The sequence below is a fragment of the Herbidospora galbida genome (assembly GCF_005233835.1).
Classification (GTDB): domain Bacteria; phylum Actinomycetota; class Actinomycetes; order Streptosporangiales; family Streptosporangiaceae; genus Herbidospora; species Herbidospora galbida.
Genome location: NZ_SZQA01000001.1, coordinates 108,613 through 165,334, shown reverse-complemented (window position 1 = coordinate 165,334; position 56,722 = coordinate 108,613). Strand labels below are relative to the sequence as shown.

Genomic DNA, 56,722 nt, shown 5'->3' with positions numbered 1-56,722 from the left:
CGCGAGCGGTTGCCGCGTGACCACGGCCAGTTGAGCATGTTGGACGCGTCGATGTCGTACCTGCGCCAGTTCGCCCCGGCCGTCCTCGCGGCGGTGCAGTTCGCCGGCGGCCCGGGTACGGAGCAGCTGCTGCGGGCGGTGAGCATGCTGGCCGCGTTGTATGCCACCGGCGCCCGGAAGGTCCCGGCCGGTGCCCCGGTCGGGTTCGTGCCGGGAAGTGGGCCGGCTATCTCGTCGCCGCGGAGCAGGCCGAGGATGTCACCGCGTACCGCCGGTACTGGGAGCTGGCCGTGCTGGTCGGCCTGCGCTCCGGTGACATCTTCGCCCCCGGCTCGCGCCGGTACGCCGATCCGGCGTCGTTCCTGCTTACGCCGGAGGCGTGGGCGCCGCAGAAGGTGGAGTTCTGCCACCTGGTCGGCAAACCGGTCGAGGCCACCGCCGCGCTCGCGGCCGCCGAGGATGAGCTGCACACCGCCCTGGTCGACCTGGAAACCCATCTGGCGAAGGGCAACCCGGGCGAGGTCCGGCTCACCGACGACGGGGAGCTGATCATTCCGCCGCTGACCGCGGAGGACGTGCCGGCGGAGGCCGATGCGCTGCGGGCTGAGCTGGCCGGGATGCTGCCGCGGGTGCCGATCGCGTCGGTGCTGGTGGAGGTCGACGCCCGGACCAGGTTCACCGACCACCTCGTGCACGCCGGTGGGAAGGTCGCCCGGCCGGCGGAGCTCAAACGCAACCTGATGTACGTGATCATCGCGGAGGCCACGAACATGTGCCTGTCGGCGACGGCCGAGTCCTGCGGGGTGCCCTACGACGTGCTGGCCTGGACCGCCGAGTGGTACTTCCGGCCCGAGACCCTGGAGGCCGCGAACGCCGCGGTGGTCAACTACCACCACCGGCTCCCGCCGACCCGGGCGTTCGGCTCCGGCACCCTGTCGAGTTCCGACGGGCAGCGGTTTCCCGTCAAGGGCAAGTCCATCACCGCCCGGCACCTGTCCCGGTACTTCGCCCGCGGCCAGGGCGTCTCCACCTGCACGCCTGTCTCCGACCAGCACTCGACCTTCGACACCAGGGTGATCGTGGCGACCGCGCCCGAGTCGCACTATGTGCTCGACGGGCTGCTCGGCAACGAGACCGACCTGCCGACCTTCGAGCACGCCACCGACACCCACGGCGCGACCCTGGCGAACTTCGCTCTGTTCGACCTGGTCGGCAAACAACTCTCGCCGCGGATCCGGGACCTCGGGAAGATCACCCTGTACCGGACCGGGGCCCCGCGCCGACTTCCTCGACCGGTACCCGCGCACCGGGCCGCTGCTGACCCGGCGGCTGAACCTGGACCTGATCACGGACATGTGGGACGACCTGCTGCGCGTCGCCGCCAGCGTGCAGGGCGGCCACGCCACCGCGGCCCTGGTCGTCGGGAAGCTGTGTTCCTCCAACGGCAGCAGAACGCGCTGACCAGCGCGATCAAGGAATACGGGGCGCTGCGCCGCACCGTCTACGCCGCCCGGTACCTGGCCGACGAGACCTACCGGCGGCGGATCGCCCGGCAGCTCAACAAGGGCGAGAACCTGCACGCCCTGCGCCGTTCCCTCGCCTACGCCAGCGAGGGAGCGCTGCGGCGCCGGCATCACGAGCAGCAGACCGAGCAAATGTGGTGCCTGACCCTGGCCACCAACGCGATCGTCTGCTGGTCCACGGAGTATCACGGCCTCGGCGTGGCCGCTCTGCGCCGCACCGGCCGCCAGGTCGACGACGAGGTGCTGGCGCACATCTGGCCGACCCACCACGAGAACGTGCACTTCTACGGCACCCACTCCGTCGACATCGACGGCGAACTCGCCCAGCTTGACACCGACGGATACCGGCCCCTGCGGATGGCCGAGACCGGCGGGGCGGGCATCTGACCGTCCCTCACCAGTCACGTAGGACGTGTTCGGCGGATCACTACCGGCCGGCGTCGTGGTCCGCCCAACACACCCTCATGCACCGATCGACTCAGGAGACGGGCACCGTGAGAACAGTCGGGTCGCCTGTGCTCCAGAGGCCCCGGATGCGGCGGTTGCTGATCTGCCAGCCCTGCTCGGTGCGCCGGAAGGTGTCGTCATAGGTGCCGCCCAACAGGAACTGCTCTCCACCCCGCACATGCTGGGCGGTCATCGTGGCGTGGGTGGTGGCGGTGTCGCCGTCGATGCTGACCTCAATGTTGTGCACAGCGTGATGGGTCGCATCGAGCGACCCCAGGAAAGCCCGGGTGCCCTTGACGATCTCCGCACGCCCGTCGGCGGCCGCGTTGACGTAGTCGCCCTGTGCATCCTCGGTGTAGCCGGCCGCGAGCAGCTCCCAGTCCTTACTGTCCATCGCGCGGGCGATCCGGTACAGCACGTCGGTGATGGCGGCGCGGTCGAGCAGTTCCTGAACGTCGTTGCTGTGCATGGTGGTTCTCCCGGATCAGATCGGTGGGACGCTCCGACGCTAATACGGCACTACACAGTGCCGCAATCTTTGGTGCGTACCATCACGGGATGACCAGCACTCCCACGGCGGGTAAGGCCGGACGCCGGCGCGACCCCGAGAAAGACGCGCAGATCCTCCAGGCCACCCTCGACGTGCTCGCGGAGACGGACTACGCCGACGTCACCATCGAGTTGGTCGCGGCCCGGGCCGGAGCGGGAAGGCACACCATCTATCGCCGCTGGGAAGGCAAGGACGAGCTGATCCTGGCCGCCATCGCCTGCACCGACTCGGCCGACCTGGGCCCCGACGGCCTGCCGGACACCGGCACACTGCGCTCGGACTTACTGGCCCTGCTGGACCCGAACTGGATGGGCGGCAGCGAGCGGCGCCTGCGCATCCTGAGCAGTGTCTCGGCCATGATCACCCGCACCCCCAGTGCCGTGGACGCCGTGACCAAGGCCATCGTCGACCCGTCAACCGCCGCGTACCGGTTCCTGATCCAGCGGGCCGTCGATCGGGGCGAATACGCCCTGCCGCACAACCTCGACGCTCTGGCACAGGTGATCCCGTCGATGGCGGCCTACCGCGCGTTCTTCATGCAACAGGTCGTCGACGAGGAATTCATGCTCTCGATCATCGACGGCGTCGTGCTGGCCGCACTTCGTGAACCATCCGCTGCCAACCGCTGAAGAGCGATGCTGATCCACAGAAACTTCTGGCCTCGACATGGCTGCTTACGCCGCACCAGCCATGAGGTCGACGACGAACTGGGCCAGCTCGACGCCGCCAGCTACCGGCCGCGACGTCTCGCGGGATCGGGCACGGGCGAACGACCGGCCTGAACGGATTCGCCTGCGACCGGACTGGTCGCGGGGCGAATCCGTTTGCGAGAACCGAGGCGGCGGCGGCTTTCGTCGGTGCTGGTCACCAGCTTTGCCGGGCCGTCACCCTGCTTTCGATCACCAAGCGGGCGGCCAGGCCGCCGAACACGACGGCGGAGACCCGCTGCATGGTGCGGCGCCACTGCGGGCGGGCGGTGAACTTCTCCGACAGGATGCCCGACACCAGGGCCGCCGTGGCGTAGACGGCCAGCCCGACCAGGATGAACATCCCGCCCAGGATCAGCATCTGTGCGGTCACCGGCCAGGCCTGCTCGCCGGTGGTGAGGAACTGGGGCAGGAACGCCAGGTAGAACAGGATCACCTTCGGGTTGGCCAGGTTCGTCAGCGTCGCCATCACGTACGTGCGCCGCAGCGACCGGCGCGGCGCCGAGGACACCTGCAACGGCTCCGCGGTGCGGCTGCTGCGCCACGCCGCCACCGCCATGTACACCAGCACCGCCGCGCCGAACAGCCGCACGATCTGCAGCGCCTGCGGCGCCGACTGGATCAGCACACCCAGACCGAACGCCGCCGCCACAGTCTGGACGACCAACCCGGCGGACATGCCCAGTGCGGCGAGCACGCCGGCCCGTCGGCCGCCGAGCACCCCGCTGGTCACCACGAACAACAAGTCAGGGCCGGGGACCAGGCTCAGCAACATCCCCGCGACGGCCAAGGCCAGCACCAAATGCAGATCTATCGCGCCATCATCACACCGCCCGTGGCGGCAGGGAAACACATCGAGCCTGTGACACAGAATCCCGTATTCTCTGTCACAGAGCCGATGATCCACCCATCACCACCTGCGCGGCGCCGTCACCGCGGCGAGGGCGACTCGGCCACATTCTGTGTCACATCACCGGAAGAGGTCGCCGAGGGTCCGTGATCCCGCTGCCGACCGCCCGGCGCCCGGTGGCGCTCGTGGTCGCCGTCGACGCGTTCCTCGACCGGTTCCGCGACGCCCCCGCCACCCGAGCCACCTACACCGAGACGATGCGCCGGCTGCGCGAGACCGCCGGGGATCAGCTGCCGGTGGCCGCGCTCACCCCGGAGCTCTACGAGCAGACGATAGCCCGCTGGGACGAGCGGGCCGCGAACACCTGGAACAAGCACCTGTCCGCGCTGACCTCGTTCACCGCCTACTGCCGCCGCCAAGACTGGCTGACCACCGACCCCGGCCGGCGCCTGGAACGCCGCAAGGTCACCCGGACCTGGGACAAGGCCATCCCGCGCGTCCGGCTGGAGCGGCTGTTCACCGACGACCGCAACCCGCTCGCGAGCGGGTGCTGTGGCGGATGCTCTACGAGACCTGCGCCCGCGCCGAGGAGATCCTCGGCCTCGACGTGCCCGACCTCGACATGGAGTTCCGCCGCGCCCTGGTCGTCGAGAAGGGCGGCGACCGCGCCTACGTGCATTGGGAAACCCCCACCGCCCGCCTACTACCCCGGCTCCTGGCCGGCCGCGCCGTTGGGCCGGTCTTCCTCGCCGACCGACGCGCCGCGGCAGCCGGACGCCGTGCGCCCGCCCTGGGCGACATCTGCCCGCAGACCGGCCGGGGCCGGCTGTCCTACCCGCGCGCCGAGTACCTGTTCAAGCAGGCCTCCAAGCTCCACGACCCGCACGGCACCGGATACACCCTCCACCAGCTACGCGTCCCGCCGATTTCGAGGCCATAGCCACGGGCTGATCACCACAAGCACCGTGTCCGTCAAAGCGGAGCAAGCTCAGGCGCGCTCGGTCGTGTCGGCCGCCCTGACGGCATAGCGAGCCCGTCGACGTACGCTTTGCCCCGCCAAGAGCCGGGCATTGTCGTCTTCATGTACGCCAAGGCTGTCGTGGCCGTTGTCTCAGCAGTGTTTCGTTACGTTGATCCGAACCGGGAAACGCCTGTGTCGTCCTCGCCTTTGGACCCCATGTCGAGGCTGGAGGTCCGGCGGCTGATCGGCAGGGTCCTTCGCGATCCCGAAACGGAGAAGCTCCATGCGAACTTCGGTGGTGACCTCACTCGACTTCGGGCCACGGCGATCAGTGAAATGCCGTTGATCCTGCAGAATTGCCCGGAAGAATACGAGGCATATGAAGAAGAATGGCAGCGAATGGATAAAGTGGCGGCCGAGCTATCCCGCACCCTGTCTTTGCGACTGATCGCACCTGTCGGGATCGGCTATGGAGTCATTGCCGTCATCGCAGGGTATTTCTGGGTGGGGATCTATATCCTGGCAGCCGCGGCCTTCCTTATCGTCCCGTTGATCTCGGCGACCTGGTATCGAGTCTCTCAAGGGCGCAAGCCGGGAATTCGCCGGTTGTCGAATTCCCTCAAGGTCGTCCTGCGCGACCTTCGGGCGTTCGGCGTCACTCGCCATGCATTGGTCGCCGTGGTTAGAGACCGTGACCTCGTCACGCTCTATGTGAGATACCTGGTCAACGAGGCGAGGAGAGACCGCCTCACCCAGAAGTTCGCGGTGACCAGCATTCGCGGTCTCTCGGAAATCCATGACTTGGCCCACCACGTGCCCACTCTCGCCCAGAGAGACCTATACAGTCTCCTCCGCAATCTCAAAGGCGCCAGCGTGGGGATCGCGGGACCTCGCGGCGTCGGCAAATCCAGCCTGGTCCGCGCGAGGTGTCGTGCGGGGCTTCGGGGCTCCGACATCGCCTGCCTGGTGGCCGCGCCGGTGGATTACGCCCCTAGGGAATTCGTCCTGCATCTGTTCGCGACCTTGTGCCGGAGCGTGCTGACCTACTCGCGGCGCCCGCGCTATGTCTGGAGCATCGTTTCGTACGTTTCGCGGGTGTCGTTGACGGTCGGAGGAATCGCTCTTCTCATAATCCTGGTCCTGGTTTACGACCCGCATCCTTGGATAACGGCTGGAGTCTGCGGAGTCTTGGGGGTGATCGAAACGGCGCTCGTGGTGGCCCTGTTCCACGATGTCGTAATCAGGCTGAGGCCGGAACGGCTGCGTCGCCGGCTTCGGAAGGCCGCCCGGCGGAACATTTCCAGAATCCGCTATCTCCAGACGCTCTCGTGGACGACGTCCCAGACCTACAAGCCCGCGCTGGGCGGAACGATCGGTCTTGGCGCCGACCTCATGAAGGCACGCGGTTTCTCGAAGGCGGAGCAACCACTGACCTATCCGGAACTGGTCGGCGAGTTCCGGCTCTTTGCCCGGCGTGCGGCGGTGCTCGCCAACTATTGGAGAGGCCGCCTGATCATCGGTGTCGACGAACTGGACAAGATCGGTACCGCGGCACAGGCGGAGAAGTTCATCAACGAGATCAAGACCGTGTTCGGCATTCCGAACGCCTATTTCTTCGTGACGGTATCCGACGACGCGCTGACCGCCTTCGAGCGCCGTGGCCTTCAGGTGCGTGACGCCTTCGACAGTGCCTTCGACGAGATCGTCCAGGTTCGCCCGCTCACATACGAGGAGTCTCGCCGGCTGCTCTACCAGCGCGTGGTCGGGTTGAACGAGCCCTATGTCGCTCTGTGCCACGTCCTCTCCGGTGGCCTGCCGCGAGAACTGATCCGGGCCGCACGTCACCTGGTCACGGTCGCCGAGAAGACGGATCGCATGGCGCCGGTCGTTCACCGCTGCGTCCGCGACGACCTTCGCCGCAAAGCCGACGCCCTGGCGCAACTCCCTCAGGCGCGTGAGGACGCCGAACTGCTGCTCTCGTTACGGACTATGAGCGACGATCGCGAGTTACCCGATCTCGTCGGCGAGATCGGCCTGGCGTGCCCTCAGACGGCGGAGCTCCGCAGGGAGTTCATGACCTGTGTCTACTTTGCCCACACGGTGGAAGAGATCTTCGGTGACGAGCTCGACGCCGCCGCTGTCGGTGAGAGCGGCCCGAAGTTCGACGCACTCGCTCAGGCCCGGGCGGCGCTGGCGGTCAACACGGAGTATGCCTGGCGCCTCATCTCCGACTGTCGTGCCTCCTGGGGCCGGTCCACACTGCATCTGCCGTCTTTGTCCTGAAAATCACCTGCGAGAATGTCGAGCAGCTGTTCTGCGCGCTGGAATCGGCCGCGAAACCTTACGCGTGTTGCTGGGGCGGCGCGGGGTCTCCTTCCAGCGCACCAAGACTTGGAAGGAGTCCCCGGACCCGGACTTCGAGGCCGAGCTGGACCGGATCGAGTACGCCTTGACCCAGCGGCCGGAGCGGACTTTCGCCTTCGACGAGTTCGGGCCTTTGGGCATCCGCCCGGCACACGGTTCGGGCTGGGCGCCCCGCAACCGGCCGGACCGGCTGCCGGCCACCTATCACTGCACCCACGGGACCACCAGATGTGCCGCCTGCCGAGGTCGACGACGGCCAGAGGAATCATCAGCGCGCAGACCGGGCCGGCGGACATCACCTATGAATGGGTGATCAACGGAACCCCCATCGGCATCTACGACCACGCCGGCAGCCAAAGCACCGGACCGTGGAGCTGGGACGTCATCAACCTCAGCCTCCAGAACGGCAACCTGGGCACATCGGGCTCGGTGGCGCTCAAGGTCCTCAACGACGGCACCGTCTCTCCCGCGATCCACTACGGCTCGGAATGCGTCAACGCCGACCACGACTTCTTCATGATCGCGCTGCTGCCCGACATGCCCACGACGTGCGAAGGCACAGTGATCAGGAACAATGCGACGATCACCACGAAGAACTACACAGGTACCGTGCGATATCAGTGGTTCAAGAGGGTGTCCGGCGGCGATTGGCAGCCCTCCGGGACCTCGTCCGTGGCCACGTTCACTGGAGTCGAGCGTGAGCAACGCATCGCGCCCCACAAATGGACCGCCGCCCAGAGCGAGACAGGGGAATGGAAGCTGACCATGACCTACGGCGACCAGACCTATGAGACGGCGCCTGTTCGGTACCAGCTCACCTGCCCGGCCTGATCCGCCCGCAGCCTGACTTCAGGGCCGAGACACCTTTCCTTGTCTCGGCCATGGAGCGTTCAGCCCGGCCGTCATCCGGACCCGCAGCATCGTACGCGTGTGCTGTTGGATCTCAACAGCCCGCGGATGCCCGGCGGCGACGGCCTTGATCGCGTGCGCGAGCACGGCGGCCACCTGGCCGAGCATGGCGGTGCGCTGCCCGGTGCGTTCGGTGAACTGCAGGGGTGGCTCCTTGCGGGCGCCTGGCCTTTACGCGGTCAGCCACGTGGTCCAGGAGCGGGCGTCGGCGTAGACCTCCGGCGCGATGCCAAGGTCGGCCAACGCGCCGGGATAGGCGTGATCGTAGGTCGCCGCCCAGGCGACCGCGCTCCGCGCAGGACCAAGGAGCCACAGCGCAGCGGAGTCGTCCAGGTGAAGGGTGCTCAAGGTGGGCTGGCTCACGTCCTCCTCCAGGCGGCCGGTCACCAGGCCACGAGACATCAGGCCGCGCCAGCAGGCCGGCAACGCGCCAGCCTCCGCGTTACGGATGCGGACCTGGTGGGGCCGGACCCGCAAAGGCAGCACCTCCTGCTCGATGATCGCCCAGACGCCGGGAAGGGCAGCCAGCAGTGCGGTGGTCAGCCGGTGGGCGCCGTTCTCGCCCAGGGTGTAGAGAGGGCTGGCCGGTCCGGCGATGCGGCGTACACGGATGGGCTCCTCGATCAGGCTCCATGTCTTCAAGGCGTCGTCCACCTCGGCATGGCGCAGCGCCTTGAGCAGAGTGGGGACGCTGCCGGGACGGTGACCGCCGAAGTCGTTCCACCTGGTGTAGCCCACGTTGGCGACGGCCGAGGGGCGATCCAGCCGCAGGTCACCGTGACACCCAGGCCGATCGAGTCGTCGAGCCTGGGGCCGATCTCGTGGTGTTGTTTGTAGGTGGACTCGAGCAACTGGTCGAGGTCGGGGGCGGGTGGTCGGGAGGCGTTGATCTCGGCGGTGCGCTGCTCCAGATAGTCCTCAACGGAGGTGTGGCCGGGCCAGTCCTCCCGCAGGCGGCGCATGTGGTCGGCGAAGATGGCGTGGTGCCGATCGCGGTGGTCGTGCCACAAGCCCTCCAGCGCCTCTTCGCGTCCGCGTTGGTGATCTGGGTCGTCACCGCGGTGGCCGGACTGGCGGCCGCCGTAGGGCAGGAGCCACTGTGGGGTCATCGGTCTTCCGTTGGGCCAGGCGACCTCCACCGGTCGTGAGGCCGGGATGCTCCATGCGCGCAGGAGCGCCGGGACGGCCTGCGGCAGCGGAGCCCAGCCGCCGAAGCGGGGGCCGAGCAGCCCGTCGGCCTGCAGCGGGTGAGCCTCGAACACGCCGTTGGGGTCATGGCGGGTGACCTGCCAGCGTGCCGGCGGCAGCGATGGGCCGCTTGTGTGCTGGGCGTGGTCGTCGCGCTGCCGGATCCGCGTGGCCAGTTCGGTGTTGAGATCGCGGTCTCTCAGCTGCTGCAGCCGGCGCAGGGCAGGTGGCTCATGGGGATCGTCCCAGGTCTCGGGCAGCAGTTCGATGGCGCGGCGCAGATGGGTCAGCGTGGTGTACAGGGCGAGGGCCTGGGCGCGTTCGTCCTTCAGTTTGAGGCTGCGGCCGTCGAGAGCTGTCAGGATCTCCTCGACGCCGTCTTGCAAGTGGGTGGCGAGCAGCAGCATCTCGCGCTCCCACTGCGGTGCGCGTCGGCGATCGGCCTCGGTGAGAGGGGCGTTGAGCGGGCGGGCTCTGCGGTCGGCGCGGATCGGGCCGAGGGTGTGCTCGGTTTCGATCAGGAGCAGCAGATGGCCGAAGACATTCGCACTCAGGAAGTGTTCGGCGATCCAGGTAAGGATGAGGCCGGCCGCGGCCAGTGCGACGCCGTGAAGGTGCGGCGGGCGGGTGCGTCCATCGCGGCGGCGGCACTGGTGTCCCGCCGGAGCCTGACAGACGGGGCAGCCGAGGGAAGCGGGCACACCGCTCACCATCACCCGCCCGAAAACGTCAGGCAACCCCGCACACGCGGGTGTGGCCCGGGTGCCCGCAACTCGTATCGACGCCGCCATGATCACGACGGAGATAAGCATCGTTGATCATTTTGGGCCTGGCTGACGACCTGCGAAATCTAAAGTCTTTTAGAATTCCCAGAATTCATTGAGGGCTCCCCGATAAAGATGAAAATTATTCATCCCAACCCTCTGAGCTGTATCGATGCTTCCGACAGTTGACGCTAACGCTTGCCGTGCGTACGCTCGCCATGTCGACTCGCAATTTCGCGCGAGTTTATTGACTTCTTTCGCGCATATCGAAAGTGGTGAATGGTCATGCCCATCGATCACGCCGCCCTGGATGCCGTCGTTCAAGACACCATCGCCCCCCAGGCCGCTGAGACGGACCGTTCCGGAACCTTCCCCAGGGCGAGCATCGACGCCCTGGCTAAGGCCGGAATGCTCGGCCTGATCAGCGCCGAGGAGGTCGGCGGCCGAGGGCAGGACATGAAGGCCGCCGCCGAGGTGATCGAGCGGGTGGCGGGAGTGTGCGGGTCGACCGCGATGGTCCTGCTGATGCACTACGCCGCCACCGCGCTCATCGAAGCGCACGGCGACAAGGCCACCCGCGAGGCCATCGCCGGCAACGGCCACCTCACCACGCTGGCCTTCTCCGAGACCGGTTCCCGCAGTCACTTTTGGGCGCCGCTGGGTACGGCCGAGGCCGATGGCGAGCAGGTGCGGCTCGACTCCGACAAGAGCTGGGTCACCGCCGCCGGCGAGGCCGACAGCTACGTGTGGTCCAGCCGTCCGCTGGCCGCCGACGGGCCGATGACCATCTGGCTGGTGGCCAGTGACGCGGCCGGGCTCGATGTCGGCGGGCCCTTCGACGGGTTCGGCTTACGTGGCAACGCCTCCAACCCCATCAAGGGCAAGGGCGTGACCGTGTCCCGCTCGGCGATGCTCGGCGCCGACGGCGAGGGACTCAACCAGGCGCTCGCCTCGGCGCTGCCGTTCTTCCTGGTGCTGAACGCCTCGTTCTCGCTTGGCCTGATGGAGGCGCTGGTCGCCAAGGCCCACGACCACCTCGTCGGCGCACGGCTCGACCATCTCGGGCAATCGCTGGCCGAACAGCCGCAGCTCCGTGCTTCCTTCGCGCAGCTGCGCACCCGCACCGACACCGTTCGCACCTTCCGGGACGACACCCTCGCCGCGCTCGGCTCCGGGCGCGCGGACGCGACGCTGCGGGTGCTGCAGGTCAAGGCCGTGGCCGGGGAGGCGGCGGCGGAGGTCGCTGACGGCGTGATGCGCGTGTGCGGCGGCTCGGCCTTCCGCAAGTCCACCGGGGTGGAGCGGCTCTTCCGCGACTCGCTGGCCGCGCGGGTGATGGCGCCCACGACCGTGGCACTGCACGACTTCGTCGGACGGGCCACACTCGGCCTGCCGCTGTTCTAGAAAGGGCGCAGGCGATGACGCTTCTCATGGGTGCGGTGGCCTACGACCCCAAGGTCGTCACCATCTGGGGCGGGTTCCGGTCGTGGCTGAACGACAACGGTCTGCCTTTCGACTTCGTCCTCTACTCCCAGTACGAGCGCCAGGCCGAAGACCTGGCCGAGGGCCGGATCGACGCGGCGTGGAACTCGCCGCTGGCGTGGATCCGCAGCAGGCGTCTCGCGGAGGCGCGCGGTCGCACGCTGACCCCGCTGGTCATGCGTGACACCGACCGCGATCTGACCTCCCTGATCGTCGTGCGGGCCGACTCGCCGTTCAAGGACGTGGCCGATCTCAAGGGTGAGACCGTCGCGGTCGGGGCGGTCGACTCGCCGCAGGCCACGTTGCTGCCGCTGTCCTACCTGGCCTCCCGGGACGTGCCGGTGAACGTGCGGCGCTTCGACGTCGGGGTCGGGCTGCACGGCGATCACATCGGCGGGGAGCGTGATGCGGCCCGTGCGCTGATCGCGGGTTCGGTCGCCGCCGCGTGCATGATCGACTCCAACCATCTGCTGTTCGGCAGGGAGGGCACGCTGCCCGCCGGGTCCACCCGGGTCATCGGCCAGACCGCGCCCTTCGACCACTGCAACATGACCGTGGGCGAGACCGTCTCCGACCGGACGCGGGCCGACTTCGCCGAACTGCTGCTGTCGATGTCCTACACCGACCCCAAGGTCCGGCCGCTGTTCGACCTGGAGGGGCTGACCCGCTGGGAGCCCGGCCGCACCAGCGGTTACCCGGCGCTGGAAAAGGCCGTCGATGAGACCGGTTTCTACGACGCGGCGGGGGCCGTCACCGCCGCCGACTACCGGCCATGATCGTCGACCTGGGCGATCTGGGGTTCGAGCAGGGCGCCCACATCCTGCTGCAACGGGCGCTGGGCCCGCTGCGGCCGGGTGACGAGGTGGGCGTCGCAGGCCTGGACCCGGCGCTGGCTATGCACGTGGAGGTGTGGTGCAGGGCGAAGGGGCACCACACCCGCCGGGCCGACGACAACGACGACGGCATCCGAGTCTGGGTCACCCGCGGCCGCGCCGACCTCGATCGGTGGATGCACGCCGAACGCGCCGGCGGCCCGTCACCGCTGGGGATCGTCGACGCGCCTCCGGCTCACTGGGGGCTGGCGGCCCGGGGCGCGCTGGTCGAGCCGGGCGGGCCGCCGATCGCCGCCGACCTGGCCTCGCGGGAGCTCGTGTGGGCCGATCTGGCCCCCGCCTTGTACGCCAACGCCGCGGCCTCCCAGTGGGATCCGGCCACGGCCATCGCGTGGGACGCCCCGGTCGACCTGGTGCCGGAGATCGAGCGCGCGGTCGTGCAGGTCATGACGTTCCTGGTGGAGAACGAGCAGGCCGCGCTGGTGGTCCCGGCCCGGCTGCTGGCCCGCATCCACCCGCACTTCCGCGAGGTGCTGCAACTACTGGCGGTGCAGGCCGCCGACGAGGCCCGGCACGTCGAGGTCTTCACCCGGCGGGCGCTGCTGACGGGCGGCGAGATGGGCACCTCCTCGGTCAGCGGCCGGGAGTCGCTGGCCACGCTGCTGCGGGAGCCCGACTTCTCGATGGCGTCGTTCCTGCTGTCGGTGCTCGGCGAGGGCAGCTTCCTCAACCTGCTGACCTTCATCGACCGCAACGCCCCCGACCCGGTGACCCGCCAGGTCGCCCGGATGGCCCGCCAGGACGAGGCGCGCCACGTCGCCTTCGGTGTCGCCCACCTCCAGCACCAGGGCACCCTCGACCGCACCCTGCTGGGCCGGTTGCGCGGCGCGATCGAGCAGCGGCACGAGACCCTCATCTCCAGCGCAGGGCTGAACCAGGACGTCTTCGACTCCCTGGTCGTGCTGGCCGCGGGGGAGTGGACCCCGGCCGGCATCAGGCGCGGCTACGCCGCGGTGCAGCAACTTCAGGCGGAGATGGACGAGGGCCGCCAGCACCGGCTGGTGCGTCTCGGGTTCCCGCACGACGAGGCGGCCGAGTTGTCGGCCCTGCACACCAGGAACTTCATGTGATCTCCTCCCGGCACCACCGAGCGGCCGACACGTACGGTTCCAGCCGGGACGCCTCCTCCAGCGACCGCAGGTAGCCCAAGGCCCACGGGCGCACGTGGTCGTCGAGCAGTTCCTCGGCGACCGGCCCCGGACCGAGGTGGTGGAGCAGGGCGAGCTCCACCCCGAGGTGGTCGAGGGCGAGCACGGCGAAGCCCGGCGGCACCACCACGTCGAGACCGTGCCGGGCGGCGAACTCCTTCAGCCGCCGTTCGGCACGACCGCCGATCATCGGCTCGCCCCGCTGCACCGACGCGTACGGCGGGCAGACCGGGCGCGGCCCGACGAACAGGCGACAGAACTCGGCCGACAGATCCTCCAGCGGCTCGGGACACCCGAGCGCCTCCCGCAGCGGGGCATCGATCTCGGTGCTGACCAGCCGTGACATCAGCAGGATCACGTCGCCGTTCACGTGCCACCCGCGATCCGGCGGACGGTGACCATCGTGTCGTGGTAGGCCTGCTGGCCCGACACCGGGTCGGGATAGATGGGCAGGATGTCGTTCTGCGCGACGCTCAGCGAGCCCGCCCACCAGATCCGCGCGTAGTCGGGCGAATCGTGGCCGGGCAGCGTCGCACGGTCGCGGCCGTTGGAGGCGACCGGGCCGCCGGTGGTCCGGCCGGCGTTGTGGGCGATGGCGATGACCTGCGGGTGGATACCTTCGGTCAGGTGGACCCGGGTGCGCAGCGAGCCGACCTGGGAACCGTCGCCGCGCGGCACCTCGGGATCGATGGGCCGGTAGCTGGTGACCTCGATCCAGTCGCCGTGCGCCAGCCCGAGCCGTGCGGCGGTGGCTGGGTTCAGCCAGGCGGGGTTGGTGTGCGAGATCTCCTGGAGCCACTTCGACTGCATGGTGCGGTGGGCGTTGTGCACGTTCCACTTAAAGCTGATCATGATGAGCCGACCCTGGGCGAGCTGTTCGCGGTGGCCGGGGATGGGTTCGTACACCGGCAGCGGGGAGATGGTGCGGTCGGCCTCGCGGCCCCGGTCGTTGACGAACTGGCTGTGCACCTCGACCTTGCGCGACGGGGTGCCGAAACCGCGCCGGGCCACTCCGTCGACCATGACCCCGATCGCGCCCTCCGGGCCGTGGATCACCCCGTCTTCGGTCCGGGTGCCCTTGAGCTCCTCGGCGGTGAGCTCCTTCTCGTACGGGAGATAGTTGGGCTTCTTCGCCGGGTCGACGTGGATGCCCGCCTCTCGCATGTGGGCGAAGCCGCCCGGAACGGGAGCGAAGTACTGCTCGAAATACTCCTCCTGGGTGACCCAGGGGAAGTATTCCTCCATGCCGCCGCCGATCCGCCGGGCCAGCTCGGGGAAGATCTCGCGCAGGTCCTTCGACTCGCCCAGCGGCGCGACGACGGGCTGGCGCAGGCCGACGTAGTCGACCAGGCCCTGGGGCGGGCGGGAGTCGATGTCCCACCGTTCCAGGTAGGTCGTCCACGGGAGCACGATGTCGGCCAGGTTCGAGGTCTCCGAGGCCATCACGTCGAGGCAGACGTGGAAGGGCACGAGGTCCTCGTCGGCCAGCACCTCGCGCACCAGGTTCGCCTCCGGCCAGGCCCACGCCTGGTCGCAGTTGTAGGTCATCAGCGCCGAGATCTGCTGCCGCCGTTCCTTGATCCACAGGTAGACGATCTCGCCGACCCGCATCTTGTTGCCCTGCCAGGCGTTGGCCAGCGGCCAGTCCTTGGCCTCGGCGATCAGGCTGCGCGCGGTCGGTTTGGGCGCGATCGGGCCCGGCTCGGGCAGCGCCTTCTTGTCCCAGGCGCTCATGGGGTGCCAGCACCAGCCGCCCTCCTTGCCCATGTTGCCGACCAGGGCGTTGAGCACGGTGATGGCGCGGTCGTTGTGGAAACCGTTGCGGTGGGCGGCCGAGCCCCGGTTGCAGATCGTGGTGCAGCGCGGCGCGGCTGCGGCGAACTCACGGGCGATACGCCGGATCGCCTCGGCCGGCACCCCGCTCTCGGCCTCGGCCAGTTCGGGAGTGTACGCGGCGACGTGCTCGGCGTACTTCTCCGCCGGGTAGTTGGTCCACCGGTCGAACCACTCCCGGTCCCACAGGCCCTCGGCGCAGATCACGTGGGAGATGGCCAGGGCGATCAGGCCGTCGGTGCCGGGGCGGACGGGGTGCCACTCGTCCGACAGCGCGGCGGTGTTCGACAACCGCGCGTCGAAGGTGACGATCTTCGCGCCGCGTTCCCGGGCCCGCATCATGCGGATCGCGACCGGAATGTGGCCCTGGTGGGCCTCGGCCCAGTTGCTGCCGAAGTTGAGGATGTAGCGGCTGTTCTCGAAATCGCCGAGATCCCAGTCGGAGTCGCCGATCGTGCTCAGGATCGCGGCCCGCCGGTTCAGGGAGCACAGGGCACGGTGGTTGAACGCCGAGGGGGTGCCGAAGGCGTCGAGGAACCGGGCCACGATGTCGGTGGAGCGGTTGCGGCCCTGCTGGAAGGCGAACTCCTCCGGACGGCCGCTCTCGCGGATCGCGCGCAGCCGGTCGGCGATCTCCGTGTACGCCTCCTCCCACGTGATGCGCTTCCACTTGCCCTCACCGCGGCGGCCGACCCGCTTGAGCGGGTAGAGCAGGCGGTTGGGGTCGTACAGGACGGAAGGACCGGCCACGCCTTTCGCGCAGACCGACCCCTGGCTGTTGGGGTCGGCGGGGTTGCCCTCGACGGTCAGCAGACGGCCGTCCCTGACGTTGGCGATGATGCCGCAGGCGGTCGTGCACATCTGACACATCGAGGCGACGCGGCGCACCGCGCCGATCGTCCCGCCGGCCAGGCCGGGCGAGGTGGTCACCTGGTGCACGATCTCGATGCCGCCCAGACCGGCGGCGCCGGCTCCGGCGACGACGGCGGCCCGGAGCAGGTCACGCCGGGTCAGCGTCCAGGTGGACATGGACGTTCCTCCTACGAGCCGACGGCGAACAGCAGGTATCGGGTGGCCGCCGCCCCGGCGAGCACGGCGACCGCGCAAAGCGCCGTCACCACCCGGTTGCGCGGCAGAGCGAGCAACCCGGCGGCGGGCAGCACCAGCCCGGCCCCGACGGCAAGCCCCCAGAACAGCGGCGCCATCGCGCCGGTCGTGAGCTCGGCCAGCAGCTCCCGGTCACCCGGCCGCCCCGCCAGCGCGAGTGCTTCGAGAGCGAGCGCGACCGCCGACGCCGCCAGCAGCCCGAGCAGTGCGGTGCGCCCGTCGCCTCCGAGCAGCACGACGACGGCCGCCCCCATCAGGAGGGCGGTGAGCAGGAACACCACGCCAGAGCTCCCGGCCAGGGGAGAGGCCCAGGAACGGGCCAGCAGCGCGGCGGGGTAGAGCGCGAGCGCGAAGCTGACGGCCAGGAGCAGCCCGGCGACGACCCTGGTGGCACGCGGCATCGGCGCACCGACCGGTCTGCGGCGCTCGACGGCGAAGACGACGAGCAGGAGGAGCAGGATCTTCAGGGCGATCAGCTTGGCCCCCCACGAGATGGGGGAGGCGAGGTTGTCAAAGCGCACGAGCATCAGATGGAAGCGTTCGGGCCGGCCGAGGTCGGCCACCAGCAGCACGCTGATCGCCACCAGGGCTGCCAGCGCGCCCCACGCCCCGGCCCGTTCCAGCCGCGCCGTCGCCCCCGACCTGCCGACCCACCAGGTCATCAGCGTCAGCCCCGTGGGCAGACCGACCAGGACGACGTAGGCCGCCAGCAGCGGACCCCACGCGAGGGTCACGACGGCTCGCCGGACAGGTCGGCGGTCGTGTCGACCTGCACGCCCTGCCCGGCTATCAGCGGCAGCGCGTTCTTCGGGTCGATGTAGAGAACCCGGGGGCGGGTGCCCTCGTCTTCCTTCCAGACCGTGACGTCGGCGGCCGAGGCCCGGCGGGCGATCTCGCCGCTGGGGTCGTCGAGGTCGCCGAAGACGCGGCAGTTCGTCGGGCAGGCGTCCACGCAGGCGGGTTGCCGTCCTTCGGCGGTCCGGTGGTCGCAGAAGGTGCACTTGGCGGCCGTGCCCCGGTCCTCGTCGACGTAGATCGCGTCATAGGGGCAGGCGGCCATGCACGCCCGGTTGAGGTTGCAGTCACCCTCCTCGATGGTCACCTGGCCGTCGTCAAGTCTGACGACCGCGCCCGTCGGGCAAGCGTTGAGGCAGGGCGCGTCCTCGCAGTGGTTGCACAACACCGGGATGAAATGGCGGGTGACCTTGGGATAGGCGCCCTCCTCGACGTATTTGACGGTGTCGCGGAAGTTTCCGAGCGGGACGTCGAACTCTGCCTTGCAGGCGACCGAGCAGGCGTGGCAGCCGATGCAGGTGCGCAGGTCGATGAGCATGCCGAGGCGGGCCATGGAACCCCTCGCGGTATTCGGACAGCGGTGCCCCGGAGAGTAAATCGGGATTTTTCTCCCGGTCAACAACCGATGTCGTCGGCCCAGCTCGGCGCTTGTTCACGAATCCTTTTGAATGTTTGACTTCTCCTTTTCGACGGGGAGTCCGGCGACCTGCCACTCGAGCATTCCCTCGTTCAGCCGGGCCGCGGGAATGCCATGGGCCTTCAGCACGCGGACCGCCTCCGGGGCGAAGACGCAGTAGGCCCCCCGGCAGTAGGCGACCACGTCGGCCTCGGGCGGCAACTCGCTGAGCCGGTCGGGCAGCTCGTCGATGGGGATGCAGACGGCGCCGGGGATGTGACCCGCGTCGTATTCGCCCTGCGGGCGGACGTCCAGGATCGTGACACGGCCGGTCTCGGCGCGTCGCAGCAGTTCGTCGCGGGTCACCTCCTCGGTCTGCTCCCCGAGGTAGGCGACGACGGCGACCTGTACGTCGGCCAGCCGGGTGGCCGCCACATCGCGCAACCGGGCATAGAGATCGACCACGTCGTTGCCCGCCAGGCGGTAGAGGACCCGCTGGCCGTCTCGCCTGGTGGCGACCAGCCCGCCGTGGCGGAGGGTCTGCAGGTGCGCCGACGTGCTCGTGACCCCCATCCCCGCGGTGTTCGCCAGGGCCTCCACGCTCTGCTCCCGCTGTGCGAGCAGGTCAAGTAGCTCGAGCCGTTTGCCATGACTCAGGGCTTTACCGACTCGGGCGATCTGGTCGAAAAGGGAGGCTTTTCTCTCGCTGTCTCCGACCATATAATCCTCCAATGAGCAATGGATTAATGGATGCATGGAGGATTATAGCTTTCCGAGGGACGCCTGTCCTGTAGTTCCGACTGGTCAGAGCCGCACCGAAAAGATCGATTCGATTCACCGGGAGCACACCATGACCAAGATCGTCATCGTCCTGGGGGCCGGAGCCGGCGGCCTCACCGCCGCCGAAGCCCTCCGCGAACGGCTGCCCGCCCACGATCGTGTCCTGCTGGTCGACCATTCCTTCGACGGAGTTCTAGGACTGTCACTGCTGTGGGTCATGCGCGGCTGGCGCACACCCGAGCGGGTCCGTGTCCGCCCCGCCCCCGAGTCCCTGCCCGGGGTGGAAATGATCAAAGCCTCGGTCCAGCGAGTCGACGTGCAGGCCCGGCGGGTGCACACCGACGCCGGGATCCTCGACTGTGACGCGCTGGTGGTCGCCTTAGGAGCCGACCTGGACGCGGGAGCCGTACCGGGCCTGGCCGAGGCCCTTGACAGCGGGCGGGCCGGAGAGTTCTACACCCTGAACGGCGCCGCTGCGATGCGGGAGAAGCTGACCGACTTACGGAACGGCCGGCTGGCCGTGCTGGTCGCCGGGGTGCCCTTCAAATGCCCGGCCGCGCCGTTCGAGGGCGCTCTGCTCGCCGCCGATCTGCTGACCGAGACGGGGGCACGCGACCGGGTGACCATCGACGTGTTCACCCCCGACCCGCTCCCCATGCCGGTCGCCGGGCAGGCCGTCGGCCAGGCGCTGGTCGGCATGCTCACCCAATCGGGCATCGGCTTCCACGGGCAGCACGCGATCGAGTCCGTCGGCGACGGCGAACTCCTCTTCGCGGGCGGCGCCCGAGAACGATATGACCTGCTGGCGGTCGTCCCGCCGCACCGGCCCCCGGCCGCGCTGGGCGGATGGCTCCCCGTCGCCCCGCGCACGTTCGCGACCGAGACGGCGGGGGTGTGGGCGATCGGTGACGCCAGCGCCCTGATCCTGCCGAACGGCAAGCCGCTGCCCAAAGCCGCGGTGTTCGCCGAGGGCGCCGCCGACGTCGTGGCCGACGGCGTCGCCCGGCACCTCGGATATCAGGCCCCCGAGCCGTGGTTCGACGGGATGGGTTCCTGCTACATCGAACTCGGCGACCGGGTCGCGGCCAAGGGCGAAGGCGACTTCCTGCGTGACCCCGCCCCCGAGGTGACCCTCTTCGACCCGTCACCGCTGTTCCACGAGGAGAAGGCTGATCAGGAAGGCAACTGGCTCAAGCGCTGGAACGCGTGAAATTCCCTCCAGCACATGACGGGAAAGGCAAGGTAGACATGACCACCGACAACGTGACCACGGTGCTCGCCGAGTTCGCCCGAGTCGCCAAGGCGATGGCGAATCCCGTCCGGCTCCACCTGCTCGACCTGCTCTCCCAGGCCGAGCGCAACGTCGAAGACCTGGCGACCGCCGCGGGGGTGCCGATCGGCAACACCTCCGCCCAGCTCAAGGTCCTGCGGGACGCGGGGCTGGTGTGCAGCCGCCGGGACGGCACGCGTATTTATTACCGTCTGGCCGGTGACGACGTGGCCTCTTTATATGCGAGCCTGCGCCAGGTGACCCGGCGACGCTCACCCGAGCAGGAGAGTCCCCGCGTGGTCCCCCTCCGGGCGGCCGCCTCCGATGCCACGATCACCCGTGAGGAACTGCTGCGCCGCCGAGGGGACGGCCGGACCCTGTTGATCGACGTTCGTCCGGCAGTCGAGTACGTCGCCGCCCACATCCCGGGCGCCGTCTCCATCCCCGTCGAGGATCTGCGCACCAGAGTGGAGGAACTGCCGGTCGGCGCCGAGATCGTCGTCTACTGCCGCAGCTCCCACTGTCTGCTTGCCCGGGAGGCGTTGTGGCTGCTCAAGTCACATGGCCGATGTGGGCGAAGGCTGGAGGAGGGCATGCTCGAATGGCGCCTTCAGCGCCTTCCCCTGGCCTCCGGCCGTCCCAAGCCTCGCCGCCAGCTGCCGGTGACCCCGGTACGCGAGCGGGAGCACACGGCCGTACGTGGGGCCTGACCTCGATGTGAAAGTTGACGCTAACGAAAGGGGGTGCCTACTCTCGTAAGCATTCAGGGGTCTCGCCCCCTGGCTAGGATCTGACTTCATGAACGGTGACGTGGACGAGGTACTGCGGGCCATCGCTGAGCCCCGCAGGCGGGCGATCCTGCGTCTGGTCGCCACCGAGGAACTTCCCGCCGGCCGGATCGCCGAGCATTTCGAGGTGACCCGCTCGGCTGTCTCCCAGCACCTGCAGATCCTCAAGGACGCGGGCCTGGTCCTGGAGCGGCGTGACGGCACCAAGCGGATCTACCGGGCCAGCGAAGACGCGCTGGCCCAGCTCCGCGAGGTGGTCGAGTCGCTGTGGCGCGAGAGCATGGCGCGGGCCCGCGACTCGGTCGAAGGCGGCGACGCCTTGCGCGATGAGCAGGTGGCGGGCTGACCGGTCTGGCAGACTTGCCCCTGTCCGTCCGCCGCACGCAGGGGTAGCGCCGATGACCAGCCCGGCCGAGACCAACGTCGAACCCATCCGCCATGCGGTCAACGTCGAGGCCGACCAGTCTCGGACGTTCAGCACTTTCACCCGCGAGCTGGCCACCTGGTGGCCCGTCGAGGCGATCGCGATCGAGCCCGGCCGCGTGCGCGACGTCTGCGTCGAGGAGCGTGTGGGCGGGCGTATTTACGAAATTCTCGACGACGGCCAGGAACGCGACTGGGGTCACATTCTCCAGTGGGATCCGCCGAATATGGTGACGTTCACATGGGAGGTAATTAAAACCCCCACGCTCACCGAGGTCGAGTTGCTGTTCAAGCCGCTGGGGCCAGCCCTGACACGGGTCGAGATGACCCACCGGGGCTGGGAGAACCTCACCTCGCTGCTGATGGAGTCCTACCTGGCACATCAGTCCGGCTGGGCATTCATTCTGAGCCGCTTCGAGGCGCAGGTCAACGGCTGAATCGGCGTCCAGCTATTCAATAGATCCTTTTAGAATTTGTTTGCGCACGTCGCAGACTTTCTGTCGAATCGTCGGTTGACACCTCTTTTCGCGATGTTATTTGTTGCCTTCTGTGGCAACGTCGCATTCCCTGGTGAGATCGGCACTCCGCCGTCCGCTCACCCTCCGGCCCGAAGAACTTGATCTCGGCGCGCGGGGGTTCCGGCTCGCGGACCCGGCGGTCCGGCCGGTCCTCGACTCGGTGGTCGCCGCCTTCGCCACCGGGTACAACGGGATGCTCTCCCGCGATCCGGCCGACCTCGGCGTAGACAGGCTGGGCGCGCGGGTGCGCGGCTTCGCCTACGAAGGCGCCGCGATGAGCGCCGTCATCCTCGACCTGGTCACCATGAGCGGTGGCCGTCGCATCCGCGAACTCGACCGGGTGACGGGCGGGCGCTACGTCCACCTGCTGCTGGTCGGAGCCGGGTGGGCCTACGCCCGGCTGCGATTACGGCCGTGGCGCGGGGTGCGGTTCGGGCCGCCGGTGCTGCGCTGGCTGGCCTGGGACGGCTGGGGTTTCCACCAGGCGTTCTTCCACCCCGCCGCCGTCTTCGGCAACGGCTGGATCGAGGCCCGCGTACCGGCGGACTGCCGCGCGATCCGGGACCAGGGCGCCGGCCGGGCGCTGTGGTTCTACGCCGGAGCCGAACCCGCCCGCATCGCCGAGGTGATCGACGGACTCCCCGGACACCGCCGCGCCGACCTGTGGGCGGGCATCGGGCTGGCGGCGGCCTACACGGGGGCGCAGTCGCCGGAGGCGCTGCACCGCCTGGTCGCAGCGGGTGAGGACCACGCCGCAGAACTGGCTCAGGGGGCGGCGTTCGCGGCCAAGGCCCATCTGCTGTCGGGCGTCGTCACCGACGAGACCGTCGCCGCCGTGAAGATCCTCACCGGCGTGGACGCCCCCGCGGCGGCGCAGTGGACCGACGACGCGCTGGCCGCGCTCACCGGCCGCCCCGACACCCCCGAAACCTACGAAGCCTGGCGGGCCGGTGTCCGGGACGCCTGGTCCTCCACCCTGGGAGAGGTGACACGGTGACGTCCCCGATCAAAAGACGCCTGGTACAGGTCGTCGCGGTCATCCTGATCGTGGCCGGCTGGCAGGTGGCCCGCCAGCCCGCCGCCGCACCCGCGACGGCCGACGCCCTGGCCGGCCGCTTCGCCTTCCAGCGGCTCCCGCTGAACGAAGCGACGACGGAACGCTCCATCCGCGTCGTGGCGCCCGCCTACAAGAGGATCGACCACTGGATCTCCTCGCTCGGAGGCGCGGTCGCGCTGGCCGACGTGGACGCCAACGGCCGCCCCGACGACGTCTGCCTGGTCGACCCGCGCGACGACTCGGTCCGCCTGTCGCCGGTGCCGGGAACCGGCAGCAGGTACCCCGCCCGCGTCCTGACGGCGGGCCCGCTGCCCTACAACGCCACCATGGCGCCGATGGGCTGCGTGCCCGGCGACTACAACGACGACGGCCGCACCGACCTGCTCGTCTACTTCTGGGGCCGCAGCCCGATCCTGCACCTGAACTCGGGCGCCGGTTTCACGCCGACGGAGATGGTCACGCCGTACGAGATCTGGAACACCAACGCGGTCTCACTGGCCGACTTCGACGGCGACGGCCGCACCGACGTGGCGATCGGCAACTACTTCCCCGACAACGCGCGCATCCTCGACCCGACGGCCGTCCAGTTCCAGATCCAGATGCAGGACTCGATGTCGGGCGCCTACAACGCCGGACGCAACCGCATCCTGCTCGCTCAGGGCGGGGGCCGCTTCGCCGAGGCCGCCGGGGCGTTCGACGCCGAAATGGGCGACGGCTGGACCCTCGCGATGGGCGCCCAGGACCTCGACGCCGACGGCCGCCCCGACCTGTACGTCGCCAACGACTTCGGCCCCGACCGCCTGCTGCGCAACATCTCCACACCGGGCGCGCCGCGCTTCGAGCTCATGGAAGGAGTGCGCCACTTCACCACCCCCAAATCCAAGGCCCTCGGCTGGGACTCCTTCAAGGGCATGGGCGTCGCCTTCGGCGACCTCAACGCCGATGAGGTGCCCGACATGGTGGTCAGCAACATCACCCAGAACTACGGCCTGCACGAGAGCAACTTCGCCTGGCTCAGCGCCGACGGCGTCGCCTTCAAGGCCGAGGGCACCGCCTCCTACGACGACCACAGCGAACAGGTCGGCATCTCCCGCTCCGGCTGGGGCTGGGACGTGAAGATGGGCGACTTCGCCGGAACGGGCGACCTGCAGATCGTCCAGGCCACCGGCTTCATCAGGGGCGAGACCAACCGCTGGCCGGAGCTGCAGGAACTGGCCATGACCAACGACGCCCTGCTGGTGAACCCGGACATGTGGCCGCGCTTCCAGATCACCGACGACCTGTCGGGCAGCGACCCCGACCGCTTCTTCGTCCGCGGCGCGGACGGCCGCTTCCACGACCTGGGCGGCCGGCTCGGCCTGGACGACGGCGGCCCCACCCGCGGCATCGCGCTGGCCGACGTCGACCACGACGGACGCCTCGACTACGCCATCGGCAACCAGTGGCGGCAGTCGCACTTCTACCGCAACACCAGGACCACCGACCTGCCCCACCTCGGGCTGACGCTGACCCGCCCGGCCACCTGCCAGGGCACCCTCACTGCGACACCGGCGATCGGCGCCGCGGTCCGGCTGCGCTCCGGCGCGGCCGGGGTCACCAGCGGCCAGGTGTACCCGGCCGCAGGTCACGCCGGCGTCTCCTCGCCCGAGTTGCTGTTCGGGCTCTCCGGCCAGGCCGCCAACGTCACCCTCACCTGGCGCGACGCCTGTGGAGTCCGGCACAGCGCCGACACGCGGCTGACCTCCGGATGGCACACGGTCCTGCTCGGCAACGACGGAACCGTCAAGGAGACCCGATGAAAGACCCCCGCGTCATCGCGCTGCGCCGGTTCGCGATCTCGATCACGGCGTTCAACATCCTCGGCCACGCCGTGCTCGGCTTCGAGCAGGCGTACGTCACGCCGCTGGCGGCGCTGGCGGCCGCCTACATCCTGGAGATCGGGCTGGAGTGGCTGGACGCCGCGGCGACCGGGCGCACGCCCAAGTTCCAGGGCGGCGGCTTCAAGGGGCTGGTCACCTTCCTACTGCCGGCCCACATCACCGGACTGGCCTGCGCGATGCTCCTGTACGCCAACGACCGCATCGCCCCGGTGATCTTCGCGGTGATCGTGGCGATCGCGTCCAAATACCTGATCCGGATCCGGCTCCACGGCAAGTTCCGGCACGTGCTCAACCCGTCGAACTTCGGCATCGTCGTGGTGCTGATCGTGTTCCCGTGGGTGAGCATCGCGCCTCCCTACCATTTCACCGAGTGGATCAGCGGGCCGCTCGACTGGGTGCTGCCCGCGTTCATCCTGATCTCCGGCACCGTCATCAACGCCATGCTCACCAAGAAGATCCCGCTCATCCTCGGCTGGGTCCTCGGCTTCGCCGCCCAGGCGGTGATCCGGACCGGGATCGACGGGACGGCCACGGTGACCGCGCTGACCGTCATGACCGGCACCGCGTTCATCCTGTTCACCAACTACATGATCACCGACCCGGGAACGACCCCGGTCAAACCCGCCAACCAGGTCGCCTTCGGCGTCGCGACGGCCGCGGTCTACGGGCTGCTGGTGCACGTCCACATCGCCTTCGGCCTGTTCTTCGCCCTGGTCATCGTGTGCGCCCTGCGGGGTGCGGCACTCGGAGTGATCTCGCTGCGGGCCCGCGCCGCCACCCCCGCCGAGGAACCCGCGCCCCAGCTCGTCGCCGCCGCCAACAGGACGTGATCCCGTGTACGACCACGCCACCATCGCCATCGTCGGCGCCGCCTGCCGCTACCCCGGCGCCGACGACCCGGCCCAGCTCTGGGAGTCGGTGCTCTCCCGTCGGCGCTCCTTCCGCCCCATCCCGCCGGGACGGCTGAACCTGGCCGACTACGCCGGCGACCGCGACGGCACCTACGCCAAATTCGCGGCCGTCCTGGAGGGCTGGAGTTTCGACCGGGCCCGGTTCCGCATCCCGGGGCCGGTCCACCGGGTCACCGACACCACCCACTGGCTCGCCCTGGAGGTGGCCGCCGACGCGCTGGCGTCGGCCGGATACCCCGACGGAGCCGGGCTGGAGCGCGACCGGGTCGGCGTGGTCGTGGGCAACACCATGAACGGCGAGTTCAGCCGCGCCAACGGGCTACGGCTGCGCTGGCCCTACGTCCGCAGGGTGATGCAGCAGGCGCTGACGGAGGAGGGCTGGGAAGCGCCCGAGCTGGCTCGCTTCCTGGCCACCGTCGAGCACCGTTTCAAACAGCCCTTCCCCGAGCCCAACGACGAGAGCCTGGCGGGCGGGCTGGCCAACACCATCGCCGGGCGAGTGTGCAACCACTTCGACTTCCACGGCGGCGGCTACACCGTCGACGGCGCCTGCGCCTCGTCCCTGCTGTCAGTCATCACGGCGGGGAACACGCTGCGTTCCGGCGCGGCCGACGTCGTGATCGCCGGGGGCGTCGACCTCAGCCTCGACCCGTTCGAACTGGTCGGCTTCGCCCGGACGGGCGCGATCGCGACCGACGCCATGCGCATCTACGACGAGCACCCGACCGGGTTCTGGCCCGGCGAGGGCTGCGGCATGGTCGTTTTGATGCGGGCGCAGGACGCGCTGGCCGAGGGCCGGGCGCCGCTCGCGCTCATCCGCGACTGGGGCGTGTCCTCCGACGGCAGGGGCGGCATCACCCGTCCGGAACAGGCCGGTCAGGTGCTCGCCGTGCGCCGGGCCTACGAACGCCTCGGGTACGGCCCCGAGGAGGTCGCCCTGTTCGAGGGCCACGGCACCGGCACCGCCGTCGGCGACGCCGTGGAGATCGCCACCCTCGTGGAGGCGCAACGCGGCAGGCGGACCACGATCCCGGCCGCGCTCGGCTCGATCAAGGCCAACATCGGGCACACCAAGGCCGCCGCCGGGCTGGCCGGGCTGCTCAAGGCCGCCATGGCGCTGCACCGGCAGGTGCTCCCGCCCACCACGGGCTGCGAGAGCCCGCACCCCGACCTCCGGGCCGAGGGCGCACCGCTGCGGGTGTTGTCGGAGGCCGAATCGTGGCCGGACGGAGAACCGCTGCGCGCTGGGGTCAGCGCCATGGGGTTCGGGGGCATCAACACCCATCTGATCCTGGAGTCGGCCACCTCCGCCCGGCGGGCGGCGCTGACCCCGCGCGAGCAGGTGCTCGCGCGGCGTCCGCCGACTCACGAGCTCGTCCTGTTCGGGGCGGACAGCCCCGATGAACTGCGCCGCGTGCTCGACCGGGCCGTCGCCGCGTCCGCGACGATGGCGATGAGCGAGCTGTCCGACCTCGCCGCCAGTCACCTTCCCGCCGACCGGCCCGCTTTCCGGGCCGCCCTGGTCGCCGCCGATCCGGCCCAGCTCGGTGACCGGGCCCGGCGGGCGCTGACCGCGCTCGACGGGGGGTTCACGGTCTTCCCGGGCGGTGCGGTGGGTTCCGGACCGGCGGGCCGGGCCGGGTTGCTGTTCACCGGCCAGGGCGCGGGCATCCCTGCCGGGCCCGGGGCGCTCGGCGGGTTCGATCCCGAACTGGCTGCCTACTTCGACAGTGTCGACGACACCGTCGACACCGCCGTGGTGCAGCCGTCGGTGGTGCGGGCCTCCATCGCCGGTTTGCGCTGGCTGACCTCGCTCGGCGTCACCGCCCACGGCGCCGCGGGCCACAGCCTGGGGGAGATCACCGCGCTGCACTGGGCCGGCGCCCTCACCGAGGACCAGGCCGTCGATCTGGCCGCCGCCCGCGGCAAGATCATGAAAGCGCACGGCGCCTCCGGCACCGGCATGGTGTCGGTCATGGCCGACCGGGACCTGGCCGAGACGCTGATCGCAGGCACCGGCCTGGTGGTCGCCGCCGAACACGGCACCTCCCACGTCGTCGCCGGACCCGACACCGAGCTCGCCGCGCTGCTGACCCGCTGCCGGACGCGGGGGATCACCGCGCGGCCGCTGCGGGTCAGCCACGCCTTCCACTCACCGGCCTTCACCGAGGCCGAGCCGGTGCTGGCCGAACACCTGCGCGGCCTGAACTTCGGTCCGGTACGCGGCAGCGTGCACTCCACCGTCCTCGGCACCCGGCTGGCCCCGCAGACCGACCTGGCGGAGCTGCTGACCACCCAGCTCACCGCGCCGGTGAAGTTCGCCGACGCGGTCGTCTCCCTGGCCGAGGACTGCGACCTGCTGATCGAGGTCGGTCCGGGACACTCGCTCACCACGCTGGCCACCACGCTGACGCCGCGGCCCGTGGTCGCGATGGACGTCGGAGGCGAGTCGGCCGCCGCGCCGCTGCAGGCCGCCGCCACGCTCTACGCGCTCGGCCTGCTCACCGACCCCCGGCCGCTGTCCGCCCACCGCTCCCACCGGCCCTTCGACCTGTGGCGGGAGCCGCTGTTCCTGGAGAACCCGTGCGAACAGGCGCCGCGGGTGGAGGCGGGATACGAGCCGATCTCCGCCGAGGCCGTCCCGGAGACCCGGACGGCATCCGGTGACGTGCCGACGACCGTGCGGGAACTGGTGGCCGGGTTGCTGGAGCTTCCCGTCGACGCCGTCGGCCAGGACGACCGGCTGCTCAGCGACCTGCACCTGAACTCGCTGCGGGTCGTGCAGCTCGCGGGGGAGGCGGCCACCGTGCTGGGCCGGGCCGTGCCCGCCGAGCCGCTGATGTCAGCCGACGTGTCGGTGGCCGAACTCGCCGCCCTGATCGCCGCGCTGCCCACCGCCGACGAGACCGAGCCGCCGCTCGCCGGGGTCGCGAGCTGGCACCGGCTGCTCACCGAGCACACCGAGCCCGTCGAACTGGCGGTCGCCGACCGTCCCCACGCCTGGCGGATCAGCGGCCGGGGCCCGCTGCGGGACGCCTTGGAACCCTCGCTCCAGTCGGGAGGCGCCGCCGAACTCGTCTTCCTCCCCGAGGACCCCTCGGACGAGGACATCGCGGCGCTGGTCACAGCCGCCCGTACCGGATCGCCGCTCACGGTCGTCGACCACGGCGACACCGCCTCGGGCTTCCTCGCCTCGGTGCGCGCCGAACACCCCGACCGGTGGCTGCGCTGGATCTCCGCCGCCGACGCCGAATCGGTCGCGACCGTGCTCGCGGCCCCCTTCGACGGCCCTGCCGAGGTAGTCGCCGATGGCGGTGTCGGCGTCCCGGTCTTCCGCCCCGCCGGGGCCGGAACCGGCGGAACGCCGCTGACCTCGGATGACGTGGTGCTGGTGACGGGCGGCGGGAAGGGCATCGGGTTCCGCTCCGCCCTCGCGGTCGGCGACGCCTACGGTTGCCGCCTGCTGCTGCTCGGCCGCGCCGACCCGTCCGCTGACGAGGAGTTACGCGCCAACCTGGCCGTCCTCACCGAGAACCGCATCCGGTACGCCTATCTCCAGGCCGACCTCGCCGATCCGGTGGCCGTGGCGGAGGCGATCGCCGAGCCGGTCACCGCGATCATCCACAGCGGCGGCGTCAACGAGCCCAAACGCTTCGCCGAGCTCACCGACGACGACCTCGCCCGGCACGCCGCCGCCAAGTACCACGGCCTGAAGAACGTCCTGGCCGCCGTCGACCCGTCCCGGCTGCGCCACGTGGTCACCTTCGGCTCGGTCATCGGCCGGTTCGGCCTCCCCGGCGAAGCCCACTACGCCCTGGCCAACGGCCGCATGCGCGAGCTCGCACGCGTCCTGGCGCGGCGGGCGCCGCACTGCCGGGTGCGCAACGTCGACTGGACGGCCTGGTCGGGCGCCGGCATGGGCGAGCGCCTCGACGTGCTCGACAGCCTGCGCCGGGCCGGGGTCGACCCCCTCCCGGCCGAACGCGGCGTGGAACTGCTCCACGAGGTGCTCACGGCCGATGGCCCCACTCTCCTGGCGACCGGGCGGCTGCCCCAGCTCGACCGTCCCGGTGACCCCGTGGGGCCGCTGCTCACCCGGACCCGGCTGCACGTCCCCGGCGTCGAGCTGGTCGCCGAGGCCGACCTGGGACTAGACACCCATCCTCAGTTGAGAGACCACCTCATCGACGGGCTGGCCGTGCTGCCCGCCGTGGTCGCGCTGGAGCTGATGGCCGAGGCCGCCGCGGCGCTCACCGGGCAGCCCGTCGCCTCCCTCGGCGAGGCCCGCTTCGACCGGCCGGTCATCGTCCCGGCCGATGGGGTGCGAACGGTTCGCGTCTGCGCGCTGGCCAGCCCGGACGGGGTCCGCGTGGTGCTGCGCAGCGACGAGAGCGGCTACGCCGCCGAGCATTTCACCGCCGTCGCCGGGACCGCCCGGGAGCCGATCAGGCCCTTGCGCAGGGTCTCGGAACTGCCGCCGCACGACGGCGCCGACCTCTACGGCCCGACCTTCTTCCACGGCCCCGCCTTCCAGCGGGTACGCCGCTACGACCACCTGGAGGCGACCGCCTGCGTCGCCGTCGTGGACGCCGGACCGCGCTGGTCGCCGGAGGGGACGCAACTGGGCGACCCCACCTTCACCGACGCCACCATCCACGCACTCCAGGTCTGCGTGCCCGGCCGTCGCCTGCTGCCGGTCGGCTGCGAGGCGATCACCGTGCACGACCCCGGCCCCCACCCGGCGGAACTGCGCCTGTCGGCGACAGAGCACCATCGCGACGGAGCCGAGCACGTCTACGACGTCTCGATCCACGACGACCAGGACCGGCCGGTGCTGAGCTGGCACCGGTTGCGGCTACGCGACATCGGCCCGCTCGAACCCGAAGGCGGCTGGCCCGCCGTCCTGCTCGGGCCGCTGGTGGAACGCGGGCTGGAGAGCCTGCTCCCCGACGTCAACGTCAAGGTCGAGACAGGCCCCGGCCTCGACCTGGAGGTCACCGGCGCGGCCTCGCTCGGCTGCGCCCTGGACCATGTGGCCCTCGACGAGGAGGAGCCGCCAGGGGAGCCCCATCCGATCACACGGCTCACCGGCGAGCCCGCCGCCTTCACGCACGCGCGGTTGCGCACGGTCCGTTCCTGTCTGGTCTCGGCGGGCGACACCGGCGGGGTGCCGCTCAGCGTCTCAGGGGTCTTCGAGCAGGGATGGGTTCTGCTGCGCGGCGGGCCGCACCGGATCGCCTCGGCGATCGTGCGCATCGGCGGTGATCCTCGGCCGGTGGCCGTGGCCGTCCTTGTGAAGGGATCACCGTGAACCCCCACTTCGCCTACGAACACCTGGTGACCTTCGCCGACACCAACCTCGTCGGCAACGTCTACTTCGCCAACTACGTCGCCTGGCAGGGCGCCTGCCGGGAACGCTTCCTGGCCGACCACGCGCCCGGAGTGCTGCGCGGCCTCTACTCCGACCTCGCGCTGGTCACCGTGTCATGCTCGTGCGAGTACTTCGCCGAGTTGCAGGCCTTCGACCTGGTGTCGATCCGGATGACCCTGCGCAGCATCGACCTCAACCGCATCGTCATGGGCTTCGACTACTTCCGCGTCGGCAACGGCCCCGGCCAGCTCGTCGCCCGCGGCGCCCAGACGGTGGCCTGCATGCAGCGCGTCGACGGCGACCTCATCGCCATCGACGTCCCCCAGGAGCTATACCAAGCGCTGGACGCGTACGCCGTGCCGGGAAGTCGGCGGTGAGGGGCGAGCCGGTCGGGGTCGTCGGATGCGGGTCGATGGGCGCGGCCATCGCCGGGCTGCTGCACCGCAACGGACATCCGCTCCTCTTGGCAGGCGGACCGCGCCGGACCGGAGCCCTGCTGGCCGACACGCTGCCCGGCGCCGTCGCCGCCGACCTGGCCACGGTCGCCGCCAGGGCGCCGATCGTGTTCCTGGCCACCCGGCTCCGGGTGACCTGCCAGGTCATCGCCCCGCTGACCGCACGTGAGCTGGCCGGCCGCATCGTCGTGGACGTCTCCAACCCCGACCCCGGCGACATGCCGGCCGGCGGACCGCGGTCATCGGCCGAACTGGTCGCCGACGCCTTCCGCAAGAGCGCCGTCGTCAAGGCGCTCAACTGCGTCTCGGCCCGGCGTCTCGGCCTCGTCGGCCCCGGCGACGGCCTCACCGTGCCCATCGCGGGCGACCACCCCGCCGCCAAGGACGCGGTGACCGAACTGCTCGGCGGCACGGGTCTGAACGTCGTCGACGCCGGGCCGCTCTCGGCCAGCACGTGGATCGAGTCGCTGGCCGCCTTCCTGCGTCACCTCGGCACCGAGCAGGGCCTCGGCGACTCCGTCGGGTTCCGGCTCACCACCCCCCACCAGAAAGGACGGCCCACGTGACGGCCACCCAGCCCCGCTCCACCGCGGCCCCGCGCACCGACGTCCCCGACCATCGGGGTCGGATCGTGCTGTTCAGCTTCCTCGGCGGCTTCGCCCTGACCGTGCTCTGGTCGGCGCCCTTCGTCGACAAGGTCATCGGCGAGAACGTCACCAGCGCGATCATCGGCCACGAGGCCACCGGAGCGCCCATCGCCGGAGTCCTGTCGGGCGTGCTGTTCGCCTTCGCCAGCGGCCTGGGCGGCACCTTCACGGCCTGTAACATCGCCGCCCTCGGCGCGGTCGCGCCCATGCTCGGCGAACGCCGCTCCATCAGGGGCCGCATCACCCAGGCGCTCGTGCCGCTCGGCTGGCTCGTCGCCGCGATGGCGGCCGTCTCGGCCCTCTACGGGGTCGTGGTCGCCTTCTTCGGCACCACCATGCCGCAGTACTCCACCGCCACCGTCACCTCCGGGCTCGCGCCGCGCCTGATCCAGTCGCTGGTCGTGTTCGGCATCCTCGGGCTGGTCATGATCTACCTCGGGCTGGCGGCGCTGCACCTGGTGCCCGACCCGCTGGCGAAGGTCTCGGCCCGCTTCCCGCACGCCCGGTCGCTGGTCATGGGCGTGCTCATCGGCCTGTTCCTCATCGGCCGCCCCTTCGGCCTCTACCGGCAGCTGTTCCGCGACGTCGCCGACAGCGGCAACCCCCTCTACGGCGCGCTGTCGTTCCTCACCCAGTCGCTGGGCAACATCGTCGTGCTGGCAGTGCTTTTCCTGCTGCTGGCGGTCGCCACCGGGGGGCGGGTGCAGCGCTGGCTCACCTCCAAGCCAGGCCGGGTCGCCGTGGTGGCCGGGTCGGCGCTGCTCGTCGCGGGGGTCTTCACCTTCCTCTACTGGGACGTCCGGCTGCTCGCCCGCACCGGCGTCATCTGGTTCCCCACCATCACCTGGTACTGACGGAGGACCGCCATGCGCTCCTGGGCCATCAACAACCGCTACCACCACATCGCCCTGTGGATCTATCTCCTCATCGTCGTGGCGCACTGGGCCGAGCACATCTCCCAGGCGATCCAGATCTACGCTCTCGGCTGGCCGCTCCACGAGGCCCGCGGCGTGCTGGGCGTGCCGTTCCCGTGGCTGGTCCACTCCGAGTGGATGCACTACGGGTACGCGTTCCTCATGCTCGTCGGGCTGATCCTGCTGCGGCCGGGGTTCACCGGCCGGGCCAAGACCTGGTGGACCATCTCGCTTGCCATCCAGGCCTGGCACCACTTCGAGCACCTGCTGCTGCTCATCCAGGCGCTTTCCGGGTCGTACATCGCCGGCAAGGCGGTGCCGACCAGCCTGATCCAGCTGCTCATCCCGCGCGTCGAGCTGCACCTGTTCTACAACACCATCGTTTTCGTTCCGATGGTGGTGGCCATGGTGCTGCACATGCGGCCGCGGCCGGAGGAACGGGCGGCGATGGACTGTAAGTGCGCCGCCCGCTCCCTCGTCACGACCCGCTGAGTGGTTCATGCCTTCCTGGCGTACTGGGTCTGCGCGTTGAGCTCCTTGAGCTTCACGTCCTTGGCCGACCGCAGGCCGGGGTCGGTCAGATCCAGTACGTCCAGGCCCTTCTGGGTGTCGGTGGCGTAGACGTAGCCGTTGTAGTAGTAGGCCGACCACGCGCCGCCCAGCATGAGCTGCTTGTCCGACAACGGCGGCCGGTCGAAGTAGGCGATCTCCTTCGGCCGGCGCGGGTCGGTGAACTCCCAGACCGACACGCCGCCCTGGTACCAGGCCTGGACCATCACGTCGCGCCCGGCCACCGGCACCAGGGAGCCGTAGTGGGCCACGCAGTTCTCCGTCGGTCCCTGCTCGCGGGGGATCTTGTAGTAGCTCTGCTTGACCAGCCTGCGCTTCTCGATCGTGTAGACGGCGTTGGCGCCCCTCTCCGCGCCGACCATCTTGTTGCAGGTGGGGGCCATGCCGCCGCCGAGTTCGTCGGTGAAGACGACCTTGTCGCCCTTGTCGTTGAACAGCGCGGAGTGCCAGAAGGCGAAGTTCTCCACGTCGCGTTCGGTGTCGATCACCCGGGGCTTGAGCCGGTCGGAGATGTCGATCAGGATGCCGTCGCCCATGCAGGCCCCGGCCATCAGGTCTTTGGCCGGGTAGGCGGCCAGGTCGTGGCAGCCGCTGGTGGGGAACCAGGTGGCGCCTTCGTCGGCCGGGTTGCCGCCGCCGGGGAAGAGCACCGGCTGGGCGGCGATCTTCGCCTTCTCGGGCGACTTGACCGGGACCTTCACGATCGCGATGCCGTTGTGCGGGGGCTGGCAGGTGGGGTTGGTCGGGGCGGGGCCGTAGGAGGAGACGTACAGGAAGACCGAGTCCTTGTCCCTGCCTTCGCCGGGCACCAGCGTGTTGGTGTGCGAGCCGCAGGGGGTGCGCACCGCTCCGACGTAGCGCGGGTTCGACGTGTCCTCGATGTCGAAGATCTTGATGCCCTCCCACGCCTCCGGGTCGGTCGGCGAGGCGGGCGTGCTCTTGCAGGTGTTGTCGCCGCGCGGGTCGTCGGTCGACAGGAACAGCAGGTCACCGTGGACGGACAGGTCGTTCTGCGCGCCGGGGCACAGGACCTGGCTGACGAGCTTGGGGGCGGTGGGGGTGCGGATGTCGTATACGACGAAGCCCTCGAAGTTGCCGGCGATCGCATGATCGCCGGTGAAGACGAGGTCGGTCATCGGGGCCATCGGCGCGGCGAACGGGCCGGGCTTGGGGATGTTGGCCACCTGCTTGACATTCGGACTGCTGAGCACCGCGTCGGGCGCGGGGGACGGCGCGGCGGCGCCGGGTGTGCTGCCGAAGGTGAGGGCGAGGACGGCCAGCGCGCCGCCCACGCGTAAGGGGGTTCTCCGGTTCATGACTTCCAGTGGAGTACTTTATAAATATATAGTCAATATCGTTCGATGAGAGATTCCATGGAAGCCGGACCCGTCGCTTCGGGGCCATCCGCCCATCTTCGAGTGACAGTTGACGCTTTCGGAAGCAGCTACTAACGTTTAAAACCATACAGTGATCTTCCGCCGGGCCTGGAGCGCGCGAGGCGCTGCCCGGTCCTTCCCCCCCTGTCTGGTTGGAGTGACCATGACCGACGTCTCCTCGCAGTTCCCCAAGGATCGCCAACGATGGACGCTCATCCTGGCCTCGTTCGCGTCCTTCATGGTCGGCCTCGACGTCCTCGTCGTGACCACCGCTCTGCCGACGTTGCACGAGGAGCTCGGCGCCGGCGTCGCCGGGCTCGGCTGGACCGTCAACGCCTATGAGCTGGGCTTCGCGGCGTTCATCCTGACCGGCGCCGCGCTCGGTGACCGGTTCGGACGGCGCAACCTGTTCGTCGCCGGTATCGCGATCTTCACGCTGGCCTCGGCCGTCTGCGCGCTCAGCGGCACCATCGAGACCCTGATCGCGGCCCGCGCCGCCCAGGGCATCGGCGGCGGCATCGCCATCGCGCTGGCGCTGGCGGTCATCACCGACGCCACCCCGCCGCAGGAGCGCGGCGCCGCCTTCGGCATCTGGGGCGCCATCTCCGGCGTCGCGGTCGCCGCCGGGCCGCTGGTCGGCGGCCTGGTCATCCAGGGCTTCGCCTGGCAGTGGATCTTCTGGCTGAACGTCCCCGTCGGCATCGCCCTGATCCTGCTCAGCATGGTGCGCATCGCCGACACCCGGGGCGCCGTGCGCGGCATCGACGTCGTCGGACTGATCCTGTCGACGCTCGGCGTGTTCGGCATCGCGCAGTCGCTGATCCGGGGCGGTGACGTCGGCTGGACCGAACCGACCATCCTCATCGGGTTCATCGGCGGCTTCGTCGCGCTGGCCCTGTTCGTCTACTGGCAGACCCGGACGCCCAGCCCGATGATGCCGATCGGCATGTTCGCCAATCTCAGCTTCACCGGCGGCTGCATCGCGGGCTTCGTGCTGGCCGCGGCCCTGTACGGCAATGGCTTCTTGTTCGCCCAGTACCTGCAGCTCGCCGAGGGCAACTCGCCGCTCGGCGTGGGCCTGCGCATGCTTCCGTGGGTCGGCCTGGCCATCTTCATCTCCCCGATCGCCGGGAAGCTGGCCGACAAGATGGGCGAGCGCCCGCTGGTCATCATCGGCCTGCTGCTGCACGCCGTCGGTTTCGGTGCGATCGCCTTCATGGCCGACGCGGGCACCGGCTACGGCCCGATGATCTTCCCGCTACTGCTGGCCGGGATCGGCGTCTCCATCGCCTTCCCGACCGTCGCCTCCGCCGTGATGCGCTCGGTACACCCCATGGAGGCGGGCATCGCGGCCGGTGTCAGCAACACCGTGCGCCAGGTCGGCGCGGTCTTCGGCGTCGCCGCCGCGGCGGCGACCTTCACCGCGACCGGCGGCTACGGCAGCGCCGAGAGCTTCATCGACGGGTTCACTCCGGCCACGATCGTGCTCACCGTCATCACCCTGGTCGGGGTGCTGGCCGCTTTCATCATCAAACGGCCCGAGTTCGACATGGCGCCGTCTCCCGAGCCTTCCCCCATCCGCGAAAACTAACGAGAAGGGACACATCATGGGTAACCCCATCGCCTGGTTCGACCTCACCTCCAAGAACGCGGGCGTCTCCCGCAGCTTCTACTCCGAGGTCTTCGGCTGGAAGATCGACGTCGACCCTGACATGGGCTACGGCATGGTCGACACCGGCTCCTCCGAGGGCATCCCCGGCGGCATCGGCGAGAACCCCGAGGCCGCCCCCGCCCTGGTCGTCTACCTCGTCGTCGACGACGCCGAGGAGACCCTCAAGCAGATCGAGGCCAATGGCGGGCAGCGCGACGTGCCGCCCTACGAGATCCCGGGCATCGGCACCATGGCCACGTTCAAGGACCCCGACGGGATCACCGTCGGGCTCTGGCAGCGCTGAGCCCGACATGAGCGCCGGTGAGATGGGCGAACAGCCTCCGGAGGAGGAGCTCGACGTGGTCCTGCGGGCCATCGCCGACCCGACCCGCCGGGCGATCCTGCATCTCATCGCGTCCACGGAACTTCCGGCCGGGCGGATCGCGGAGCACTTCGCGGTCACCCGGTCGGCGGTCTCCCAGCACCTGAAGGTCCTGCGCGAGGCCGGCCTCGTGGTCGAACGCCGCCAGGGCACCCGACGCCTCTACAGGGCCAGCCAGAGCACCCTGGCCAAGCTGCGCGCCTTCCTCGAGGACATCTGGTGGGCGGGCTTCGCCCGGGCCCGGGTCGAGGCGGAACAGGATCCAAAAAAAAATGACTCCATGACGGGGTGGCGACGATGGTGGACCGGCTCAGCGCACGTGCGCGCAAGGCGGTCGTCCTGGCACAGGAAGAGGCCAGGATGTTCAACCGCAACACCATCGGCACCGAACATCTGCTGCTCGGCCTGGTCCAGGCCGGAGGGATCGCCGGGGCGGTGTTCCACGAGATGCGGGTCGAACTCGACCTCGTCCACGAGCAGATCGAGATCGTGGTCGGTCCTGGGCCCGTGTTCACGCCGGGACCGATCCCGCTCGGGGAGCCCGCGGCCCGGCTGATGGCCCGCGCGGCCGAGGAGGCCCGCCGCCTCGGCGAGGACACCGTCGACACCGAGCACATGCTGCTCGGCATGCTCGCCGACGAAGACGACCCCGCCGTCGCCGTGCTGCACGGCCTGTCCGTCGACCCGGTCCGGGTCCGCGAACGCGTCTACGAACTGCTCGACCAGGTTCCCGAACCGATCCGCGCCGTCACCGGCCCGGTGCGCTCGGTCGACCTGCTGCTGTCGCGGTTCGGCCGCAGTCTCACAGACGCCGCCCGCTCCGGCGACCTCGATCCCGTCATCGGCCGGGACCACGAACTCGACCGGCTGGTGCAGGTGCTGCTGCGGCGGACCAAGAACAGCCCCCTGCTGATCGGCGAGCCGGGCGTGGGCAAGACCGTCCTGGTCGAGGCGCTCGCCCAGCGGGTGGTCGCCGGCACGGTGCCGGAGGAACTGCGCGGCAAACGCCTGTACGCGCTGGACCTCGGCTCAATGATCGCCGGCGCCCGGGAACGCGGCGTCTTCGAGGAACGCCTGCGCACGATCCTGGCCGAGGCCCGCACCGACGGCGAGGTCATCCTGTTCGTCGACGAGATCCACGCCCTGGTCGGCGCGGGCGACCGGGCCGGGGCGCTGGACGCCGCCGCGATCGTCAAGCCGCTGCTGGCCCGCGGCGAACTGCGCGTCATCGGGGCCACCACCCCGGAGGAGTACCGCAGGTACTTCGCCGGCGACGTCACCATGGACCGCCGCTTCCAGCCGATCACCCTGGAGGCGCCCAGCGTCGCCGCCACGATCGACATCCTCAAGGGGCTGCGGCCCCACTACGAAGCCCATCACCACGTCGTCGTCACCGACGCCGCGCTGGTGGCCGCAGCCCGCATGACCGACCGCTACGTCACCGGCCGAGCACTGCCCGACAAGGCCATCGACGCCATCGACGAGGCCGGCGCGCTGGCCCGAGTACGCTCCCTGGCGGGCGGCCACGCCCCCGACAAAGTCGACGAGGATCTGGTCGCCGAGGTGCTGGCCGCCATGACCGGCATCCCGCTCGAACGGCTGACCACAGAGGACCTGCTCCGGCTGCGCAACCTCGAAAACGAACTGCGCGCCCGCGTCGTCGGCCAGGACAGCGCCATCGCCTCACTCGGCGCGGCCATCCGGCGCTCGCGCGCGGGAGTCGCCGACCCCGACCGCCCGATCGGCTCCTTCCTGTTCGCCGGCCCCTCAGGCGTGGGCAAGAGCGAGCTGGCCAGAGCCCTGGCGAGCGTCCTGTTCGGCGCCGACGACGCCCTCATCCAGGTCGACATGAGCGAGTACGCCGAACCCCACTCTGTCTCCCGCCTCATCGGCGCCCCGCCCGGCTACGCCGGGTTCGAGGACGGCGGGCAGCTCACCAAGCAGGTCAGGCGCAAGCCGTTCAGCGTGGTGCTGTTCGACGAGATAGAAAAGGCGCACCCCGACGTGCTCGACGTACTGCTCCAGCTCGTCGAAGAAGGGCGGCTGACCTCGGGCGACGGGCGTACCGTGACCTTCACCAGCGCGGTGGTCATCCTCACCACCAACCTGGGGGCGCGAGAGGCGGCCCGGCAGACCTCAGGGTTCGTGAGCGAGCGGATGACCGAGACCCTCGTCCACAACGAACTGCGGCGGTATCTGCGGCCCGAGTTCCTCAACCGGCTCGACGACGTCGTCGTCTTCGCCCGGCTCGGCCATGCCGAACTGCTGCGCATCGTCGACATGGCCGTCGAGGACCTGGCCCAGCGCCTTTTTGAAAGCGCGGGTGTACGGCTTCAGGTGACCGCCCCCGCCAAGGAGTTCCTCGCCAAGCTCGGGAACGACCCGGCCATGGGCGCGCGGCCCCTGCGCGGAACCGTCCAGCGTGAACTTGACGACACCCTGTCGGCCCAGGTGCTGAGCGGGCGGCTCACCGCCGGGCGGACGGTCCTGTTCGGAGTGAGCGACGGGGAGCACCCGTCGCTCTCCTTCACCGTCCTGTAGCCGGTTCGAACTCGGCGAGCTGCCCCAGGGAAACCAGGCCGGCTGCGCTCACCATGCGGGTCACCCAGTTGAACTGGCAGGCCGTCCAGAGCGCCTCCAGGATCTGCGCGTCGCTCCAGCCGCAGGCGCGCGCCTTGGCGAAGTCGGCTTCGGTGACGCGGTGGGACTCATCCGTGATGCGCTTGGCCAGCCGCAGCAGCTCGCGCACCGGTTCGGGCAGATCCATCTGCTCCACCTCCGCCACCGACAGGCTCGCCTTCAGCGCGGCGTCGGCGCCCAGCAGGTCGAGGAAGAGCGTATGCGCGTCGACGCAGTAGTGGCAGGAGACCTCCCGGGCCACGAACGCCGCGATGAGCTCCTTGACGTCGCGGGACAGCTCTCCCTCGTCGAAGACCGACCGGTAGCCGTCCCAGAACACCTTGAGAAATCGTGAGCGAGTGCTGACGAGCTTGAAGACGTCGGGCACCAGCCCGAGCCCGAAGTGATCGCGGATCTCGCCGTAGAGTTCGGCGACATCGCCGGTGGCGGCGGCCTCGGTAACGATCGGGACGTTGACGCCGGGAGAGCCGGGGGTCATGCGCGCTCCTCAGGGTTGCCGGGACAACTTACATATTCTATGTATAATTAAAGTAACCAGGCGAAGCAAGGAGGCTGCCATGGGTCACGTCCGGCGTAACTACGGCCAGTACTGCGGGCTGGCGGCGGCCCTCGACGTCATCGGAGAGCGCTGGACGCTGCTCATCGTCCGGGAACTGCTGCTGGGCCCGCGCCGCTACGGCGAGCTGCTGGAGGAACTGCCCGGCATCGGCACCAACCTGCTCGCCGAGCGCCTCAAGGTGCTTCACGAACTGGGGGTCGTCACCCGCCCGCAGACCCGCGACCAGGGCTACGCGCTGACCGACCTCGGCCGGGAGCTGCGCGAACCGGTGCTCTCGATGGCCCGCTGGGGCCTCCACTTCATCGACGCGCCGGCGGACGACGTCGAGGTCCGCGCCCACTGGGGCTTCCTCGCGGTACAGGCGATGATCGACCCCGACCGGGCCACCGACATCGACGAGTCCTACGAGTTCCGCGTCGACGACGTGGTCTTCCACATCGCCGTCACCGACGGCAAGCCGGTCGCGCTCGACGGCCCGGCCGAAGGGGACCCCGCCGTGGTGGCCCGCACCGACGCGCGCACCTTCGTCGAAATAGGCGCCAAGCGGCTGACCCCGTTCGAGGCGCTGGCCTCCGGAAGGCTGCAGCTGGTCGGCGACACCGACGCCATCGTGCGCTCCAGCGTCCTGCTCGGGCTGATGGCGTCGCCGATCGGATGAGCTTGACATCCATGTAGCGGTCATCGGGAGATCCGATCTCAAGGATCAAGTAGCTCATATTGACTATATAAACTTAAAGTCCTCTACTGGGAAGAGTCGGGTCCAAACCTGACGCTCGTCCGGCGGCTCCGCGGGCGTACTCGCCATTTCCAGAGGAGAGATCAATGCCGCACATCGCCATGTCCCCCGAGCTTGCCCCCGGCACGCCCGGTCTGTTCCAGTACCGTCCGGAGACGGGGCGCCCCCTCGGCGAGCTCGCCGAGACGCTGCTGCGCAGCCCCCACTCGCTGGGGCGTGGGGACCGCGAGCTCATCGCGACCTACGTGTCGGTGCTCAACCACTGCAAGTTCTGCAGCTCCACCCATTCCGAGGTCAGCGCCGCCCAGATCGACGGCGGCAGGGCCCTGGTCGACAAGGTCCTCGACGACGTCGACAGCGCCCCGATCTCGCCCAAGCTCCGCGCCCTGATCAAGATCGCCGGAGCGACCGTCGAAGGCGGCCACGCCGTCACCGCCGAGCTGGTCGACGCGGCCCGGCAGGCCGGCGCCACCGACACCGAGATCCACGACTCGGTGCTCATCTCGGCGGCGTTCTGCATGTTCAACCGCTACTGCGACGGGCTGGCGGCCATCGTCCCCGACGACCCGCGAGCCTACGCCGGCATGGCCCAGATGATCATCAACGACGGCTACCGGATGTGCGCCACCGGCCACTGACGGCCCCCAGGTGGTGGTCCCGGCGGCCCCCAGCCGCCGGGACCGGCCGCCCCGCTCCGCCGACGCACGTCCGGGAAGGGCCCCATGAGGGAAAACACCACCGTCCGACTGACCACGTTGTCACCCGGCGCCGGATGCGCCTGCAAACTGCCGCAGGCGTCACTCGAAACGCTCATGACCAGCCTCAACGGGTTCGGCGCCCAAGCCGCCGACGACCTGCTGGTGGGCCTGCCCGAAGGCGACGACGCAGCGGTGCTGCGCCTGGGCGACGGCCAGGCACTCATCTTGACCACCGACTTCTTCACCCCCGTCCTCGACGACCCCTACGACTGGGGCCGCGTCGCCGCGGCCAACGCCCTGTCCGACGTGTACGCCATGGGCGGCCGCCCCGTCGCCGCGCTCAACCTGGCCGCCTGGCCGGGCGACGGCCTGCCGCTCGACCTACTGGCCGACGTCATGCGCGGCGCCGCCACCAAAGCCGCCGAGGGCGGCTGCGCCGTGGTCGGCGGCCACACCATCGCCGACCCCGTCCCGAAATACGGCATGGCCGTCATCGGCCTGGCCGACCCCGACCACCTGATGACGATCGACAAGGTGCGCCCCGGCGACCTGCTCGTGCTGACCAAACCACTGGGCACCGGCGTCATCGTCACCGCCCTCAAACAGGACGCCGCCGACCCCGCCACCCTCGCCGAGGCCGTCGCCTCGATGACGACGCTCAACGCGAACGCCGCCCGCGCCGCAGTGGCCGCCGGAGTGCTCGCAGCCACCGACGTGACCGGTTTCGGGCTGCTTGGGCACCTGCGGCGCATGCTCAGCGCCAGCGGCCTGGCCGCGACAGTCGACGCCGACCGCGTGCCCCTGCTGCCCGACGCGCGTGAGCTGGCGGCCAAGGGTTTCGTGCCCGGCGGGACCAAGGCGAACATGAGCTTCCTGGCCGACTGGGTGGACGTCGCGGTGTCGGTCGACGAGGAGGTCGCGATCCTGCTGCACGACGCGCAGACGTCGGGCGGCCTGCTGCTCGCTGTGCCGCCGTCGGCGGCCGGCCTGGTCGACCGCCTGCGTGAACACGACCGGTCCACGGCCGTCATCGGCCAGGCGGTCGCGGGACGGCCCGGTCACATCTCCGTCCACGCGGGCGCTTGAGGGGATCACGATGATCATGGATTCCGGCCCGGCCGCACCTGTTGAAGTGCCACGAGCTACTCCTCCCGCCGATCCCCGCCGCGCGCTGCCGAAGACCGACGCCGTCCTCTCTCTGCCCCTGATGGGCGAGCTGGCAGCCACATGGGGCCGCCCGCTGGTGACCGAGAAGGTCCGCCGGGTGCTCGACGAGGCCCGCTGTGCGGTGGGCGGAGGCGGGACCGTGCCGTCCCCCGACGAGATCGCCGGCAAGGTGGCCGACGCGCTGGCCACGTTGGACGCGGGCCGGGTCAGGTCCGTCATCAACGCCACCGGCGTCGTCCTGCACACCAACCTCGGCCGGGCCCCCTTGTCGGAGGCGGCCCGGGCCGCCGTCAACGCCGCCGCCGGATACTCCACGGTCGAGTTCGACCTGGCCACCGGCGGCCGAGGCAAACGCGGCGCCACCGTGAACACCCTGCTGCGCGAGCTGAGCGGCGCTCCCGGCGCCCTGGCGGTCAACAACGCCGCCGCGGCGCTCTTCCTGGCGCTCGGCGCCTTCGCCCGCGACCGGGAGGTCATCGTCTCGCGCGGCGAACTGGTGGAGATCGGCGGCGAGTTCCGCATCCCGTCCATCATGGAGGCCGCCGGAGCGCGGCTCGTCGAGGTCGGCTCGACCAACCGCACCCACCTGGCCGACTACGTCAACGCCATCACCGACCGCACCGCGATGATCCTCGTGGTGCACCCGTCGAACTACCGCATCGAGGGCTTCACGGCCGCGCCGCCGCTGGCCGCCCTGGTCGCCGCCGCACGCGAGGCGGGCCTCCCGCTCCTGCACGATTTGGGATCGGGCCTGCTCACCGGCGATTTGGGCGACGAGCCGACGCTGCGGGAGAGCATGGCGGCGGGAGCCGACCTGACCGTCTTCTCCGGCGACAAGCTGTTCGGCGGCCCCCAGGCCGGAATCGTCGTCGGCGACGAGACGATGGTGCAGCGGCTGTCCCGGCATCCGATCGCCCGTGCCGTGCGCATCGACAAACTCACCCTGGCCGCTCTGGAAGCCACGTTGTTGTCCCATCTGGGCGGACGTCGCGGCGAGCTGCCCGTATGGCGCATGCTCGACGCGCCGATCGAGGAGCTCACCCGCCGGGCCGACCGGCTGGCGCGCTCGATCGGGCGGCGGGCCCGGGTCCGGGACGGCGCGGGCATGGTGGGCGGCGGCAGCCTGCCCGTCGAGCGGCTTCCGTCGGTGCTGGTCGAGCTCAGCTGCGGGCCGTCGGGCGAGTCGGCCGTCATGGGGGCGCTGCGCGCCGGAGAGACGCCGGTGATCGTGCGGGCCGAACGGGGGCGGGTACTGGTCGACCTGCGTACCGTGGCGCCCGAGGAGGACGACGTTCTGGAGAAGGCGCTACTGGCGGCGCTGCCGTAACCGAACGGGTCTGATGGAGATTCGATTCATGTCGCGCCCGTCCCCCTACCTTCCCGAGCTTCGTGAACGTGCGGTGCGCCTGGTCCCGGAAGTCCGGCCGACCTACCCCACCGAGTGAACCGTGATGAAAGCCATCGCGGCGGGGCTGGGCGTCAGTGCGTCGCCTTCGGGGTCGATATGTGCTCGCGCGCGATCGAACCGATCAAACCATCCTGGAAAGGCTCGCCGATGGCGCAGTCATCAGCGCTCGCACACCGCGATCTGCCGCATCCCGCCTGCCGAGCATGAAGCCCTCTATTACGCTCAGCTCCACTTATCCCAAAGCGGTTCAGAGTGACCAATTCGTCAGCTTTATTGGATTCAGCATCAGCCATACATTCGTGACGCCTTCATCGCTGACGTCAAAGGTAAGAATTCCGTATCGAAGCCCCTCATTTCGAAGAATGTATCCGAGACCGTCAGCCGTGTCGCGTCGCTCAAGACGGAGGGCGGGCTGCTTGCGCATCACTCCCATGAACCACCGGGCCACATGATCCGATCCACGGATGACCCGGGGTGCGGCGTTGACGAAGCCGCCGCCGTCTACTCGTAGTTCGACGTCCGGAGCCAACACGCGGAGCAGGTCCTCGATGTCCCCTCTGGCGGTCGCGCCACGGAATGCCCGCACGACCTCATCGTGCTGGCGAGGAGAAACCCGTGCGCGTCTTCCTCGTCGGACGTGGCGGCGTGCGGACGTCGCCAGTTGCCTCGTCGCCGCTGCCGAACGACCTACGACGCCGGCGATCTCGTCGAACGGGACGCCGAACACATCGTGCAGGACGAACGTCACGCGCTCTGCCGGGGTCATGGCTTCGAGGACCGTCAGCAATGCCATGCTGACGGCATCGTCGAGGGTGACACGTTCGAGTGGATCGGCAGCGAGATCACTGGAGTTCAGCGGCGTGATGGCCGTGCCGGCGAAGAGATCGGCGGGAACCGGCTCCGGCAGCCACTGTCCGACGTACGTCTCCCGCCGCGCCCGCGCGGAACCCAGCAGGTCGAGTGAGATGCGGCTCGCTACTCGAATCAGCCATGCTGCCGGCGTGGCGATTTCGTCGCGTTCCCTGGGCTCAAGGCGGTACCACCTCACATATGTCTCTTGAACGACGTCCTCGGCGTCGGCCAAGGTGCCCATCATGCGAAAGGCCAACGACAGCAGACGATGCCGCTCCGCCATGACCGAATCGAGAGCCGGTGATTTTTCGGCAGGAAGATCTTCCGGCATGGAGCCCTTTCCCATTGGAGCGCGGCACGCACCTTGCCGCCTTTCTCCACTATCGCATTCAGGCGGTGGGGATCCCCGTAATCGGGTACCGCACGGTGCCCGTCCGGAACGCGCCGCGCGGAACCATGGCGTCGAGGGGCTCCTGCCCGTCCACGGTCACCACCTCACGATCGTCTCCGCGATCGGCCAGGGTGGCGCGGAAGAGGTCGTCGTGGAAGAACCGGTCGGGTCCGGCGATCTCGACCGCACTTCCCGGCTCCAGCGTCGTGACGGCCTCGGCGAGCAGTTCGACGACTTCCTCCAGCTCGACCGGCTGGATGAACGACCTCGGAGCGAGAACCTTTCCGTCCACGGTGTGCTGGTCGATGAGGACCGGAATGTAGCTCTGGAACTGGGTGGCCCGAATGATGGTGGCGGGGATCGACGCGGATCGCACGGCCTTCTCCTGCGCCACCTTGCCGAGGTAATACCCGATCTCAGATGCGTCCCCTTCCCCGACGCCGACGATGGAGAGCACGACGTGGTGACGCACACCTGCCCGCTCGCCCTCCGCGGTCAGGTTGTCGATCGCTCCCTCGAAGAACGAGATCGCCCCCTCCGCGTCGAAGCGGGGGGTGTTGAGGACGTTCACGATGGTGTCGGCTCCGACGAGAGCCTCGGCGAGCCCCTTGCCCGAGATCACGTCGACCCCGTCCTCAAGTCCTCCCGAGACCACCTCGATGCCCTTGGCCTCCAGGTTGTCAGCAAGGCGGGACCCGACACGGCCGTGCCCACCAGCGATGAAAACCTTCATTTCCGCACTCCGTTCCGGGCCGCCGGTCGCTGCCCTCACCAACAGGACGACGCAGGCCGGAAAAGTGTGAGGCGGCGAGTCCGAGAAAACGATCAGTTGGGGCGCATCCGCCGGCTCGTGTTGTCGACCCGCATCGTGTGACCCCGCTCGTCCAGATACTCCAGCAAGGGGATCACCACACGACGGCTGGTGCCCAGGGCGCTGCGGGCCTCGCTCGCGGTGAACGGCTGCGGCAGGTCGCCGAGGATCTCCACCGCTCGCGGCTCGGCCGTCAGGGGGAGTACGACGCCTTCGGCCAGCCGCAGGACGGCCCCGACCTTGTGCGCGGCGATGGCGGCCCGTGAGTCGAGCCCGAGCTGGGCGAGCCGGCCCGCCTCCGGCGCCTGGAACGGCGTCGACTCCAGCTCCCGCTCCAGACGACGCACGGCGGCGGCGATCGCCTCGGGGAGCTTGGGCCGGTCGGCGGGCCGGTGGATCCGCCCTCCCTCGACCCGCAGCGGCGGCCGGACCAGCGCCTCCACGAGCCGCCGGTCGGGGAGGCCGAGCAGTTGCCGGGCCACCTCGACGGGAAGAGTCGGAGCGAGGGGGTTGGCCAGGGCGTGGTCCTTGGCGAGGGCGCTGAGGCGCTGAGACTGGCTGACCCGCCAACCGAGGTCCACCCGCCAGTCGCCGTCGGCCGTCCGGCCGACCGGGGGGAGACCCATGAGACCGAAGTCGGCCACCTTCAGATAGTGGTGGCGGGCCAGCAGGTGGTGGGCGGTCGGCGGGTCGGGCCACTCGGCCAGTTCGTCGGCCGCCCGGGCCGCCGCGCCCCGGCCGTGGAAAGGCGGCGGCCGGACATCGAGCACGGTCAAGCCGGTCACCCGGCGCGAGCCCGGGTCGCGGAGGATCACCCGGTCGCCGACGTGCATCGGCAACGGATGCTCGAGGGTGAGCCGGGCGGTCGTCTCGCCCAGGCGGCGGATCCGGACGCTCACCGACGCCGAGCCGACGTGCAGCAACGACTCGCGGGGGAGCAGGTCAGAGGTCCCGGCCCGCAGCCGCACGTCGAGGGTGTCGGTGTCGCTCCACCGGCCGGGGGTGATCAGGGCCATCCCGCGCCGGCACTCGTCCAGGTCGACGCCTTTGAGGTTGAGGGCGACCCGGGCCACGCCGGTCACCGTCTCGACCTTGCGCTTGAGCGACTCCATGCCGCGGATCTTCACGATCCGTCCTGACGGGCTGAGCTGGAGTTCGTCTCCGGCGTTCACGGTCCCGGCGGGCAGGGTGCCGGTGACGACGGTGCCCATGCCCTTGATGGTGAACGCGCGGTCGATCCACAACCGGACCGGCGCCGCGTCGTCGGGGGCGGGCAGCGAGGCCACCAACTCGTCGAGGGCGGTCACCAGGTCGTCGATGCCCTCGCCGGTGATGCTGCTGACGGCCACGGCCGGCACGTCGGCCAGGGAGGATTCGGCCAGTTCCAGCCGGGCCTCCTCGATGGCCAGGTCGGCGTCGCCGCGGTCTGACCGGGTGACGACCAGCAGTCCGTGGTGTACGCCGAGCGCGTCGATGACGGCCAGGTGCTCGGCCGACTGGGGCATCCACCCCTCGTCGGCGGCGACGACGATGAGTACGGCGGGCACCGGCCCGATCCCGGCCATCATGTTGGTCACGAACCGCTCGTGGCCGGGAACGTCGACGAAGGCGAGCGAGCGTCCCGAGGGCATGGTGCGCCAGGCGAACCCCAGGTCGATCGTCAGGCCCCGCCGGCGTTCCTCGGCCCAGCGGTCGGGCTCCATTCCGGTGAGGGCGCGGACGAGGGTCGACTTGCCGTGGTCGACGTGACCGGCGGTCGCCACTACGTGCATGCGCGCCACTCCTCACCCTGAAGAATCCCGCGGTGGTGCGAAAAGCGGAGGCGAACGGGAATCGAACCCGCCGGCGACGCCGAACGCCGCCCCATCGGTTTTGTAGACCGGGAGGGCCACCAGGCACCCAACGCCTCCATGAAGTAACTAACGATATTGGAGCGCGTGCCGTCAACCGCGCCATCAAAGGTTTCCGCTGGTAGGCGCGCTGAACAGGCTATTCAAAGGGTGGTTTGTTCTTTGGAACGCTCGGACATATCCGACGCTTGACTATATGAATTTAAAGTAATCAACTGAGGATCGACGTTCAGACCTACCGAGCCCTGGTTGGGAGACGACATGACCATCGCTGACAGTCCGCTGCCGACGACATCGCCGGACGTCGGTCCTCTGCTCAAGCAGTACCGCGAGGTGTTCGTCCCCGCCGCGGTGGACTACCTCGAGCGGCGCATCAGCGCCAACGAGCTCCGCGAACGCTGGAAGCCGCACTACTACGGGACCTTCCACCAGTACGACGTGACGGTGGAGCGGGCCTGGCGGGAGCAGAGCGGATCGACGGGACTGCTGGAGTCCGGCGGCCCGCCCGCCGACCCCCGGCACGAGACGCCGCTGGCCCACTTCCCGGTGAGCGTCGCTTACAACAACCTCGATCGGCTGATCGAGGTGCTCGCGGTCGAGCTTGGCGACCAGACGGTCGACAAGACCCGCCTCCGCGAGCGGACCGTGGACTTCGCGCACGTCATCGATTCGCTCGACGCCCTGATGGCCTCTCTCGACAACTGACGAGGGCGGCGCAGGGCACTCATCATCGCTCTCACTCGAAAGGTTGAACTGTGAGCGAACCACAGGGAATCCTCAGACAACTCCTGGAGAGGGGTGTCGCGGCGGACATCGACCCCGCGACCCTCTCTCCGGCGGAGGTCGTCCGGGGCCACGACTCCGCGTGGGGAGGGCCGGGGAACCTCTACCCCATCCGCCCTTACACGCTGACGCCGTCGGCTCTGGAGACGTTCATCGTCCGCGAGCGCATCCACGTGCGCATCGACGGTCTCGGTGAGGACATCGTCGACCTCCACGGCATGGCGATCTACCGTCGCCACGACCCGCACGCCGCCGGCGAGCTGAACTGGGCCAGCGCCACGATCACGGCCCAGTTCCTGTCGCTTCAGGTGACGGGGCACAGCGAGCTCTTCGGCCAGGTCAAGGTCTCGAACACGCCTGGCAAGTCGGAAGGGGCGCGGGTCAAGCCGAGTCCGACCCCGGACGATGGGACACCGATGCCCATCAAGGACTGTATCACCATGATCTATCCTCGGTTCGAGGTAGAGCAGCTCGGCACGACCGTCGACACGGGCGACCAGGTGGTCCGTCTGGAGTCGCGGGTCGCGATGGTCCCCCCGATCGGGGACGTGTCGCGAACGAACAAGCACTACGCGCTGTACGACAGCGAAGGCCGTCAGGTCGGTGAGCTCCTGGCCGCCGACATCGAGATCGGGAACCTCCTGCACCACGTCCCGATCGCCAGCGCGGTGATCCCCGCCGAGCTGGCACGACTGCTGGCGTAGGCACCCCTAGCGATGGATGACGTGCGTGTTGCCGGGCCGGCTCGGGCGAATTTCCGCGCGGGCCGGCTCGCGTCCTATGCCTTCGGTGTCGAGGCCGCCATCGGCAACAACCCGATGCGGTACCTGTTCGCGCGCCGCTTCTCCGCCTCCCCGGAACGCGCGGTGACCGCGATCTTCGTGATCAAACCCGATGTGCTGTTCGGCACCTACGTCTGGATGGAGGAGGAGCGTGACGCCGGCGAGTGCCGGATCAGCACCTACCTGCCGACCATGCGCAGGCCCATCCAAGTCGTCGACCGGCTGGCGTTCGACTGCCTGCCCCTCACCGACATCGGCTACGTCGACCTGATGGCGTGGCCGCATCCCGTGCTTCAGCTCTCCGGCGCCGGAGAGCCGGGCACGGGCACCCGCGTCTACCGAGGCCCGGCCCGACTGGACGCCCTGGTGGTGCGGGAGTGCTCCGTGCCCGGCACCGGCGTGGTCGTCGACCGGGTCGTGGAGCAGCGCGGGGAGCCGATCCGCCGGTGGGAGGCCCTGGAGCTGGGCGGGCAGGCTGAGGACTGGCTGCCCCGCCGTGTCCGGGTGTCGCGGCTCGACAGCGGCCACTGGACCGATTTCACGCGGAGTGGCCCGGCCGTGCCGCTGGCCTGCGAGGACTTCGACGACAGCCCCGAAACACTGCGTGAGGCGGTCGAGAACGCCCTGGCCGGGGCGGAGGCGCGGCGATGACGGTCGCCATCCGCCTCGTCCAGGTGGGCTTCCACGTGCTGATCGGGCTGGCCCTGGTCGCCTGGCGACGGCCGGCCAGGGCCGCCGAGGTCGCCCGGCTGCTCGAACGGCTCGGCGGCGCCTTTCTCAAGGCGGGCCAACTGCTGGCCACCCGGGTCGACGTCGTGGGGGAGACCTTGGCGGCCGAACTGGGCCGCCTGCACGACAGCGTGGCGCCGATGCCGTCGAGGCACGCCCTGCTCGCCGCCCGGCAGGCCTTCGCGGACCCGCCGCCGGAGATGCTCGCGGCCCTGGCCCGGCCGCCCATCGCCAGCGGGTCGATCGCGTGCGTCTACCGGATGACGTGGCAGGGCCGTGACCTCGCGGTCAAGGTCAGGCGGCCGGACGTGATCCGCCGCTTCGCCGCCGACACCGCGATCGTCTCGGGCTTCGCCCGGCTCGCCGCGCGTGTTCCCCGCCTGGCCAGGCTGCCGATGACCGACATCGTCGGCCAGTTGGGTGAGGCGCTGCGCGGCCAGCTCGACTTCGCGCAGGAGACGCGCTACCTCCATCGGCTGCGCGCCGACCTCGCGGACGTGGACGGCGTGGTCGTCCCCGAGCCCGTCGACGAACTGACCGCCGGCGGCGTCATCACGATGACGTTCGCCGAAGGGCTGACCAAGGAGCCCGGCGACCCCGAATCGACGGAACGCGGCGTGACGACGCTGGTTCGCACGGTTTATCACATGCTGTTCGTGCGCGGATTCATTCACGTCGACCTGCATCAGGGAAACGCCTACATCCGTCCCGGCGGCGAGGTCGTCATCCTCGACGCCGGATTCATGTTCCCGCTCAGTGAAATGGCGCGGACCAGCTTCACGCGATTCTTCGGCGGCATGATCAAAGGTGATGGCGAGTTCTGCGCGCGCATTCTGCTGGCCAGCGCGCGCGGCGTGGCCGAGGGCGCCGACGTGGCCGGGTTCCAGCGCGAGGTCGCCGACCTGGTGAATCGCAGTTCCGGGGCGGTCGCGCAGGACTTCGAGCTGGGGCCGTTCGCGGTCCGGCTCTTCGACCTGCAGCGCGGCCACGCCGTTTTCGCCGAACCCGAATTCGTGTTCCCGCTGCTGTGCCTGCTGGCCCTGGAAGGAACGGTACGGCGGCTTCATCCGCTGATGGATTTCCAGATCGAGGCGGCTCCCTACGTAATGCAAGGCCTCCTTACGGGGGCCTTGACAGCGCCGGGAGCCCCAGAGAATATGACTATATAATTCTAAAGTATTCAAAGAATGTTTTGAATGCTTCCGGGAGTGCGCATGTTCAGTGCGGTCGCCGTTCTCTGTCTCTCCGCCTTCGTCGTGATGATCGACTCCACCGTCGTCCAGGTGATGGTCCCCGCTCTGACCGTCTCCTTCGGCGCCGGGCTCGACGACGTGCTGTGGGTCTTCAACGGGTTCGTCATCGCCTACGCCGCCCTCCTCATCACCGCCGGGCGACTCGGCGGGGTGCACGGTCCGCGCCGCCTGCTGGTCGCGGGCCTGGTCGTGTTCGCCCTGGCGTCTCTGGCCGGCGGGCTGGCGACGGCGCTGCCGCAGCTGGTCGCCGCCCGGGTGGCGCAGGGCGTCGGCGGGGCGATGATCGTGCCACAGACGCTCACCCTGATCGCTGCCGTCTTCCCTGCGGAAAGACGTGGCACCGCGCTCGGCCTGGTCAGCGCCACGATGGCCCTGGCAGCCGTGCTCGGGCCTGTCGGCGGCGGCTTGATCGTCACGACCTGGGGCTGGCGGTGGGTCTTCCTGATCAACGTGCCTCTCTGCCTGGCCGCCGTGGTGCTGGCCCTGCGCCGGCTGCCACCGGGTGCCACGGCCTCCGGGGGTGAGCTGGACTGGGGTGGCGTCGTCCTCATCGGCACCGGACTGGCTGTCGCGTCCTACGCGCTGCTCACCCCCGAGCGGCTGCTGTGGCTCGTGCCCGCCGCCGTGCTCGTCGCCGTCTTCGCGCTGCGGCAACGGGGTCACCGGGCGCCGCTGATGCCGCCCCAGGTGTTCCGCGACCGCGCTTTCCTGGTCGCCGGATGGGTGGGCGCCGCCCAGTTCGGCGTGCTCGCGGGCCTGATGCTCCTGGTCTCCGTACGCGTCCAGGGAGAGCTCGGCGGCGACGCGATCGACACCGGGCTGGCGCTGCTGCCCATGGCGGTGGCGGCGGGGTTCGCCTCTCCGGTCGCCGGGTGGCTCAGCGACCGGATCGGCGGCGGGCCGATCATGGCCGCCGGAATGCTCGCGCTCGGCGCCGGGGCGATCGGGTTCGCGCTGTCCACGTGGGGTCCGGCCGTGGCGGCGCTGGCGGTGGCCGGTCTGGGCGTGGGGCTGGTCATGGCTCCGGCCAGCACCGAGGCCATCCGGCGGCTGGCCCCCGACCTGGTGCCCGCCGCATCAGGGGTGCTCAACACCGCCCGTCAGGCGGCCTCCCTGCTCGGCGTCGCCGTGATCGGCGGCATCGCCCAGCAGGGGCCCGGCGCCCTCACCACCGCGGCCACGGCGCTGACCGCGGTGGCCGTCCTGTCCGGCCTCACCGCTCTGTTCCTGCTGTCCCGGCACGTCAGCGACGACGCGCTCACGAACCGTCCATGACCCCGGGTGGCGGCACCCCCGCCGTCGCTTCCGGCCATCTCATCGAGTCTCGAGGAGATATCACCCATGCGTCAGCTCCTGACGGAACGCGAACAGTCGTTCCTCGCCCTCGCCGACAAGGTCCTCCCGGCCCTCGGCGAACGCGCGGCGCGCCACGACCGGGACAACACCTTCCCCGCCGACAACTACGACGACCTGCGTGCGGGCGGCCTGCTCCGGCTCACCGTGCCCGAGGAACTCGGCGGGCTCGGCGCGGGACAGGGCGAACTGCTGCGCGTCTTGGAACGCCTGGCCACCGCCGACGGCGCCACCGCTCTGTCGTACGCCATGCACGCCGCCCCCCTCGGATCGTGGGCGCACACCTGGCGGCGCACCGGTGCGCCCCCGCTGGAGCAGGTCCTGCGGATCGCGGGCCAGGACGGCCTGGTGCTGGCCGCGATCGCCAGCGAACCCGGCATCCCCGCCCTGTTCATGGACGCGAAGACCCGTGCCACCAAGGTCGACGGCGGCTTCCATCTGCACGGCCGCAAGATCTTCGGCACCAACAGCGCCATCGCCACGATGTGGGCCGCCACCGCCCGCTGGGACGAGGCCCCCGGCGGGCCGCAGGTCCTGATCGTGATGATCGACCCGACCATGCCCGGCGTGCGGATCGAGCAGACCTGGGACACGCTCGGCATGCGGGCCACCCGCAGCGACGACATCGTGTTCGAGGGCATGTTCGTGCCCGACATGGCCGTGCTCCAGTCGATCCCGGTCGGCCACTTCGACGTCCAGGTGCTCGACATGATCCTGTCGTGGACCACGCCCAGCTTCGGCGCGGTCTACACCGGCCTGGCCGTCGCCGCCCTCGACTTCGCCGTCGACATCGCCCGCCGCAACGGCCTGGAGCGTGACACCCGCGTCCAGGACGCCGTCGCCGACGCCGAGATCGCCATCGAGACCAGCAGGGCCCTGCTCCAGCGCCACGCCGCAGACGTCATGAGCGGCGCGCTGGTCTCCCAGTTGCCCGTACAGGAAGGACTGGCCCGCTGCGCGCTGGTCAAGAACGTGTGCACCAACAACGCGGCGGCCGTCCTGACCCGGCTGATCGACGTCGTCGGCGGCGCCGCCTACCGGCGCGGCTCGGCTTATGAGCGCATCTGGCGGGACGTGCAGGCGGGTCTGTTCATGCCCATCAACAACCGCACCGGCCGTGAGCTGATCGGCGCCAGCACGCTCGGCGTCGAACTCGCCCCGGTCGCGCCGTTCGTGATCCCCGGTGGTGAGGGGCGATGACCCGGAGACTGATCGCCGCGTTCGCCGTCCTCTTGCTCACCGCCGTCGGATGCGGATCCGGCGGCCACGCGGGCCACGGCCAAGGCAAGTTGCGGGTCGGCGTGGTGCCGAACATTTCCCCTGAGAAGCAGCGCGCGCAGTACGAACCCCTGCGCGCCTACCTGGCCGGGAAGCTCGGCACCGACGTCGAGCTGTTCGTGGCCACCAACTACGCCGGAGTGGTCGCCGCGCTCACGGCCGGGCGGCTCGACGTCGCCTACCTCGGCGGGCTGACCTACGTCCAGGCCGAGGCGCAGACGAAGATCGTGCCGCTGGTCACCGAGGTCGACCAGGAGACCGGCACGCCCGAATACCTCTCAGCCATCGTGGTGAAGGCCGACTCGGCGTACCAGACGACCAAGGAGGTCGTCGACGGCGGCGGCGCGTTCGCCTTCGGCGACATCAGCTCGACGTCGGGCAGCCTCTACCCCCGCATCATGATCAGTGAGGCGGGCGCCCACTGCGACACCGGCGACCTGATGGCCTGCCCGCCGCTCAAGGCGGTCACCTTCACCGGCGGGCACGACGCCACCGCGCAGGCGGTCGCCAAGGGCGACGTCGAGGCCGGAGGCATCGAACTGCGCATCCTGCACCGCCTGGAGAAACAGGGGAGCGTCCCCACCGGCGCTCTGCGGGTCGTCGAGACCCGCAACGTCATGGGCTATCCCTGGGTGGCCCATCCCAACTTGCCGGAGGCGACCCGCACCGCCGTCACCGACGCCTTCCTCGCGATCGACCAGCCCCAACTGCTCGACCTGATGCGGGCCAAGAAGTTCGCGCCCGTGACCGCGGCGGACTACGACGAGGTACGCACGCAGGCCGCGACCCTCGGGCTGCTGACCCCCAAGCAAGGCCAGCCATGACGGGACAGCCCATGGAGGTGCACGTCGGCGGGGTCACAGTGGCGTTCGCCGGCCGCACCGTCCTGTCCGGTGTGCATCTCAAGGTCGGGCCGGGAGAGCGGGTCGCGCTGCTCGGTCCATCGGGAGCGGGCAAGACCACGCTGCTCCGTGTCATCATCGGCGCGGTCCGCCCCGCCGAAGGCGAGGTCTCCATCGATGGCGCCGACCCCTTCGGGCGTCGCGCCGACGTCACCCGGCTCCGACGCGGGATCGGGTGTGTACGCCAGCGCGACGACCTGATCGTCGGTCTCACCGCCCGCACCAACATCCTCGCGGGGGTCGCCCATGCCTGGCGGCCCACCGACTGGGCCGTGGTGCTGGCCGGCGGAGTGCCTTCGCGGTTCGCCGCGCGGCTTTCGGAACTGGCCGCCATCCACGACATCACCGCTCTGCTGCGCGCCCGCGTCGAGCGCCTCTCCGGCGGGGAGAGGCAGCGTGTCGCGTTGGCCCGTGCCCTGTTCACCGCGCCCGGCCTGCTGCTCGCCGACGAGTCCACTTCCGGTCTCGACCCGGTCCGTGCGGCCGTCGCCCTGGACCATTTGACCGGCAGCGGCGCCACCCTGATCGCCACCACCCACGACCTGGATGTGGCTCGCCGCTTCGACCGCGTCGTCGCGTTGCGCGACGGGCAGGTCGTGCACGACGGCGACCCGCCCGACGCCGGTCGGCTGGAGCGGATCTACGGCACACCCGCGGAGTCGATGTCATGACCCTCCAACAGGAACGCGTGCGCACCACTCCGACTCCGATCGGGCCCCGTCGCGGTCCCCGCGTCGTGGTCGCGCTGCTCGCTCTGGGCGTCATCGGCTGGTCGGTCGTCGGGACCGGGATCGGTCTCGGTTCCCTGATCGAGGGCCGGGAGGGCGCCGTACAGATCATCAGCGGGCTGTTCCCACCGGACCTGGACGCCGACCTGCTCGGCCGGGTCGTGACCGCGGCCGTGGAGACCGTGCAGATCTCGGTCGCGGCGCTGGTGATCGGCGTGCTCATCGGCCTGCCGCTGGCGGTGCTGATGGCCGGGAACGTGCAGGCGCCGCGCTGGTTGTCCGCGGGCGCCCGGACCGTTGCGACCACCCTGCGCAGCGTGCACGAACTGCTGTGGGCGCTGCTGTTCGTCGCCACGGTCGGGCTCGGCCCGGCGGCCGGGGTGTACGCCATCGCCCTGCACTCGGCGGGCGTGCTGGCCAAACTCTGCTCCGAACAACTGGAGGCCGTCGACCCCGGCCCGGTCGAGGCGATGCGGCTGACCGGCGGCTCCCGGACCACGACGGCCCTGCTCGGCATCGTGCCGCAGGCCCGCGCGGTGATCGCCTCCCAGATCCTCTACCAGTGGGAGTGCAACATCCGCAGCTCGGTGGTCATCGGTTTCGTCGGCGCGGGCGGCATCGGGCAGGCCCTCGGCATCGCCCTGCACCTGTTCCGCTACCAGGAACTGGCCA

The 56,722-nt window shown here is 69.9% G+C and carries 52 protein-coding genes, 1 tRNA gene and 2 pseudogenes (2 of these 55 running past the window's edge); 40 read left to right on the top strand and 15 right to left on the bottom strand.

All coding sequences use genetic code 11. The annotated features are described in order from the left end of the window. Together FDA94_RS39765 and FDA94_RS39760 are read left to right on the top strand one after the other, a co-directional pair. Positions 1-20, top strand: the 3' portion of a protein-coding gene (locus FDA94_RS39765; protein WP_212735090.1) for a DUF4158 domain-containing protein. Its footprint begins 1,102 nt before the window's first position; 20 of the gene's 1,122 nt are visible here — the last part of the coding sequence; its start codon lies beyond the left edge, outside the window; it ends in the stop codon at positions 18-20. A gap of 270 nt (positions 21-290) precedes the next feature. After that, entirely contained in the window at positions 291-1,910 is a 1,620-nt protein-coding gene (locus FDA94_RS39760) for a Tn3 family transposase (protein ID WP_212735088.1), read from the top strand. Between the two features lie 91 nt (positions 1,911-2,001). Here the strand turns inward: FDA94_RS39760 and FDA94_RS00865 are convergent, their stop codons facing one another. After that, positions 2,002-2,439 carry a nuclear transport factor 2 family protein gene (locus FDA94_RS00865; RefSeq protein ID WP_137245075.1) on the bottom strand — a complete coding sequence of 146 codons (438 nt, stop codon included), beginning with the start codon at positions 2,437-2,439 and terminating at the stop codon, positions 2,002-2,004. Positions 2,440-2,528: 89 nt separating this feature from the next. On the opposite strand from FDA94_RS00865, the gene FDA94_RS00860 reads away from it, so the two are divergent. Further along, positions 2,529-3,149 (top strand): TetR/AcrR family transcriptional regulator, encoded by a 621-nt coding sequence (locus FDA94_RS00860; RefSeq protein WP_137245074.1) that lies wholly within the window; start codon positions 2,529-2,531, stop codon positions 3,147-3,149. 6 nt (positions 3,150-3,155) lie between these two features. Then, entirely contained in the window at positions 3,156-3,302 is a 147-nt protein-coding gene (locus tag FDA94_RS38925; protein WP_170990721.1) for a hypothetical protein, read from the top strand. A gap of 82 nt (positions 3,303-3,384) precedes the next feature. Here FDA94_RS38925 and FDA94_RS00855 read toward each other — a convergent pair whose 3' ends face one another. Continuing rightward, a complete protein-coding gene (locus FDA94_RS00855) occupies positions 3,385-4,026 on the bottom strand; it encodes a LysE family translocator (protein WP_246059435.1) in 642 nt (213 codons plus the stop codon). 610 nt (positions 4,027-4,636) lie between these two features. Here FDA94_RS00855 and FDA94_RS39755 point away from each other — a divergent pair. The 4 genes and pseudogenes from FDA94_RS39755 to FDA94_RS00830 all read left to right on the top strand — a co-directional run bounded on the left by FDA94_RS39755 (position 4,637) and on the right by FDA94_RS00830 (position 8,233). Next, positions 4,637-5,017, top strand: coding sequence for a site-specific integrase (locus tag FDA94_RS39755; RefSeq protein ID WP_246059434.1), 381 nt, complete (start codon positions 4,637-4,639; stop codon positions 5,015-5,017). A 141-nt stretch (positions 5,018-5,158) separates the two neighbouring features. Continuing rightward, positions 5,159-7,321 (top strand): hypothetical protein, encoded by a 2,163-nt coding sequence (locus FDA94_RS00840; RefSeq protein ID WP_137245073.1) that lies wholly within the window; start codon positions 5,159-5,161, stop codon positions 7,319-7,321. Positions 7,322-7,364: 43 nt separating this feature from the next. Then, positions 7,365-7,643 (top strand): annotated as a pseudogene (locus FDA94_RS41305) (IS630 family transposase); the annotation flags it as partial. After that, positions 7,631-8,233: a hypothetical protein gene (locus FDA94_RS00830; RefSeq protein ID WP_170990720.1), complete on the top strand. Its 603-nt coding sequence runs from the start codon at positions 7,631-7,633 to the stop codon at positions 8,231-8,233. The pseudogene FDA94_RS41305 and the gene FDA94_RS00830, both read left to right, overlap by 13 nt. Positions 8,234-8,482: 249 nt before the next feature. Here FDA94_RS00830 and FDA94_RS00825 read toward each other — a convergent pair whose 3' ends face one another. Together FDA94_RS00825 and FDA94_RS00820 are read right to left on the bottom strand one after the other, a co-directional pair. Continuing rightward, on the bottom strand, positions 8,483-8,953 hold the full coding sequence (locus FDA94_RS00825; protein ID WP_137245071.1) for a hypothetical protein: 471 nt from the start codon (positions 8,951-8,953) through the stop codon (positions 8,483-8,485). Beyond that, a complete protein-coding gene (locus FDA94_RS00820; RefSeq protein WP_137245070.1) occupies positions 8,950-10,200 on the bottom strand; it encodes a hypothetical protein in 1,251 nt (416 codons plus the stop codon). Before FDA94_RS00820 ends, FDA94_RS00825 begins: the two co-directional genes overlap by 4 nt. Before the next feature lie 348 nt (positions 10,201-10,548). On the opposite strand from FDA94_RS00820, the gene FDA94_RS00815 reads away from it, so the two are divergent. From FDA94_RS00815 to FDA94_RS00805, 3 genes are read left to right on the top strand one after another with little or no spacing between them, the layout of a single operon-like run. Next, the gene (locus FDA94_RS00815; RefSeq protein ID WP_137245069.1) at positions 10,549-11,667 is read left to right on the top strand and encodes an acyl-CoA dehydrogenase family protein; all 1,119 of its coding nucleotides are present in this window, start codon (positions 10,549-10,551) and stop codon (positions 11,665-11,667) included. A 14-nt stretch (positions 11,668-11,681) separates the two neighbouring features. After that, the gene (locus FDA94_RS00810; protein WP_137245068.1) at positions 11,682-12,521 is read left to right on the top strand and encodes a phosphate/phosphite/phosphonate ABC transporter substrate-binding protein; all 840 of its coding nucleotides are present in this window, start codon (positions 11,682-11,684) and stop codon (positions 12,519-12,521) included. Further along, positions 12,518-13,708: a ferritin-like domain-containing protein gene (locus FDA94_RS00805; RefSeq protein ID WP_137245067.1), complete on the top strand. Its 1,191-nt coding sequence runs from the start codon at positions 12,518-12,520 to the stop codon at positions 13,706-13,708. The genes FDA94_RS00810 and FDA94_RS00805 overlap by 4 nt, the downstream gene beginning before the upstream one ends. Here FDA94_RS00805 and FDA94_RS00800 read toward each other — a convergent pair. The 5 genes from FDA94_RS00800 to FDA94_RS00780 all read right to left on the bottom strand — a co-directional run bounded on the left by FDA94_RS00800 (position 13,701) and on the right by FDA94_RS00780 (position 18,857). Further along, the gene (locus FDA94_RS00800; protein WP_137245066.1) at positions 13,701-14,156 is read right to left on the bottom strand and encodes a TorD/DmsD family molecular chaperone; all 456 of its coding nucleotides are present in this window, start codon (positions 14,154-14,156) and stop codon (positions 13,701-13,703) included. The two genes, FDA94_RS00805 and FDA94_RS00800, sit on opposite strands and share 8 nt — an antisense overlap. Next, a complete protein-coding gene (locus tag FDA94_RS00795) occupies positions 14,153-16,648 on the bottom strand; it encodes a molybdopterin-containing oxidoreductase family protein (RefSeq protein ID WP_137245065.1) in 2,496 nt (831 codons plus the stop codon). Before FDA94_RS00795 ends, FDA94_RS00800 begins: the two co-directional genes overlap by 4 nt. Positions 16,649-16,659: 11 nt before the next feature. Continuing rightward, complete coding sequence (gene nrfD, locus FDA94_RS00790) at positions 16,660-17,460, bottom strand: NrfD/PsrC family molybdoenzyme membrane anchor subunit (RefSeq protein WP_170990719.1); 801 nt, start codon at positions 17,458-17,460, stop codon at positions 16,660-16,662. Beyond that, on the bottom strand, positions 17,457-18,074 hold the full coding sequence (locus FDA94_RS00785; protein WP_137245063.1) for a 4Fe-4S dicluster domain-containing protein: 618 nt from the start codon (positions 18,072-18,074) through the stop codon (positions 17,457-17,459). Before FDA94_RS00785 ends, nrfD begins: the two co-directional genes overlap by 4 nt. 99 nt (positions 18,075-18,173) lie before the next feature. Further along, positions 18,174-18,857 carry an ArsR/SmtB family transcription factor gene (locus FDA94_RS00780; protein WP_137245062.1) on the bottom strand — a complete coding sequence of 228 codons (684 nt, stop codon included), beginning with the start codon at positions 18,855-18,857 and terminating at the stop codon, positions 18,174-18,176. 130 nt (positions 18,858-18,987) lie between these two features. Here FDA94_RS00780 and FDA94_RS00775 point away from each other — a divergent pair, with 130 nt between their 5' ends. From FDA94_RS00775 to FDA94_RS00720, 12 genes are all read left to right on the top strand, one after another. Further along, positions 18,988-20,127, top strand: a complete 1,140-nt coding sequence (locus tag FDA94_RS00775) for an NAD(P)/FAD-dependent oxidoreductase (protein WP_137245061.1) — start codon at positions 18,988-18,990, stop codon at positions 20,125-20,127. Between the two features lie 38 nt (positions 20,128-20,165). Beyond that, a complete protein-coding gene (locus tag FDA94_RS00770; protein WP_063813591.1) occupies positions 20,166-20,897 on the top strand; it encodes an ArsR/SmtB family transcription factor in 732 nt (243 codons plus the stop codon). An 88-nt stretch (positions 20,898-20,985) separates the two neighbouring features. Further along, on the top strand, positions 20,986-21,321 hold the full coding sequence (locus FDA94_RS00765; RefSeq protein WP_062436787.1) for an ArsR/SmtB family transcription factor: 336 nt from the start codon (positions 20,986-20,988) through the stop codon (positions 21,319-21,321). Positions 21,322-21,373: 52 nt separating this feature from the next. Further along, complete coding sequence (locus FDA94_RS00760) at positions 21,374-21,835, top strand: SRPBCC domain-containing protein (protein WP_062436785.1); 462 nt, start codon at positions 21,374-21,376, stop codon at positions 21,833-21,835. A gap of 133 nt (positions 21,836-21,968) precedes the next feature. Then, positions 21,969-22,913, top strand: a complete 945-nt coding sequence (locus tag FDA94_RS00755; RefSeq protein ID WP_170990718.1) for a DUF1702 family protein — start codon at positions 21,969-21,971, stop codon at positions 22,911-22,913. Continuing rightward, positions 22,910-24,772, top strand: a complete 1,863-nt coding sequence (locus FDA94_RS00750; protein ID WP_137245059.1) for an FG-GAP repeat domain-containing protein — start codon at positions 22,910-22,912, stop codon at positions 24,770-24,772. Before FDA94_RS00755 ends, FDA94_RS00750 begins: the two co-directional genes overlap by 4 nt. Beyond that, the gene (locus FDA94_RS00745; RefSeq protein ID WP_137245058.1) at positions 24,769-25,683 is read left to right on the top strand and encodes an enediyne biosynthesis protein UnbU; all 915 of its coding nucleotides are present in this window, start codon (positions 24,769-24,771) and stop codon (positions 25,681-25,683) included. Before FDA94_RS00750 ends, FDA94_RS00745 begins: the two co-directional genes overlap by 4 nt. 4 nt (positions 25,684-25,687) lie before the next feature. Then, on the top strand, positions 25,688-31,075 hold the full coding sequence (locus FDA94_RS00740; protein WP_137245057.1) for a type I polyketide synthase: 5,388 nt from the start codon (positions 25,688-25,690) through the stop codon (positions 31,073-31,075). Next, positions 31,072-31,512 (top strand): acyl-CoA thioesterase, encoded by a 441-nt coding sequence (locus FDA94_RS00735; protein WP_137245056.1) that lies wholly within the window; start codon positions 31,072-31,074, stop codon positions 31,510-31,512. The genes FDA94_RS00740 and FDA94_RS00735 overlap by 4 nt, the downstream gene beginning before the upstream one ends. After that, a complete protein-coding gene (locus FDA94_RS00730; RefSeq protein WP_137245055.1) occupies positions 31,509-32,156 on the top strand; it encodes an NADPH-dependent F420 reductase in 648 nt (215 codons plus the stop codon). The genes FDA94_RS00735 and FDA94_RS00730 overlap by 4 nt, the downstream gene beginning before the upstream one ends. Next, positions 32,153-33,091: a hypothetical protein gene (locus tag FDA94_RS00725; RefSeq protein WP_137245054.1), complete on the top strand. Its 939-nt coding sequence runs from the start codon at positions 32,153-32,155 to the stop codon at positions 33,089-33,091. Before FDA94_RS00730 ends, FDA94_RS00725 begins: the two co-directional genes overlap by 4 nt. A gap of 12 nt (positions 33,092-33,103) precedes the next feature. Beyond that, entirely contained in the window at positions 33,104-33,643 is a 540-nt protein-coding gene (locus FDA94_RS00720) for a hypothetical protein (RefSeq protein WP_137245053.1), read from the top strand. 5 nt (positions 33,644-33,648) lie between these two features. Here FDA94_RS00720 and FDA94_RS00715 read toward each other — a convergent pair whose 3' ends face one another. Further along, positions 33,649-35,037 (bottom strand): LVIVD repeat-containing protein, encoded by a 1,389-nt coding sequence (locus FDA94_RS00715; protein WP_137245052.1) that lies wholly within the window; start codon positions 35,035-35,037, stop codon positions 33,649-33,651. 223 nt (positions 35,038-35,260) lie between these two features. Between FDA94_RS00715 and FDA94_RS00710 the strand changes: the two genes are divergently transcribed. The 4 genes and pseudogenes from FDA94_RS00710 (at position 35,261) to FDA94_RS00695 (ending at position 39,671) form a co-directional block, all read left to right on the top strand. Next, positions 35,261-36,688, top strand: a complete 1,428-nt coding sequence (locus tag FDA94_RS00710; protein ID WP_137245051.1) for a DHA2 family efflux MFS transporter permease subunit — start codon at positions 35,261-35,263, stop codon at positions 36,686-36,688. A gap of 16 nt (positions 36,689-36,704) precedes the next feature. Then, positions 36,705-37,052, top strand: coding sequence for a VOC family protein (locus tag FDA94_RS00705; protein WP_062436766.1), 348 nt, complete (start codon positions 36,705-36,707; stop codon positions 37,050-37,052). Next, a pseudogene (locus FDA94_RS41450) lies at positions 36,949-37,314 on the top strand (ArsR/SmtB family transcription factor); the annotation flags it as partial. The gene FDA94_RS00705 and the pseudogene FDA94_RS41450, both read left to right, overlap by 104 nt. A gap of 113 nt (positions 37,315-37,427) precedes the next feature. Next, positions 37,428-39,671 carry an ATP-dependent Clp protease ATP-binding subunit gene (locus FDA94_RS00695; protein ID WP_137245050.1) on the top strand — a complete coding sequence of 748 codons (2,244 nt, stop codon included), beginning with the start codon at positions 37,428-37,430 and terminating at the stop codon, positions 39,669-39,671. Here the strand turns inward: FDA94_RS00695 and FDA94_RS00690 are convergent. After that, positions 39,658-40,248 carry a carboxymuconolactone decarboxylase family protein gene (locus tag FDA94_RS00690; RefSeq protein WP_137245049.1) on the bottom strand — a complete coding sequence of 197 codons (591 nt, stop codon included), beginning with the start codon at positions 40,246-40,248 and terminating at the stop codon, positions 39,658-39,660. The two genes, FDA94_RS00695 and FDA94_RS00690, sit on opposite strands and share 14 nt — an antisense overlap. 79 nt (positions 40,249-40,327) lie before the next feature. On the opposite strand from FDA94_RS00690, the gene FDA94_RS00685 reads away from it, so the two are divergent. From FDA94_RS00685 to selA, 4 genes are all read left to right on the top strand, one after another. Beyond that, a complete protein-coding gene (locus FDA94_RS00685) occupies positions 40,328-40,987 on the top strand; it encodes a winged helix-turn-helix transcriptional regulator (RefSeq protein ID WP_137245048.1) in 660 nt (219 codons plus the stop codon). 164 nt (positions 40,988-41,151) lie between these two features. Beyond that, entirely contained in the window at positions 41,152-41,703 is a 552-nt protein-coding gene (locus tag FDA94_RS00680; RefSeq protein ID WP_062436760.1) for a carboxymuconolactone decarboxylase family protein, read from the top strand. Between the two features lie 84 nt (positions 41,704-41,787). Continuing rightward, positions 41,788-42,849 (top strand): selenide, water dikinase SelD, encoded by a 1,062-nt coding sequence (gene selD / locus FDA94_RS00675; RefSeq protein WP_137245047.1) that lies wholly within the window; start codon positions 41,788-41,790, stop codon positions 42,847-42,849. Between the two features lie 10 nt (positions 42,850-42,859). Further along, positions 42,860-44,257, top strand: a complete 1,398-nt coding sequence (gene selA / locus FDA94_RS00670) for an L-seryl-tRNA(Sec) selenium transferase (RefSeq protein WP_246059431.1) — start codon at positions 42,860-42,862, stop codon at positions 44,255-44,257. Positions 44,258-44,585: 328 nt separating this feature from the next. Here selA and sigJ read toward each other — a convergent pair whose 3' ends face one another. The 4 genes from sigJ to FDA94_RS38915 all read right to left on the bottom strand — a co-directional run bounded on the left by sigJ (position 44,586) and on the right by FDA94_RS38915 (position 48,302). Beyond that, a complete protein-coding gene (gene sigJ / locus FDA94_RS00665) occupies positions 44,586-45,521 on the bottom strand; it encodes an RNA polymerase sigma factor SigJ (RefSeq protein ID WP_170990751.1) in 936 nt (311 codons plus the stop codon). A 58-nt stretch (positions 45,522-45,579) separates the two neighbouring features. Continuing rightward, positions 45,580-46,353 carry an SDR family oxidoreductase gene (locus FDA94_RS00660; RefSeq protein ID WP_212735085.1) on the bottom strand — a complete coding sequence of 258 codons (774 nt, stop codon included), beginning with the start codon at positions 46,351-46,353 and terminating at the stop codon, positions 45,580-45,582. A 53-nt stretch (positions 46,354-46,406) separates the two neighbouring features. After that, on the bottom strand, positions 46,407-48,164 hold the full coding sequence (gene selB, locus FDA94_RS00655; RefSeq protein WP_137245045.1) for a selenocysteine-specific translation elongation factor: 1,758 nt from the start codon (positions 48,162-48,164) through the stop codon (positions 46,407-46,409). 44 nt (positions 48,165-48,208) lie between these two features. Further along, a tRNA-OTHER gene (locus FDA94_RS38915) sits at positions 48,209-48,302 on the bottom strand. A gap of 201 nt (positions 48,303-48,503) precedes the next feature. Here FDA94_RS38915 and FDA94_RS00650 point away from each other — a divergent pair. The 9 genes from FDA94_RS00650 to phnE all read left to right on the top strand — a co-directional run. Continuing rightward, complete coding sequence (locus tag FDA94_RS00650) at positions 48,504-48,947, top strand: hypothetical protein (protein WP_137245044.1); 444 nt, start codon at positions 48,504-48,506, stop codon at positions 48,945-48,947. A gap of 50 nt (positions 48,948-48,997) precedes the next feature. Continuing rightward, on the top strand, positions 48,998-49,729 hold the full coding sequence (locus FDA94_RS00645) for a DUF6073 family protein (RefSeq protein ID WP_062436747.1): 732 nt from the start codon (positions 48,998-49,000) through the stop codon (positions 49,727-49,729). Between the two features lie 21 nt (positions 49,730-49,750). After that, positions 49,751-50,458 (top strand): hypothetical protein, encoded by a 708-nt coding sequence (locus FDA94_RS00640; RefSeq protein WP_137245043.1) that lies wholly within the window; start codon positions 49,751-49,753, stop codon positions 50,456-50,458. Positions 50,459-50,493: 35 nt separating this feature from the next. Continuing rightward, positions 50,494-51,705: an ABC1 kinase family protein gene (locus tag FDA94_RS00635; protein WP_170990716.1), complete on the top strand. Its 1,212-nt coding sequence runs from the start codon at positions 50,494-50,496 to the stop codon at positions 51,703-51,705. A gap of 45 nt (positions 51,706-51,750) precedes the next feature. Then, entirely contained in the window at positions 51,751-53,064 is a 1,314-nt protein-coding gene (locus tag FDA94_RS00630) for an MFS transporter (RefSeq protein WP_170990715.1), read from the top strand. A gap of 66 nt (positions 53,065-53,130) precedes the next feature. Next, entirely contained in the window at positions 53,131-54,342 is a 1,212-nt protein-coding gene (locus FDA94_RS00625) for an acyl-CoA dehydrogenase family protein (RefSeq protein WP_137245040.1), read from the top strand. Further along, positions 54,339-55,244, top strand: a complete 906-nt coding sequence (gene phnD / locus FDA94_RS00620) for a phosphate/phosphite/phosphonate ABC transporter substrate-binding protein (RefSeq protein WP_137245039.1) — start codon at positions 54,339-54,341, stop codon at positions 55,242-55,244. Before FDA94_RS00625 ends, phnD begins: the two co-directional genes overlap by 4 nt. Next, entirely contained in the window at positions 55,241-55,993 is a 753-nt protein-coding gene (locus FDA94_RS00615; RefSeq protein ID WP_137245038.1) for an ATP-binding cassette domain-containing protein, read from the top strand. Before phnD ends, FDA94_RS00615 begins: the two co-directional genes overlap by 4 nt. Next, positions 55,990-56,722 carry the 5' portion of a phosphonate ABC transporter, permease protein PhnE gene (gene phnE, locus FDA94_RS00610; RefSeq protein ID WP_137245037.1) on the top strand. 143 nt of this gene lie beyond the right edge of the window, so the window shows 733 of its 876 coding nt (coding positions 1-733); it begins with the start codon at positions 55,990-55,992; its stop codon lies beyond the right edge, outside the window. Before FDA94_RS00615 ends, phnE begins: the two co-directional genes overlap by 4 nt.

What these genes read in the sequence shown, in the direction of transcription:
- FDA94_RS00745 (WP_137245058.1), top strand. Translation starts at nt 24,769, where the DNA reads ATGAAAGACCCCCGCGTCATCGCGCTGCGCCGGTTCGCGATCTCGATC.
- FDA94_RS00840 (WP_137245073.1), top strand. Translation starts at nt 5,159, where the DNA reads ATGTACGCCAAGGCTGTCGTGGCCGTTGTCTCAGCAGTGTTTCGTTAC.
- FDA94_RS00760 (WP_062436785.1), top strand. Translation starts at nt 21,374, where the DNA reads ATGACCAGCCCGGCCGAGACCAACGTCGAACCCATCCGCCATGCGGTC.
- FDA94_RS39755 (WP_246059434.1), top strand. Translation starts at nt 4,637, where the DNA reads ATGCTCTACGAGACCTGCGCCCGCGCCGAGGAGATCCTCGGCCTCGAC.
- FDA94_RS00720 (WP_137245053.1), top strand. Translation starts at nt 33,104, where the DNA reads ATGCGCTCCTGGGCCATCAACAACCGCTACCACCACATCGCCCTGTGG.
- FDA94_RS00680 (WP_062436760.1), top strand. Translation starts at nt 41,152, where the DNA reads ATGCCGCACATCGCCATGTCCCCCGAGCTTGCCCCCGGCACGCCCGGT.
- FDA94_RS00795 (WP_137245065.1), bottom strand. Translation starts at nt 16,648, where the DNA reads ATGTCCACCTGGACGCTGACCCGGCGTGACCTGCTCCGGGCCGCCGTC.
- FDA94_RS00690 (WP_137245049.1), bottom strand. Translation starts at nt 40,248, where the DNA reads ATGACCCCCGGCTCTCCCGGCGTCAACGTCCCGATCGTTACCGAGGCC.
- FDA94_RS00785 (WP_137245063.1), bottom strand. Translation starts at nt 18,074, where the DNA reads ATGGCCCGCCTCGGCATGCTCATCGACCTGCGCACCTGCATCGGCTGC.
- selD (WP_137245047.1), top strand. Translation starts at nt 41,788, where the DNA reads ATGAGGGAAAACACCACCGTCCGACTGACCACGTTGTCACCCGGCGCC.
- FDA94_RS00815 (WP_137245069.1), top strand. Translation starts at nt 10,549, where the DNA reads ATGCCCATCGATCACGCCGCCCTGGATGCCGTCGTTCAAGACACCATC.
- FDA94_RS00805 (WP_137245067.1), top strand. Translation starts at nt 12,518, where the DNA reads ATGATCGTCGACCTGGGCGATCTGGGGTTCGAGCAGGGCGCCCACATC.
- FDA94_RS00705 (WP_062436766.1), top strand. Translation starts at nt 36,705, where the DNA reads ATGGGTAACCCCATCGCCTGGTTCGACCTCACCTCCAAGAACGCGGGC.
- phnD (WP_137245039.1), top strand. Translation starts at nt 54,339, where the DNA reads ATGACCCGGAGACTGATCGCCGCGTTCGCCGTCCTCTTGCTCACCGCC.
- FDA94_RS00780 (WP_137245062.1), bottom strand. Translation starts at nt 18,857, where the DNA reads ATGGTCGGAGACAGCGAGAGAAAAGCCTCCCTTTTCGACCAGATCGCC.
- FDA94_RS00715 (WP_137245052.1), bottom strand. Translation starts at nt 35,037, where the DNA reads ATGAACCGGAGAACCCCCTTACGCGTGGGCGGCGCGCTGGCCGTCCTC.
- selA (WP_246059431.1), top strand. Translation starts at nt 42,860, where the DNA reads ATGATCATGGATTCCGGCCCGGCCGCACCTGTTGAAGTGCCACGAGCT.
- sigJ (WP_170990751.1), bottom strand. Translation starts at nt 45,521, where the DNA reads ATGCCGGAAGATCTTCCTGCCGAAAAATCACCGGCTCTCGATTCGGTC.
- FDA94_RS00695 (WP_137245050.1), top strand. Translation starts at nt 37,428, where the DNA reads ATGGTGGACCGGCTCAGCGCACGTGCGCGCAAGGCGGTCGTCCTGGCA.
- FDA94_RS00775 (WP_137245061.1), top strand. Translation starts at nt 18,988, where the DNA reads ATGACCAAGATCGTCATCGTCCTGGGGGCCGGAGCCGGCGGCCTCACC.
- FDA94_RS00630 (WP_170990715.1), top strand. Translation starts at nt 51,751, where the DNA reads ATGTTCAGTGCGGTCGCCGTTCTCTGTCTCTCCGCCTTCGTCGTGATG.
- FDA94_RS00615 (WP_137245038.1), top strand. Translation starts at nt 55,241, where the DNA reads ATGACGGGACAGCCCATGGAGGTGCACGTCGGCGGGGTCACAGTGGCG.
- FDA94_RS00810 (WP_137245068.1), top strand. Translation starts at nt 11,682, where the DNA reads ATGACGCTTCTCATGGGTGCGGTGGCCTACGACCCCAAGGTCGTCACC.
- FDA94_RS00625 (WP_137245040.1), top strand. Translation starts at nt 53,131, where the DNA reads ATGCGTCAGCTCCTGACGGAACGCGAACAGTCGTTCCTCGCCCTCGCC.
- FDA94_RS00765 (WP_062436787.1), top strand. Translation starts at nt 20,986, where the DNA reads ATGAACGGTGACGTGGACGAGGTACTGCGGGCCATCGCTGAGCCCCGC.
- FDA94_RS00770 (WP_063813591.1), top strand. Translation starts at nt 20,166, where the DNA reads ATGACCACCGACAACGTGACCACGGTGCTCGCCGAGTTCGCCCGAGTC.
- FDA94_RS00830 (WP_170990720.1), top strand. Translation starts at nt 7,631, where the DNA reads ATGTGCCGCCTGCCGAGGTCGACGACGGCCAGAGGAATCATCAGCGCG.
- FDA94_RS00650 (WP_137245044.1), top strand. Translation starts at nt 48,504, where the DNA reads ATGACCATCGCTGACAGTCCGCTGCCGACGACATCGCCGGACGTCGGT.
- FDA94_RS00685 (WP_137245048.1), top strand. Translation starts at nt 40,328, where the DNA reads ATGGGTCACGTCCGGCGTAACTACGGCCAGTACTGCGGGCTGGCGGCG.
- FDA94_RS00710 (WP_137245051.1), top strand. Translation starts at nt 35,261, where the DNA reads ATGACCGACGTCTCCTCGCAGTTCCCCAAGGATCGCCAACGATGGACG.
- FDA94_RS00865 (WP_137245075.1), bottom strand. Translation starts at nt 2,439, where the DNA reads ATGCACAGCAACGACGTTCAGGAACTGCTCGACCGCGCCGCCATCACC.
- FDA94_RS38925 (WP_170990721.1), top strand. Translation starts at nt 3,156, where the DNA reads ATGCTGATCCACAGAAACTTCTGGCCTCGACATGGCTGCTTACGCCGC.
- FDA94_RS00860 (WP_137245074.1), top strand. Translation starts at nt 2,529, where the DNA reads ATGACCAGCACTCCCACGGCGGGTAAGGCCGGACGCCGGCGCGACCCC.
- selB (WP_137245045.1), bottom strand. Translation starts at nt 48,164, where the DNA reads ATGCACGTAGTGGCGACCGCCGGTCACGTCGACCACGGCAAGTCGACC.